Origin of the sequence: Chitinophaga caseinilytica, from assembly GCF_038396765.1 — a bacterium.
Lineage (GTDB): Bacteria > Bacteroidota > Bacteroidia > Chitinophagales > Chitinophagaceae > Chitinophaga > Chitinophaga caseinilytica.
Window position 1 is genome coordinate 1,897,201 of record NZ_CP150096.1, and the last position, 57,671, is coordinate 1,954,871.

General features: G+C 55.5%; 51 protein-coding genes (2 of these 51 only partly in view). 36 read left to right on the forward strand and 15 right to left on the reverse strand.

Annotation, left to right across the window (positions count from 1 at the left end; genetic code table 11):
* The 5 genes from WJU22_RS08140 to WJU22_RS08160 form a co-directional block, all read left to right on the forward strand.
* Positions 1-566, forward strand: the 3' portion of a protein-coding gene (locus WJU22_RS08140; RefSeq protein ID WP_341842742.1) for a sugar phosphate isomerase/epimerase. The gene continues 493 nt to the left of window position 1, outside the view; the window shows 566 of its 1,059 coding nt (coding positions 494-1,059); the start codon falls outside the window, past its left edge; the stop codon is at positions 564-566.
* A gap of 47 nt (positions 567-613) precedes the next feature.
* Positions 614-1,018, forward strand: coding sequence for a c-type cytochrome (locus tag WJU22_RS08145; RefSeq protein WP_341842743.1), 405 nt, complete (start codon positions 614-616; stop codon positions 1,016-1,018).
* 26 nt (positions 1,019-1,044) lie between these two features.
* A complete protein-coding gene (locus tag WJU22_RS08150; protein WP_341842744.1) occupies positions 1,045-1,767 on the forward strand; it encodes a DUF1080 domain-containing protein in 723 nt (240 codons plus the stop codon).
* Between the two features lie 10 nt (positions 1,768-1,777).
* The gene (locus tag WJU22_RS08155; RefSeq protein WP_341842745.1) at positions 1,778-2,512 is read left to right on the forward strand and encodes a ThuA domain-containing protein; all 735 of its coding nucleotides are present in this window, start codon (positions 1,778-1,780) and stop codon (positions 2,510-2,512) included.
* A 92-nt stretch (positions 2,513-2,604) separates the two neighbouring features.
* Complete coding sequence (locus WJU22_RS08160) at positions 2,605-6,012, forward strand: ThuA domain-containing protein (RefSeq protein WP_341842746.1); 3,408 nt, start codon at positions 2,605-2,607, stop codon at positions 6,010-6,012.
* 303 nt (positions 6,013-6,315) lie between these two features.
* On the opposite strand, the gene WJU22_RS08165 is transcribed toward WJU22_RS08160, so the two are convergent.
* Positions 6,316-6,726: a transmembrane 220 family protein gene (locus WJU22_RS08165; protein WP_341842747.1), complete on the reverse strand. Its 411-nt coding sequence runs from the start codon at positions 6,724-6,726 to the stop codon at positions 6,316-6,318.
* A gap of 577 nt (positions 6,727-7,303) precedes the next feature.
* On the opposite strand from WJU22_RS08165, the gene WJU22_RS08170 reads away from it, so the two are divergent.
* The 6 genes from WJU22_RS08170 (at position 7,304) to WJU22_RS08195 (ending at position 14,153) form a co-directional block, all read left to right on the forward strand.
* Positions 7,304-8,185, forward strand: coding sequence for an EboA domain-containing protein (locus WJU22_RS08170; RefSeq protein ID WP_341842748.1), 882 nt, complete (start codon positions 7,304-7,306; stop codon positions 8,183-8,185).
* Positions 8,186-8,244: 59 nt separating this feature from the next.
* A complete protein-coding gene (locus WJU22_RS08175; RefSeq protein ID WP_341842749.1) occupies positions 8,245-9,231 on the forward strand; it encodes a TatD family hydrolase in 987 nt (328 codons plus the stop codon).
* A gap of 47 nt (positions 9,232-9,278) precedes the next feature.
* Entirely contained in the window at positions 9,279-10,187 is a 909-nt protein-coding gene (gene eboC / locus WJU22_RS08180; protein ID WP_341842750.1) for a UbiA-like protein EboC, read from the forward strand.
* Positions 10,188-10,364: 177 nt separating this feature from the next.
* Positions 10,365-11,516 carry a 3-dehydroquinate synthase gene (locus tag WJU22_RS08185; protein ID WP_341842751.1) on the forward strand — a complete coding sequence of 384 codons (1,152 nt, stop codon included), beginning with the start codon at positions 10,365-10,367 and terminating at the stop codon, positions 11,514-11,516.
* 39 nt (positions 11,517-11,555) lie between these two features.
* Complete coding sequence (gene eboE / locus WJU22_RS08190; RefSeq protein ID WP_341842752.1) at positions 11,556-12,761, forward strand: metabolite traffic protein EboE; 1,206 nt, start codon at positions 11,556-11,558, stop codon at positions 12,759-12,761.
* A 30-nt stretch (positions 12,762-12,791) separates the two neighbouring features.
* Positions 12,792-14,153: a nucleotide pyrophosphatase/phosphodiesterase family protein gene (locus tag WJU22_RS08195; RefSeq protein WP_341842753.1), complete on the forward strand. Its 1,362-nt coding sequence runs from the start codon at positions 12,792-12,794 to the stop codon at positions 14,151-14,153.
* Positions 14,154-14,301: 148 nt separating this feature from the next.
* Here the strand turns inward: WJU22_RS08195 and WJU22_RS08200 are convergent, their stop codons facing one another.
* Positions 14,302-15,663: a DUF1080 domain-containing protein gene (locus WJU22_RS08200; RefSeq protein ID WP_341842754.1), complete on the reverse strand. Its 1,362-nt coding sequence runs from the start codon at positions 15,661-15,663 to the stop codon at positions 14,302-14,304.
* Positions 15,664-15,939: 276 nt separating this feature from the next.
* Between WJU22_RS08200 and WJU22_RS08205 the strand changes: the two genes are divergently transcribed.
* From WJU22_RS08205 to WJU22_RS08230, 6 genes are all read left to right on the forward strand, one after another.
* Positions 15,940-16,521 carry a DJ-1/PfpI family protein gene (locus WJU22_RS08205; RefSeq protein WP_341842755.1) on the forward strand — a complete coding sequence of 194 codons (582 nt, stop codon included), beginning with the start codon at positions 15,940-15,942 and terminating at the stop codon, positions 16,519-16,521.
* Positions 16,522-16,645: 124 nt separating this feature from the next.
* Positions 16,646-17,530: an ATP synthase F1 subunit gamma gene (atpG, locus tag WJU22_RS08210; protein WP_341842756.1), complete on the forward strand. Its 885-nt coding sequence runs from the start codon at positions 16,646-16,648 to the stop codon at positions 17,528-17,530.
* Between the two features lie 106 nt (positions 17,531-17,636).
* Positions 17,637-18,908 (forward strand): SMC-Scp complex subunit ScpB, encoded by a 1,272-nt coding sequence (gene scpB, locus WJU22_RS08215; protein ID WP_341842757.1) that lies wholly within the window; start codon positions 17,637-17,639, stop codon positions 18,906-18,908.
* A gap of 82 nt (positions 18,909-18,990) precedes the next feature.
* Entirely contained in the window at positions 18,991-19,434 is a 444-nt protein-coding gene (locus WJU22_RS08220; protein ID WP_126244923.1) for an antitoxin Xre-like helix-turn-helix domain-containing protein, read from the forward strand.
* 17 nt (positions 19,435-19,451) lie between these two features.
* Positions 19,452-19,922 (forward strand): RES family NAD+ phosphorylase, encoded by a 471-nt coding sequence (locus WJU22_RS08225; protein WP_341842758.1) that lies wholly within the window; start codon positions 19,452-19,454, stop codon positions 19,920-19,922.
* Positions 19,923-20,053: 131 nt separating this feature from the next.
* Positions 20,054-20,533: a LytTR family DNA-binding domain-containing protein gene (locus tag WJU22_RS08230; protein ID WP_341842759.1), complete on the forward strand. Its 480-nt coding sequence runs from the start codon at positions 20,054-20,056 to the stop codon at positions 20,531-20,533.
* Positions 20,534-20,683: 150 nt separating this feature from the next.
* On the opposite strand, the gene WJU22_RS08235 is transcribed toward WJU22_RS08230, so the two are convergent.
* The 3 genes from WJU22_RS08235 to WJU22_RS08245 all read right to left on the reverse strand — a co-directional run bounded on the left by WJU22_RS08235 (position 20,684) and on the right by WJU22_RS08245 (position 23,477).
* The gene (locus WJU22_RS08235; RefSeq protein ID WP_341842760.1) at positions 20,684-21,292 is read right to left on the reverse strand and encodes a DUF1080 domain-containing protein; all 609 of its coding nucleotides are present in this window, start codon (positions 21,290-21,292) and stop codon (positions 20,684-20,686) included.
* Between the two features lie 161 nt (positions 21,293-21,453).
* Positions 21,454-23,004 carry a ribonuclease Y gene (gene rny / locus WJU22_RS08240; protein WP_341842761.1) on the reverse strand — a complete coding sequence of 517 codons (1,551 nt, stop codon included), beginning with the start codon at positions 23,002-23,004 and terminating at the stop codon, positions 21,454-21,456.
* Positions 23,005-23,180: 176 nt separating this feature from the next.
* Entirely contained in the window at positions 23,181-23,477 is a 297-nt protein-coding gene (locus WJU22_RS08245; protein WP_126244928.1) for a cell division protein ZapA, read from the reverse strand.
* 532 nt (positions 23,478-24,009) lie between these two features.
* Here WJU22_RS08245 and WJU22_RS08250 point away from each other — a divergent pair.
* A complete protein-coding gene (locus WJU22_RS08250; protein ID WP_341842762.1) occupies positions 24,010-24,501 on the forward strand; it encodes an antitoxin Xre/MbcA/ParS toxin-binding domain-containing protein in 492 nt (163 codons plus the stop codon).
* A gap of 26 nt (positions 24,502-24,527) precedes the next feature.
* Positions 24,528-24,983, forward strand: a complete 456-nt coding sequence (locus WJU22_RS08255) for an RES family NAD+ phosphorylase (protein WP_341843761.1) — start codon at positions 24,528-24,530, stop codon at positions 24,981-24,983.
* On the opposite strand, the gene WJU22_RS08260 is transcribed toward WJU22_RS08255, so the two are convergent.
* A complete protein-coding gene (locus WJU22_RS08260; RefSeq protein ID WP_341842763.1) occupies positions 24,978-25,283 on the reverse strand; it encodes a hypothetical protein in 306 nt (101 codons plus the stop codon). The genes WJU22_RS08255 and WJU22_RS08260 overlap by 6 nt on opposite strands.
* 3 nt (positions 25,284-25,286) lie before the next feature.
* Positions 25,287-27,719, reverse strand: a complete 2,433-nt coding sequence (gene pheT / locus WJU22_RS08265; RefSeq protein WP_341842764.1) for a phenylalanine--tRNA ligase subunit beta — start codon at positions 27,717-27,719, stop codon at positions 25,287-25,289.
* 485 nt (positions 27,720-28,204) lie between these two features.
* On the opposite strand from pheT, the gene dnaB reads away from it, so the two are divergent.
* The 4 genes from dnaB (at position 28,205) to WJU22_RS08285 (ending at position 32,893) form a co-directional block, all read left to right on the forward strand.
* A complete protein-coding gene (dnaB, locus tag WJU22_RS08270) occupies positions 28,205-29,779 on the forward strand; it encodes a replicative DNA helicase (protein ID WP_341842765.1) in 1,575 nt (524 codons plus the stop codon).
* A gap of 71 nt (positions 29,780-29,850) precedes the next feature.
* Complete coding sequence (locus WJU22_RS08275) at positions 29,851-31,212, forward strand: MATE family efflux transporter (RefSeq protein ID WP_341842766.1); 1,362 nt, start codon at positions 29,851-29,853, stop codon at positions 31,210-31,212.
* 9 nt (positions 31,213-31,221) lie between these two features.
* The gene (locus tag WJU22_RS08280; protein ID WP_341842767.1) at positions 31,222-31,929 is read left to right on the forward strand and encodes an RsmE family RNA methyltransferase; all 708 of its coding nucleotides are present in this window, start codon (positions 31,222-31,224) and stop codon (positions 31,927-31,929) included.
* Between the two features lie 91 nt (positions 31,930-32,020).
* Entirely contained in the window at positions 32,021-32,893 is an 873-nt protein-coding gene (locus tag WJU22_RS08285; protein WP_341842768.1) for a class I SAM-dependent methyltransferase, read from the forward strand.
* Positions 32,894-32,970: 77 nt separating this feature from the next.
* Here WJU22_RS08285 and WJU22_RS08290 read toward each other — a convergent pair whose 3' ends face one another.
* Both WJU22_RS08290 and WJU22_RS08295 read right to left on the reverse strand, forming a co-directional pair.
* Entirely contained in the window at positions 32,971-33,768 is a 798-nt protein-coding gene (locus WJU22_RS08290) for a TerC family protein (RefSeq protein ID WP_341842769.1), read from the reverse strand.
* A 3-nt stretch (positions 33,769-33,771) separates the two neighbouring features.
* Entirely contained in the window at positions 33,772-34,740 is a 969-nt protein-coding gene (locus WJU22_RS08295) for a quinone-dependent dihydroorotate dehydrogenase (RefSeq protein ID WP_341842770.1), read from the reverse strand.
* A 144-nt stretch (positions 34,741-34,884) separates the two neighbouring features.
* Between WJU22_RS08295 and WJU22_RS08300 the strand changes: the two genes are divergently transcribed.
* From WJU22_RS08300 to WJU22_RS08325, 6 genes are read left to right on the forward strand one after another with little or no spacing between them, the layout of a single operon-like run.
* On the forward strand, positions 34,885-35,442 hold the full coding sequence (locus WJU22_RS08300; protein ID WP_341842771.1) for an RNA polymerase sigma-70 factor: 558 nt from the start codon (positions 34,885-34,887) through the stop codon (positions 35,440-35,442).
* A gap of 56 nt (positions 35,443-35,498) precedes the next feature.
* A complete protein-coding gene (locus WJU22_RS08305) occupies positions 35,499-36,416 on the forward strand; it encodes a FecR family protein (RefSeq protein WP_341842772.1) in 918 nt (305 codons plus the stop codon).
* Positions 36,417-36,446: 30 nt separating this feature from the next.
* Positions 36,447-39,101 carry a TonB-dependent receptor gene (locus WJU22_RS08310; RefSeq protein ID WP_341842773.1) on the forward strand — a complete coding sequence of 885 codons (2,655 nt, stop codon included), beginning with the start codon at positions 36,447-36,449 and terminating at the stop codon, positions 39,099-39,101.
* 1 nt (position 39,102) lies between these two features.
* Complete coding sequence (locus tag WJU22_RS08315; RefSeq protein ID WP_341842774.1) at positions 39,103-39,285, forward strand: hypothetical protein; 183 nt, start codon at positions 39,103-39,105, stop codon at positions 39,283-39,285.
* A gap of 38 nt (positions 39,286-39,323) precedes the next feature.
* On the forward strand, positions 39,324-39,947 hold the full coding sequence (locus tag WJU22_RS08320) for a DUF4249 family protein (RefSeq protein ID WP_341842775.1): 624 nt from the start codon (positions 39,324-39,326) through the stop codon (positions 39,945-39,947).
* Positions 39,948-39,995: 48 nt separating this feature from the next.
* Positions 39,996-41,174 (forward strand): acetyl-CoA C-acyltransferase, encoded by a 1,179-nt coding sequence (locus tag WJU22_RS08325; RefSeq protein ID WP_341842776.1) that lies wholly within the window; start codon positions 39,996-39,998, stop codon positions 41,172-41,174.
* 59 nt (positions 41,175-41,233) lie between these two features.
* On the opposite strand, the gene WJU22_RS08330 is transcribed toward WJU22_RS08325, so the two are convergent.
* Entirely contained in the window at positions 41,234-41,674 is a 441-nt protein-coding gene (locus WJU22_RS08330; protein ID WP_341842777.1) for a hypothetical protein, read from the reverse strand.
* Between the two features lie 234 nt (positions 41,675-41,908).
* Between WJU22_RS08330 and WJU22_RS08335 the strand changes: the two genes are divergently transcribed.
* From WJU22_RS08335 to WJU22_RS08360, 6 genes are all read left to right on the forward strand, one after another.
* Entirely contained in the window at positions 41,909-42,064 is a 156-nt protein-coding gene (locus WJU22_RS08335; RefSeq protein ID WP_341842778.1) for a hypothetical protein, read from the forward strand.
* 11 nt (positions 42,065-42,075) lie between these two features.
* A complete protein-coding gene (locus WJU22_RS08340) occupies positions 42,076-43,443 on the forward strand; it encodes a DUF1800 domain-containing protein (RefSeq protein WP_341842779.1) in 1,368 nt (455 codons plus the stop codon).
* A 19-nt stretch (positions 43,444-43,462) separates the two neighbouring features.
* Positions 43,463-45,040 (forward strand): DUF1501 domain-containing protein, encoded by a 1,578-nt coding sequence (locus tag WJU22_RS08345; RefSeq protein WP_341842780.1) that lies wholly within the window; start codon positions 43,463-43,465, stop codon positions 45,038-45,040.
* A 61-nt stretch (positions 45,041-45,101) separates the two neighbouring features.
* Positions 45,102-45,437 (forward strand): hypothetical protein, encoded by a 336-nt coding sequence (locus WJU22_RS08350; RefSeq protein WP_341842781.1) that lies wholly within the window; start codon positions 45,102-45,104, stop codon positions 45,435-45,437.
* A 79-nt stretch (positions 45,438-45,516) separates the two neighbouring features.
* On the forward strand, positions 45,517-47,865 hold the full coding sequence (locus WJU22_RS08355; protein WP_341842782.1) for a TonB-dependent receptor: 2,349 nt from the start codon (positions 45,517-45,519) through the stop codon (positions 47,863-47,865).
* Positions 47,866-47,871: 6 nt separating this feature from the next.
* A complete protein-coding gene (locus WJU22_RS08360) occupies positions 47,872-48,474 on the forward strand; it encodes a hypothetical protein (protein WP_341842783.1) in 603 nt (200 codons plus the stop codon).
* 75 nt (positions 48,475-48,549) lie between these two features.
* On the opposite strand, the gene WJU22_RS08365 is transcribed toward WJU22_RS08360, so the two are convergent.
* The 3 genes from WJU22_RS08365 to WJU22_RS08375 all read right to left on the reverse strand — a co-directional run bounded on the left by WJU22_RS08365 (position 48,550) and on the right by WJU22_RS08375 (position 52,341).
* A complete protein-coding gene (locus WJU22_RS08365; protein WP_341842784.1) occupies positions 48,550-49,755 on the reverse strand; it encodes a hypothetical protein in 1,206 nt (401 codons plus the stop codon).
* Positions 49,756-50,079: 324 nt separating this feature from the next.
* Positions 50,080-50,517, reverse strand: a complete 438-nt coding sequence (locus WJU22_RS08370; protein WP_341842785.1) for a DUF983 domain-containing protein — start codon at positions 50,515-50,517, stop codon at positions 50,080-50,082.
* Positions 50,518-50,541: 24 nt separating this feature from the next.
* On the reverse strand, positions 50,542-52,341 hold the full coding sequence (locus WJU22_RS08375; protein WP_341842786.1) for an ABC transporter ATP-binding protein: 1,800 nt from the start codon (positions 52,339-52,341) through the stop codon (positions 50,542-50,544).
* A gap of 211 nt (positions 52,342-52,552) precedes the next feature.
* Here WJU22_RS08375 and WJU22_RS08380 point away from each other — a divergent pair, with 211 nt between their 5' ends.
* Entirely contained in the window at positions 52,553-54,691 is a 2,139-nt protein-coding gene (locus tag WJU22_RS08380) for an elongation factor G (protein WP_341842787.1), read from the forward strand.
* 145 nt (positions 54,692-54,836) lie between these two features.
* On the opposite strand, the gene WJU22_RS08385 is transcribed toward WJU22_RS08380, so the two are convergent.
* Both WJU22_RS08385 and WJU22_RS08390 read right to left on the reverse strand, forming a co-directional pair.
* Positions 54,837-56,414, reverse strand: a complete 1,578-nt coding sequence (locus WJU22_RS08385; protein WP_341842788.1) for a YifB family Mg chelatase-like AAA ATPase — start codon at positions 56,412-56,414, stop codon at positions 54,837-54,839.
* 38 nt (positions 56,415-56,452) lie between these two features.
* Positions 56,453-57,671, reverse strand: the 3' portion of a protein-coding gene (locus WJU22_RS08390; RefSeq protein ID WP_341842789.1) for a MutS-related protein. Its footprint extends 116 nt past the window's final position; only the last 1,219 of its 1,335 coding nucleotides appear in the window; its start codon lies off the right edge, out of view; its stop codon occupies positions 56,453-56,455.

The window sequence follows — 57,671 nt, forward strand, 5'->3', positions numbered from 1 at the left end:
AGGAGCTGGCCAACCGCTGGCTGCCGATCCTCAATGAAATGGATGCGAACGGCGTGGACCTCTGCTACGAGATCCACCCCGGCGAAGACCTGCACGACGGCATCAGCTACGAGCGGTTCCTCGCTGCCACCGGCAACCACAACCGCGCCTGCCTTTTGTATGATCCCAGCCACTTCGTGCTCCAGGCTATGGATTACCTCGAATACATCGATATCTACCACGAAAAAATAAAGATGTTCCATGTGAAAGACGCGGAATTCAATCCCACCGGCCGCTCCGGCGTGTACGGCGGGTACCAGTCGTGGATCGACCGGCCGGGGCGTTTCCGCTCCCTGGGCGATGGACAGGTGGATTTCAAGGCGGTGTTCAGCAAGCTGACCCAATACGATTTCTCCGGCTGGGCCGTGATGGAATGGGAATGCTGCATGAAGCACCCGGAAGACGGGGCACGCGAAGGCGCGCCGTTCATTAAGGATCATATTATCCGCGTCACCGAAAAAGCGTTCGACGATTTTGCCGGAACGGGTGCGGATGAAAACCTGAACAGACGTATATTAGGACTGTAATGGCTTTGCAATAACGATTTTCTAAAGACTTTAAAACTCAGTAAACGATGAAGAAATTATTCTTGATGCCGGTGGTAATTGGTTCCGTAGTGTTCATGGCAGCCTGCGGCGGCGGCGGTGAAGAAAAGAAAGCCGAAGAGAAGGCATCTCAAGAAGCCCCGGCTCCCGCGGCAGACAATTCCATGGTAGCCGACGTAACCGGCAAAGGAAAGGAACTGATGGCAGCGCAGGATTGCGCCACCTGCCACAAGGAAACCGAAAAAGTGATCGGGCCCGCCTTCAAGGAAATTGCCGCGAAATATCCCAACACCCCGGAAAACATCGCCACGCTGGCCGACAAGATCATCAGCGGCGGTTCCGGTAACTGGGGCGAAATTCCCATGGCTCCGCACGCCGGCATTTCCAAGCCCGACGCGGAAGAAATGGTGAAGTACATCCTGACTGTTAAATAAGAAACAACCCTATAAACAGTTCAACAATGACGAAACGTATATTATCCACCGTTATGCTGATCGGCGCCTTGTCTGCCGGTACAACCGCTTTCGCGCAGGAAGCCACGCTTTCCAAAAAAGAACAGAAAGCCGGCTGGAAACTGCTGTTCGATGGTAAAACCACCAACGGCTGGCGCGGCTACAAAACCCAGGAAGCCCCCGGCGCCTGGAAAGTAGAGAACGGTGCCCTCTTCCTCGACACCGATGCCAAAAAAGCAGGTGCCAAAGGCGGCGATATCATGACCGCCGAGCCATACGAAAACTATGAGCTCGAACTGGAATGGAAAATCTCCGAAGGCGGCAACTCCGGCATCATCTTCAGTGTACATGAAGACCCGAAATTCGGCGCCACCTACCAAACCGGCCCCGAAATGCAGGTGCTCGACGACGACAAGCATTCCGACGGCAAAATCCACAAACACAACTCCGGCGATCTCTACGATCTCATCGCTTCTCCCGCCCGCTACGCCAAACCCGTAGGCCAATGGAACACCGCGAAGATCATCAAGAAAGACGGCAAACTGACCCTCGTCTTCAACGGCCACAAAACCGCAGAAGTAACCATGGGCTCCGAAGCATGGGATAAACTCGTTGCCGGATCGAAATTCAAAGCCTGGGATGGCTTCGGCAAATTCCAGAAAGGACACATCGCCCTGCAAGACCATGGCGACAAAGTTTGGTACAGAAACATCAAGATCCGCCAACTGTAAGCCTTAACACATGATGCGCTACAAATATCTCTTCCTCCTCTGCGCCGTGGTTGCTATCTCCACCGGCCTGGTGGCTTTCAAAAAAGCAAAGCCCCGCCTGCTCGTTTTCTCGAAAACAGCAGGGTTCCGACACGATTGCATCCCCGTGGCCAAAGTGGCCATGCTGAAGCTGGGAGCGGAAAACGGTTATGAAGTGGATACCACCGAAGACGCATCCCTGTTCACCGCTAAAAACCTCGCCCGGTACAAAGCCGTAGTGTTCCTGAACACCACCGGCGATGTCCTCAACGATGATCAGCAGTCCGCCCTGGAAGGCTACATCCGGAAAGGCGGCGGGTACGCGGGCGTGCATGCGGCCACCGACACGGAGTACGACTGGCCCTGGTACAACCAGCTGGTTGGCGCGTACTTCCTCAGCCACCCGCACCAGCAAACCGCAACGCTCAACGTAGTGGACAGGAACCACCCCGCAACGGCCCACCTCGAGCCTACCTGGGTGCGCAAAGACGAATGGTACAACTTCAAAAGCATCGTGCCCGGGCTGAACGTCCTCATCAAAATCGATGAAAGCTCCTACGAAGGCGGCAAGAACGACGGCAACCACCCCATGAGCTGGTACCGCGAGTTCGACGGCGGCCGCACCTTCTACACCGAGCTGGGCCATACCAAAGAGTCGTACAGCGAGCCCGCTTTCCTCAAACACATCCTCGGCGGGATCAACTACGCCGCAGGAAAGAAGAAGTAGGCAACCATGCATAACTTACCAGTAGAGACGCTTCCATGCGTCTCTACTTGCTTTTAAATACCACGTTTACTATCGATTAATTGAACGATACCATGAAGCATATCACATACCTGCTCGTCTTTATCGTTGCGGCAACCATGCTCAGCTGCAGCAAAACCCGGCCCGGAAAAGCGAAAGTGCTCGTCTTCTCCAAAACCGCCGGATTCCGCCACGCCTCCATCCCCGCGGGCATCGAGGCACTCCGGAAAATGGGCGCCGAAAATAATTTCGACGTCGACACCACCGAAGATGCCGGCAAATTCACGGAGAACAATCTCAAACAATACTCCGCCATCATCTTCCTCAACACCACCGGCGATGTCCTGAACACCGCACAGGAAGCGGATTTTGAACGGTACGTACAATCCGGGGGAGGCTTCGTGGGCATTCACGCTGCCACCGACACCGAGTACGACTGGGCCTGGTACGGCAAACTGGTTGGCGCCTACTTCTCCGACCACCCGGCCGGCACTCACAAAGCAAAACTCATCGTCACCGACAAAAGCCACCCATCCACCGCCAACCTCCCCGACACCTGGGAGCATACCGACGAATGGTATAACTTCAAAAACGTGAACAAGGAGACGAAAGTGCTCATGAAAGTCGACGAATCCACATACGCCGGCGGCAAAATGGGCAACGACCACAACATCTCCTGGTACCACGAATACGACGGCGGCCGCGCGTTCTACACCGAACTGGGCCATACGGAAGAATCCTACAAAGAAGAAAACTTCCTCAAACATGTGCTCGGCGGCATTCAGTACGCCATCGGCAAAAACCTGGAACTGGATTACGCAAAAGCCAAATCGCTCCGCGTTCCGGAAGAAGACCGCTTCACCCGTCAAACCCTCACCAGCGGCGAGTTCTTCGAGCCCACCGAAATGGCCATCCTCCCCAACCTCGACATCCTCGTTGCACAACGCCGTGGCGAACTGATGCTCTACAGCAACGCTTCGCAGAAACTTTCACAAGTTGGCCTGCTGCACGTGTACCATAAAACGGAAGTCCCCAATGTGAACGCGGAAGAAGGACTCATGGGCCTCGCCGCCGATCCGGACTACGCGAAAAATAATTACATCTACCTCTTCTATTCTCCCACCGATACTTCCGTGAACCGCCTCAGCCGGTTCAAATTCGTGAACGGCCAGCTGGATATGCAATCCGAAAAAGTGATCCTCCAGTTCTACTCCCAGCGCGATATCTGCTGCCACACCGGCGGCTCCATCGCGTTCGGCCCGGATGGCTTGCTCTACGTTTCCACCGGCGACAATACCACACCGTTCGACGAAGCCGGACAGCCTTACGTGAGCAAAGGCTACGGCCCTGTAGACGACCGTCCCGGCCACCAGCAGTACGACGGCCGCCGCAGTTCTTCCAACACCAACGACCTCCGCGGTAAAGTGCTGCGCATCCGGTTGAAGGAAGACGGTTCTTACGAAATCCCGGAAGGCAACCTTTTCCCGGTTGGTACCGCGAAAACGAAACCCGAGATCTATACGATGGGGACCCGCAACCCGTATCGCATTTCCATCGACCGCAAAACGAATTTCCTCTATTGGGGCGAAGTAGGGCCCGATGCGGCGAACGACGATTCTACCCGCGGCCCGCGCGGATACGACGAAGTGAACCAGGCGAAGAAGGCCGGCTATTACGGTTATCCGCTGTTCATCGCCGACAATAAACCGTATCGCGCTTACGATTATACAACAGGCGTTTCCGGACCTTACAATGATCCGAAGAAGCCCATCAACAATTCCCGCAACAATACCGGTCTCACCGAACTGCCGCCCGCGCAGCCCGCGTTCATCTGGTACCCTTATGGCAAATCTGACGAGTTTCCGCTGGTGGGCACCGGTGGCCGTAACGCAGAAGCAGGGCCGGTGTACTACAGCGAATTCTATCCGAAAGAAACCCGCCTGCCGGATTACTACAACGGCAAACTGTTCATCTACGATTGGATCAGGGGCTGGGTGATGGCGGTTACGATGGATAAAGACGGTAATTATGTGAAGATGGAACGCTTCCTGCCGTCGCAGAAATTCAACGCGCCAATCGATATGGAAATGGGCCCCGACGGAAAGCTGTACATCCTCGAATACGGGAATGGTTGGTTCTCCAAAAACGCTGACGCAGGGCTGGTCCGCATCGATTACAATGGCGGCAACCGTGCACCGAAAGTGAAGATGGAAGTGGAAAAACTGACCGGCGCACTGCCGTTTACCGTGAAAGCTTCCGCAGAAGGTTCCGTTGACCCAGACGGCGACGCGATCACCTACACCTGGAATTTCGGGAACGGCAATAAGAAAGAAACGACAACGCCTTCAGCGGAATTCACTTACACCACCGCCGGAGAATACCCGGTTTCAGTGGAAGTGACCGACGACAAGGGCGCACATACCCTGAGCCAGACCATCCAGGTGTATGCGGGGAACGAAACGCCCACCGTGAACATCCAGGTGAAAGGCAACAGCATGTTCTATTTCCCCGGAAAGAAAGTGGATTATGCGGTGGAAGTGGCCGACAAGGAAGACGGGCAGTCCGCTGCCGGCGGTTTCGACATCGCCAACCTGTACGTGAAAGCGATTTATATGGAAGGGCGCGACAAGGCAGCGATGTCTCAGGGCCACCAGATCATCTCCGGTGCGATCGCAGGGAAAAACATCATGGAAACTTCCGACTGTAAAACCTGTCATAAGCCGAACGAGAAATCCATCGGGCCGAGCTTCGTGGAAGTGGCGAACAAGTATAAGGCGGATCCGAAATCGCCCGACTACCTGGCCGACAAGATCATCAAAGGCGGCGGCGGTGTCTGGGGCGAAACGGCGATGGCCGCGCACCCCGGCATTTCTCACGGCGAAGCCAAACAGATCGTGGAATACATCTTCTCCCTGGCGGGCGGCGCCAAACAGGACCCCTCGCTGCCGGCGAGCGGCAGCCTGAACGCGACGTTGGGCAATGAAGTGAAAGACAGGGGGATTCTTTACCTGATCGCTACCTATACCGACAAAGGCGGTCCGGGCATCCGGCCGATTACGGGAACCGCCAGTGTGGAACTGCGCAACCCGAAAATCCAGGCGGAAAGCTACAAGGGGTCTGACGGTGCGAATTCCGTGGAGATCGAAGGGATGAAACTGCTGGTTCCGGGCGCCAATACCTGGGCGGCATATCCCAACCTCGATCTGACCGGTGTTTCCGGCATCGAGCTGACGTACTTCGTGCGGGAGATCCCTGCTCACGGCTATACCGTTTCCGCGCATCTGGACAGCCAGTCCGGCGCGGCGCTTGGCAGTGTAACGATCGGCAAGGGCGCGAAAGCGGGCCAGCCGAACGTGGCGAACATTTCCTTCCCGGCGATCGCCGGCGGGAAGAAGCAGTCGCTGGTGCTGGTGATCAAGGCGGCCGATCCGGCCGAGCAGACGCCGGTGGCGATCGATTACTTCAGATTGCAGGCTAAATAAGTCAGTATCAAATCATAACGAAAAAGCCGTCCCGCGTATAGCAGGACGGCTTTTTTTATGTGGCCGGGGAAGGGGGAAATTATGCTGACAGTACGGTTATAGTGCGGTTACAGTACGGTATCCCTACTATATCCCTACTGTATCTATACTGTTAGCGGGTAGGTCTAGTCCTGCTATAGGTTTGCAAATGGCCTTGCGGCAGGGCCGCGGTTTACGGACTTTGTGTGTGGGATCGCCAGCATTGCAAAAAGGGCCGTACCTATTGAGATACAGCCCTTTTGAATGCTTTTTCGGTGGAAGGGATTACCCGATTTTCATCATTTTTTTGCGCATTTTCTTGGCTTTTTTCTGGCTGGAGTGCACGAAATTGACAAGTAATGCGATGATGAGGATGAAGAGCCCGAAGAATTCGCGGGTGTCTTCGATCCAGGGGGTGGATGCTTTCATGGTGCCGGCGATATTTTGGGCCTGGTGCTCGGTTGCCCAGCTGAGCACGCCGTCTTTCTCGAAGAAGAGGAAGGTGGCGTAGGCGAGGAAAACGAGGATGCCGAAAAGGTACCAGCCGCGATAATAGCGGCGGGTGGCGGCGAGGCCGCAGAGAACGGCTCCGAACAGGTAAATGGGGATCCAGATGTAGGGGTCCGGATCGTTCCACTGAAGGGCGGCGAACAGCACAAACATTACACAGCAAAACACATTGAAAATCTTCATCATGCTAAATGGTATATCCGATAAACTTACGGAAAATCCAGCAGTTAAACTAAACTGGAACACTAGATAAACACGCGGAAAAAAAGTCGGACGGAAGTTTGCGGTTGTTAAATTAATGTTATAATTTTAGAACGTAAGGACGGACCCATTGTACGGAACTTTGCATGAACAACGATCTACGCTGGTTACGAGGAGGCCAACAAACTTATTTGCCTTTATAAATTCCACCTCAGCATAGTTGAAAATATTGCCGACATCGGCTCCCGTTCAGCGATAGCCCATGCAAAATCGTTTTTCCTGAAGGAAAAGTTAAAATTTTCACACATTCAGGTGAGCGCCGAACAATATTTAATCCTTATATTGCAAAAGAATTAGGGCCGGAACCGGAAACCTCCGGCCATTTTTCCTGCTAACCCTGACAAAAATATTGGGGCACCACCCCTGAAGAATATCCTGGTTACTAATCAGGTTTTAGAATGGCGGAAGGAGAGGCACTAGTTGCCTCTCTTTTATTTTTGGTCATGGGCTTCGCTGATCACAATCAGCAGCAGGAACGCCGATTATTTTTTATTTTAGCTGCATGGGATACGCATACGAAGCACCGGGTACAGCCGCAGTTTTAGCAGAGATCATTCAACAGCAAATCCCCGAAAAGGGTAAGCAATGGATAGCCGGCCAACTGGAAGCCTGGCAAACGAAGGGCACTCTTCAAACTTTCAATATCGCATTCACCGCCGCCCCCAGGTTCCTGGGCCGCGACGAAATCTCCGTGCCGCCCGCCGCCCGCGCAGCCCTGCTGCCCCGCTCGGTAGACGGTTTCACCGCCGATCGCCTCTTCCGCACCTGGTGGCTCCTGCAATTGCCGGTTACCGACCAGGCCGCCTACGTGCAGGCCGTCGAAAACCTCTTCCTCGCCGGAGAAATGTACGAGCTCACCGCCCTCTACGGCGCCCTCCCGTTCCTCGCATTCCCGCAGGCCTGGAAACTCCGCACCGCCGAAGGCATCCGCTCCAACATCGGCTCCGTTCTCGAAGCCATCATGGTCCGCAACCCTTACCCGGCGCAGTATCTCGACGAGCCCGCATGGAACCAGCTCGTCATGAAAGCCTTCTTCACCGACAAACCCGTTCATCTCATATCCGGCCTCGACCAACGTGCAAACCCGGAACTGGCCCGCATCCTGCGCGATTTCTCCCGCGAGCGCCGCGCCGCCGCACGCCCCGTTCCGCCCATGCTCTGGCGCCTCGTTGGCCCGTTCATCGATAAAGATAACTTCGAAGACCTCGAACGCGCTTGGTTCTCCGAAGTGCACGCCGAACGCGAAGCCGCCGCACTCGCTTGCCACCTGTCAACCTACGCGCCGGCCAGACAATTGCTCGAAACCCGCGCTGACATGGCTGCGGAAATACAGCAGCAGCAATTGACATGGGACACCGTTGCCGCCCGTGTAAATGGTCTTTAGGTGTTACGCCCGGCAACGCCCGTTTTATTAATTTAATCGCAATCGTAATTCGTACTTATATGTGTTGTAATGCTCAGCTGACGGAAAAGGATTTAGTCCCGCAATCATATGACCCGGCCTTCCTGGATGCCATCAAAGGCATGCGGTTCTTCGACCCGCACGTTCATATGACCTCGCGGACCACAGACGATTACCAGGCCATGGCCGACGCCGGCGTGGTCGCCATCATTGAACCGGCCTTCTGGCTCGGGCAACCGCGGACCGGTATTGATACCTTCCGCGATTATTTCAGCAGTCTGATCGGATGGGAACGCTTCCGCTCTTCCCAGTTCGGCATCAAACATTACTGCACCATCGGCCTCAATTCCAAAGAAGCCAACAATGAAAAACTCAGCGAACAGGTGATGGAAATCCTCCCCCTGTTCATTTACAAGGAAGGCGTTGTAGGTGTGGGCGAGATCGGGTTCGACGATCAGACCGCCCTGGAAGAAAAATATTACCGCGCACAGCTGCAGCTCGCCAAAGAAGCGGGGCTGCCCGTGCAGATCCATACACCGCACCGCGATAAAAAGCAGGGAACCACCCGCAGCATGGACATCGCCATCGAAATGGGGCTCGACCCCGGCATGGTGATCGTTGACCACAACAACGAAGAAACCGTGAAAGAAGTGCTGGACCGTGGTTTCTGGGCGGCTTTCACCATCTACCCGTTCACCAAAATGGGCAACGAGCGGATGGTAGACATCGTGAAGCAGTACGGAACGGAGCGCATCATGGTGAATTCCGCGGCAGACTGGGGCATCAGCGATCCGCTGGCCGTTCCCAAAACCGCGGCGCTCATGCTCGAAAGGGGTATATCGAAAGAAGATATCGAAATGGTCGCTTATCGCAACGCCATCACGGCTTTCGCGCAGAGCGGCCAGATCAACGTAGCGGATTTCGAACGGCCCGCGGAAATCGACCAAAGCCTGAAATTCAATGGCAGCACCGTTTTGAGAGGCGGTCAGCAGCCAAGACCAAACAAACAATCCACGATCATACGATAAGAAACCGACCGAATTTTATCGTATCGTATTGAAAACCTGGGAAAAGCGTGAACTATATCCTTAGCAAACTGCTGGGTTACCTCCGGCTCATGCGGCCGGCCAATATCCTGACCGCCATTACCGACATCATTGCCGGTGCGGCCATCGTAGGCTTTTTTGAACATGGGCTGAACGATCTGCAATCCATCCTCCAACTGGGATGCCTCATGATCGCCACCATCGGGCTGTATGGCGGGGGCGTGGTTTTCAACGACGTGTTCGATGCGAAACTCGATAAAGTGGAACGCCCGGAAAGGCCCATCCCCAGCGGCGTTATCTCCATCACCGAAGCCAGCGTGCTGGGCGGGTACCTCCTCGTGGTAGGGATCCTCGCGGCTTTCACTGTTAGTAATTTCTCCGGCTGGATAGCGGTGCTGACCGCCGTTTCGGCCCTCGTTTACGATAAATGGGCAAAGCATCATTCCGTGCTCGGGCCTTTGCTGATGGGCGTTTGCCGCGGCCTGAACCTCTCGCTGGGGATGAGCGTTTACCTCGTTTCCCTCCAGGGAGATTTCCTCTGGTGGATCGCCGTTGTGCCGGTAGCGTACATCGCGGCCGTAACGATGATCTCGCGGGATGAAGTGCACGGCGGCACGAAAACACCGCTCATGCGCGCGGCGGTCACCTATGCGCTCGTGATCGGGGTCATCGGCTTTTTCAGCTACATGACCGGCCAGTGGCTCACCGTCCCCCTGTTCCTCGCTTTCTTCGCCTGGCTCATCTTTAAACCGCTCATCAAAGCGATGAAAGAGCCCACCGGCCCCAACATCGGGAAGTCCGTCAAATGGGGCGTACTGGGCCTCATCGCCATGAACGCCGCCTGGACGGCCGCCTTCGCCGGCGCCCCCTACGGCCTGGCCGTGCTCGCCTTCCTCCCGCTGTCCATCTTCCTCGGTAAACTCTTCGCCGTTACCTGACCCACGGCTATTTTCAGCGATGATGCACCAACGGGATTGCGGAGGTTTCCGCCGTTTCCTCCGTTCATCCGTCCCCCTTTCGCATCCGCCATTTTATTGTTGTTCCGGTAGTCCCGTTTTCGTACTTTTAACCGTTTTAAACCGTCCCGCAAACACCGGGACTTCAGGAACTTTGCTATGGCGTTTATTCAACAATCATTCAGTGTTGCGTTCGAGTATAAGGTTTTTTTCACGGAGCACCTGTTCAGTACAGACAACCGGGTTTTCGCACAATTCCTCGAAACCCGTGCGGAGAAAGGCTTTCGTAAGAAATTACTTTTCATTGTAGACGATGGCGTTTCCAGCCGGCACGATTACCTGCAGGAGCAGATCACGGCCTATTGCGCCGATATCGAAGGGTTCGAACTGGTGGAAGATGTGATCGTGGTTCCGGGAGGCGAAGCTTCCAAAAACGATCTCCAGCTGTTCCACTGGCTCGTGAACGCAGTAGACCAGCATGCCATCGACCGTCATTCCTATATCGTAGCCATCGGCGGCGGTTCCGTGCTCGACCTCGTAGGGTACGTAGCCGGCGTGAGCCACCGTGGTGTTAAAATCATCCGCATTCCCACCACCGTGCTTTCTCAAAACGATTCCGGCGTGGGTGTGAAAAACGGCATCAATTATCACGGCAAAAAGAATTTCCTCGGCACTTTCGCCCCGCCCGCGGCCGTTTTCAACGACGCGCATTTCCTCACCACGCTCGACGAGCGCGACTGGCGCAGCGGCATGGTGGAAGCGGTGAAAGTGGCGCTCATCAAAGACGCCGCCTTCTTCGACTGGATGGAGGCGAACGCCGCGCAACTCACCGAAGCGGAGCCAACTGCCCTCAATTACCTCATTCACCGCTGCGCGGAACTGCATATGCAGCACATCGGCGGCGGCGGCGATCCGTTCGAAAGCGGCTCCTCCCGTCCACTGGATTTCGGACACTGGAGCGCGCACAAGCTCGAACAGCTCACCGATTTCGAACTGCGCCACGGAGAAGCCGTTTCTATCGGCATCGCGCTGGACAGCGTGTATTCCTGGCTCACCGGTCTGCTCGACCCCGAAAGCCTGGAACGCATCATCCAGCTGCTGAAAGCCCTGCGCCTGCCGCTTTATCACCCGTTGCTGGAGATCGAAGACGACGAAGCGCCCATCGTGGCCGGCCTGCAGGAGTTCCGCGAGCACCTCGGCGGAAGGCTCACCATTTCCCTCCTCGAAGCCATCGGCAAAGGAAAGGAAGTGCATTCCATCGACGTCAACAACCTCCGCAAAGCCGTGAACATGCTGCGCGACAAATGGTAGCACCTCAACCGTAAACTGCCCCCGTCAACAATAAACAACATGGAAACACCATTCGGGCATCTGACCTATTGTACCAATATTCACTCCGGCGAAAGCTGGCCCGAACATTTCGAGCAACTGCGCCGGTTCATCCCCGCCGTGAAGGCCGAAGTGAGTCCCGGTAAGCCTTTCGGCATCGGGCTGCGACTCAGTAACCTCGCCAGCCTCGAACTGTCGAAAGCGCCTGCGCTGGAGGAATTCCAACAATGGCTCCAGGAAAACGACTGCTACGTTTTTACCATGAACGGTTTCCCCTTCGGCGGATTCCATCACGAACGCGTGAAAGACCAGGTGCATACGCCCGATTGGTCTACCGCCGAACGCGCCGCCTACACCGCCCGCCTGTTCCGCATCCTGGCTGTTTTGCTGCCGGAAGGGATGGAAGGCGGCATCTCCACTTCACCGCTGTCTTACAAGTTCTGGCACCGTTGTGAAGAAGAAAGGAAATCCGTGACCGAAGGCGCCACTTTCAATATGCTGCTCGTCGTGGAACAGCTCATCCAGGTGCACAGGAACGGAGGACCGTTGCTGCATCTCGACATCGAGCCCGAGCCCGACGGCCTCCTGGAAAATTCGAAAGAGTACCTGGACTGGTACTTCCAATACCTCCTGCCCGCCGGCGTGATGCTGTTCACCGAAAAGTTCGGTTTCAGCGAAGAAGAAGCGACGCTCGCCATCAAACGGCACGTGCAGCTTTGTTACGACGTATGCCACTTCGCCGTGTCTTACGAAGACCCGCAGGTAGTGCTGGAACGTATGCAGTTTTTTGGTTTGAAAGTCGGGAAGATACAGATCAGCGCCGCGCTGAAAGCCTTGCTGCCAAAGGGCGACAGGGAAAATGTGGTGGCCGCTTTCCGGCAGTTCAACGAAGCGGTATACCTCCACCAGGTGATCGCCCGGAAAAGCGACGGCGATAAAATCCATTATCCCGATCTGCCGGAAGCCCTCGCGGAAGCAGGAAGGGAAGATGTGGAAGAATGGCGCGCACACTTCCATGTGCCCGTATTCACCGGCGAATTCGGCGCCCTCAGCTCCACGCGCGACGATATCGTTCGCGTGCTTTCGCGCCAGCAATCCAAACCCTTCACCACACATCTCGAAGTGGAAACCTATACCTGGGAAGTGTTGCCCGCCGGCCTGAAGCAGGAAATGAGCGCCTCCATCTCCCGGGAACTGAAATGGGTGATGAAGCAGCTGGATATTTAGATCAGATACGCAATCAGAGAAGCCAAGAATATGAGAAAAACCGTAGTGCTGGATATCGTAGGATTGTCGGGCGCCCTCATCGGAGAGCACACGCCCTTCCTGAGCGCCTGGGCGAAGAAAAACCACCAGTCGTCCATCCGGCCCATGCTGCCCGCCGTTACCACCGCCGTGCAGTCGACCTACCTTACCGGGGCCTGGCCCAGCGAAACCGGCATCGTCGGGAATGGCTGGTACGACCGGACAGACAGTGAGATCAAATTCTGGAAACAATCCAATAAACTCGTTCACGGGGAAAAAGTCTGGGAAACCGCCCGCCGGAAACATCCCGGGCTCACTTGTTCCAAGATGTTCTGGTGGTACAACATGTACTCCACCGCCGATTTCTCCGTAACGCCGCGCCCACAGTACCTTTCCGACGGCCGGAAGATGCCCGATTGCTATGCGTACCCGGCCGGTCTGAGAGACCGGCTGCAGCAGGAGCTGGGCACTTTCCCGCTCTTCCAGTTCTGGGGGCCCGGCGCCAACATCAAATCTTCACAATGGATCGCCGACGCGTCTATCCTCACAGACCGCTGGCACCATCCCGACCTCACGCTTATCTATCTTCCCCATCTCGACTATTGCCTGCAGAAATTCGGTCACGACTATACGAAGATCGGCCCGGAGCTGCGCGCTATCGATGGTGTGGTGAAGCAGCTCATCGAATATTACGAACAGCAGAAAGCTGAGGTGATCATACTTTCCGAATACGGCATCACCAACGTCAGCCGTCCGGTGCATATCAACCGCCTGCTGCGTGAGCATGGGCTGATCGATGTTCGTGTGGAACGGGGGACGGAGTTGCTGGACGCGGGCGCTTCCAAAGCGTTCGCCGTTGCCGATCACCAGATCGCGCATATCTACATCAACGACCGGAGCGTGACCAAGAAGGTGCGCGACCTGGTGGAGCAGTTGCCCGGGGTGGGACAGGTGCTCGACCGTGACGGGATCCGCGCGCACAACATGCATCACGAACGCTGCGGCGATCTTGTGCTGGTGGCCGACAAAGACAGTTGGTTCACTTACTATTACTGGCTCGACGATGCGAAGGCGCCCGACTTCGCGCGGTTGGTGGAGATCCACCGCAAGCCGGGGTACGACCCGGTGGAAATGTTCCTCAACCCGGCAGACCCGCTGGTGAAGCTGAAAGTGATCGGTAAAGTGCTGAAAAAGAAACTGGGCTTCCGGTACCTGATGAACGTCATCCCCCTCGATGCCACGCTGATCAAGGGTTCGCACGGCAGGTTGGCGGAAGACGAAAAAGACCACGCGATCCTGCTCACTTCACGTCCCGTTCCGCAATCGGTGCAGGCCACGGATGTGAGGGATATCATCCTGGAACATATCGGGTAATTACTGAAGAGCGTATATTCATTCTGTTTTAAAACATACCAAATCAGCCGGTTTCCCAAACCGGCTTTTTTTATGGGGCAAAAAAAAGACATCCCGAAGAATCAGGGATGTCGGTTTGAAAAACAGTGAACAATGAAATAGTCGCTGACTACTTCAAACTCTTTATCTTGATACTTTTGAAGCTCACGTTATTGCCGTGGTCCTGGATCAGGATGCGGCCTTTTTCTGCGAGCCCGAAGTTCGGATATTTCTCATACTTGCTACGCGCCACGAGGGCTTTGTAGATATTGTCGCCACGGGTATAGCTCACGACTTTATGGCCGTTCATCCAGTGCTCTACGCGGTTGTCCGGATACACTACCACGCGGCCGTGGTTCCATTCCCCGACCTTGCGATGGGAGTTGGTCATTTTGTAGGCCGGAATGAGATCGTACAGCGAACCCACTTTGCGGTTGCCGGCTGCGCCCAGTTTGGCATCGGGATGCTGATCGTCGTCCAGCACCTGGTATTCCAGACCAATGGCGGAGCCTTTGTTGTTTTCGGATTCCGTCACAAAATACTTCACGCCGCTGTTGGCTCCCGGCGTTAGTTTAAAATCAAATTCGAGGTCGAACGCTGCGAATTCCTCTTCGGTCACGATATCTCCGCCGTTGGTGGATTCTCCGCCGTCAGACGGTTGCACGCTGAGGATGCCATCCTTGATTTCCCATCCTTTTGCCGGGAATTCAGGTTTGTAGGCACCGCGCCAGCCTTTGGTGCTGGCCCCGTCCCACAGCAGGCGAACGCCCTGCAGTTTCTCCTGTTCGGAGATGTTGTTGGGAATGTTGTTCACCACGTACACGTCATCATACTTCGAAAACTGCGATGCGGCAGGGTTCTCCATGATGCGGATATTGCGCCAGCGGATCTTCTTGCCTGCATCTTCGGCTTTTTTGCCGATTCCGTGGACCTGCAGGGCAATGAACCCGGAGGGAAGTTCACTGTCGATAACGTGGGCGGCCGATACTCCGTTGATAAAGGTACGGATTTCGGAGCCACGACATTCAATTCTGTATTTATTCCAGTCGCCCGCCTTGTAGGCGTTCTGGGCGGCGGGGTTCAGATCGAGGGGATACAGCCAGCCCCTGCGGCCTTCTTCGTACACGCCGCCGCTCCATTTGCGGGGAGAGGGGTCTACTTCCATCTGGTAACCGAATACCCGGCCGTTCTGGTAATCAGCCTTGCTCTGGGAGCGGAACTGGATGCCCGAATTGAAATCCTTTTCCAGCTTGTACTCCACTTCGAAAATAAAATCGCCGTAATCCTTTTCCGTAGCCAGGAAGGAATTAGGTTCGCTGAGCACCGTGGTACCCACGATCTCGCCGTTCTTCACTTCATAAATAGCTTTGCCGTTGAGCTGTTTCCAGCCTTTCAAGTCTTTGCCGTTGAACAGGTTCTGCCATTTGGCCGTCTGCGCATAGGAAACAGACATGAGCAAAACCCCGCAGCCCAGAAGGAGGTGCTTTTTCATCGATTGTGTTTTGTATCAGTAAAAGCGGCCGTTGACAATCCGGGCTGTTTGCGACCCCGCTTTTCTTGTTGTAAGTTGACCATTGTTTGCGCCTGCTGCCCGTGACATTGCGCCCAGGCACGGTTTACCGCCGCCCGGCGAAGCCAAGATAGCCATTTTGCTGCATAATTGCAATCGTTTGCAAATTGTTTATTCTATCCGATGGCAAGGGACAGGGCATGGATTCCGGGGGCCAATATAATACCTTATCTTTATAACCAGCTAAAAAAATGAGACATGGCAAGTAAGAAGATCGTGTTCCTTACGGGGGACTATGCAGAAGATTACGAGACGATGGTGCCGTTCCAGATGCTCCAGATGGTGGGGCACGACGTGCACGCGGTGTGCCCTGACAAATCGGCCGGGGAGAAGGTGATCACGGCGATCCATGATTTTGAGGGGCAGCAGACGTACAGCGAAAAGCCGGGGCATTATTTCGTGCTGAACGCTTCCTTCGCTGACATTAACCCCGCCGAATACGACGCCCTCGTACTGGCAGGAGGCCGCGCGCCGGAATACCTGCGGCTGAATAAAAAGGTGATCGACATGGTACAGCATTTCGCGAAGGCCGGCAAGCCGATCGCGGCCGTTTGCCATGGTATCCAGATACTTACGGCGGCAGACGTGGTGCGCGGGAAGAAATTGACGGCCTACCCGGCCGTGGAGCCCGAAGTAACCATGGCCGGCGGCACCTATGAATCGGTGAACGTCTACGAAGCGGTGACGGACGGTAACCTCGTAACCGCCCCCGCCTGGCCCGCTCACCCCCAATGGATGGCGGCTTTCCTGAAAGTCCTCGGCACCCGGATCGAGCCCTGACGGGAAACCTGACCAGAATCAGGAGAAATATCGGCGGGGGGATTTCCGAATGATCCCGCCTTTACTTACCTTTGCGCCCAAAATAAGGGGGCGGATGCCCTTTTTTATAAATATTTTATAATATATGTCTGGACAGCTTAAAGAAGTTCGCAACCGTATTAAATCCATCCAGTCTACCCAGCAGATCACCAAAGCCATGAAAATGGTGAGTGCTGCCAAGCTGCGCCGCGCGCAGGACGCCATCCTCCAGATGCGCCCCTACGCCGAGAAACTGCAGGAAATGCTGCAAAACATCGTCAGCAATACCGAGGGAGACATCGATATGGCACTCGCTGCCAACCGCCAGGTGGAAAAAGTCCTGATCGTGGTAATCTCCTCCGACCGCGGGCTTTGCGGAGCGTATAACTCCAACCTCATCAAGCTGGCCAAGCAAACCATCCGCGAAAAGTACGCCGCACAGTTCGCCAAAGGCCACGTGGAAGTGCTCCCCATCGGCAAAAAAGCCTGGGAACATTTCACCAAGAATGGCTACAAAGTGAACGAAAGCTTCTGGAACCTCTTCAGCCACCTCAGCTTCGACGCCGTGAAAGCCGCTGCTGCCGTTGCCCTCGATGGTTTCGTGAAAGGCGAATACGATGCGGTAGACATCATCTACAGCGAATTCAAGAACGCCGCTACCCAACGCTATAAACTGGAACAATTCCTCCCCATCGCCAAGGTGGAAAACGAAGGGAACAAAGGCCGCAAGGCAGATTTCATCTACGAACCCGAAAAAGACGTGCTCGTAGCCGAACTGATGCCCAAAATCCTCAACACCCAGTTCTTCAAAGCCGTCCTCGACGCCCACGCTTCCGAGCATGGCGCGCGGATGACCGCGATGGACAAGGCTACGGATAACGCCGGCGAACTGCTCCGCAACCTGAAGATCGAATACAACCGTGCACGTCAGGCCGCCATCACCACCGAGCTCACTGAGATCGTGTCTGGTGCCGCAGCACTGATGGGATGATGTTTTCAACAATTCATCCACAGCAACTTTTTTATATTTTATAAAGAATGTCAAAGGTCTTATTTTCGGCCTTTGACATTTTTATTTGACCTAAACCGTATTTCCCATGGAGATCTCACAGCTCATTCCGCATGTCGAAGCCCTGATCTTTGCCGCCGACCGGCCCCTGCCAGCCGCTGACATCCTGGAGCTGCTCAACAACGCACTGGCCTTCCTCGAAGACCGCGCCACGCCCGAGCAGGTAGAAGCTGCCATTGAGGCCATCCAGGAAAAATACAGCTCCGAGTTTTACTCGTTCAGCGTTCGCCAAAGCGGTGGCGGCTACCAGTTCCTCACCAAAAGGGACTACTATCAAACCGTTGCGCAACTCAACGGCGAGAAATTCCTCAAACGGCTTTCCACCGCCGCCCTGGAAACCCTCGCCATCATCGCCTATAAACAACCCATCTCCAAAGGGGAAATCGAACATATCCGCGGCGTCAGCACCGACTATTCCATCACCAAACTGCTGGAAAAGGAACTGATCATCATCTCCGGCCGTTCCGAAGATTTGCCCGGAAAACCGCTCCTGTACTCCACTTCCAAAGCGTTTATGGACTATTTCGGGCTCAATTCGCCCGCAGATCTGCCCAAGCTCAAGGAAGTGTTCGAAGAAGATTTCGTGCCGCCCACGCAGCTCACGCTCGAAGCGGTCGATAACCTGGAAGTGGACGAAGAAACCTTGCCAGACGGGCATTTCGTAGTCACCGAAACCGGTGAGCTCACGGAAACCACCACCGTTGTCATCGAAGACGAACCCTCCGAAGAAAACACCCCCGAAGCATCTACGGGCGTTGGCGACGGCGGTAACGGCGACGATCAAGACGATCCCCACGCTTCCGGCAACAGCGCCGGCGGCGACCCTGAAATGGCCGACAGCGGGGAAGATGACGAAGACGAGCTCGACGAAGACGGCGAAATCGAAGCTATGCTCGGCGACAAAGAAGACGAAGAGGAGCAGGACGAAGACGGAGATGATGATAATGACGATGAAGCCGGGGACGACGATCTCGACGAAGACGGCAAAATAGAAGCCATGCTCGGCGATCGTAAAGACAGTGAGGAGTCTGACGACGATGAGGATGATGAGGATGACGATGACGACGAAGAAGAAGATGATGATGAGGAGGAGGAGGAAGAAGAAGATGAGGAGGAAGAGGAAAATGAAGGCGACGACGACGAAGCCGCCGGCACTGTTCCCTTCGAAGACGATCCCTACGACGGCGACGATGCCGAAAAGGCCGACGACGAAGAACAGGCGTTCGAAGATGCCGACGATAGCCTGAACGATGAAGAAGACGAAGAGGAGGATGAAGAGGGGAAAGATGATCGTAATTGATAATCAGTTACTTGTGAGTTGAAATATTTCTACTCTCAAACGGAAAAAATTCCTATCTTTGTAAGGAACAAATGATTGACGTATGCCTGCCACAGCCATCGCACTACAAAAGGAAAAGTACTCCGTCTTGCACCGGTTCATGGGCCTGGAACTGGGGAACCTCTACAGGCTGGTAACATCCGCACACAAAGGCGTGAAAACCAAAGTGTTCTACGACTTTGCGGAAACCATCAAAATGCCGGAAAAAGAACTGGCAGGCATCATCAACCTGTCTGCCCGCACCATCAGCAATTACAAGGAACAGCAAAAAGTGCTGGAACCCATTTATAGCGAGCACCTGCTCAAACTCATCGCCCTTTATGAAAAAGGCGAAACCATCTTCGGCACCGTCGACGAATTCAGTTACTGGTTGAAAAAACCGTTCTGGGGCGCCCGCGAAACACCGATCGACTGGCTGGTAACGCCCGGCGGCGTAGACATTATCTCAGAAGAGCTCGACAAACTCGCCGAAGGTTACCCCGTTTAACTATCCTACCCTTTTACATGCTGGTATTCCGCATCACCCATAAACAATACAGCCAGGAACTCTATGCCTCCGGCATCAAGGGCCGCTGGAACGGCGCCGGCCGCAAGGTTATTTATTGTGCCGAATCCATTTCCCTCGCTTTCCTGGAAAACATGATCCGCCGCCAGGGCGTGGGCTTCAACCAGGATTTCAAGATCATGATCATCGAAGTGCCCGATGGCCTGGAAATCTCCACCATCCAACCCGGACAACTGCACGCCAAATGGCGCGATTTCAAAGACTACAGCCACTGCCAGCCCCTGGGCAACAAATGGTTCGATGAAGGGAAAACGCCCGTCCTCAAGGTGCCCTCCGCCGTATTGCCCGAATCTTCCAACTACGTGCTCCACACCCTCCATCCGGAATTCCGCCGCATCCGGCTGATCGAGACCACCGAGCTCGTGCCCGACGAGCGCATCGAAGACATCCTGAAGAAATATCCGCACTAACGCCCGTCTGCAATTTCATCGCCGCTACGGTCATTTCATCGCCGATTCATGCACTTCATCGATTTGTTCGTGCTGCTCAGGATGCACTTGCTACATTTGGGGACAATCCATGCTTTTTAAATGTTCCCATCATGAAAATTCTCATCAACGAAACAGAAACCATCGCAGCGCAGAAGCTGAAAGACATGATCTCCACCATTGACCCCGATGTGGAGATATTGCAGTTCAACAGCCAGATCGACATGCTGCTGTCTGGCCTGCGCACCCCGCAAACCGTTCAGCGATACCTCGTTCGCAGCGGCACCCGCCTCATTTCCGTAGCCATCCAGGACATCGCGTTCTTTTATATCCGCGACCGTATGGCCTGCATCCGCACCCATCAGAATACGGACCACTTTATCGACAAAAGTCTGGACGACATTGCCAATGAGCTCGATCCGCACGACTTTTTCCGCCTCAACCGCCAGTGTATCGTGCATTACCGCAGTATCCTGAAAGTGCAGGCCTGGTTCAACGGCAAGCTGAAAGTGCAGGTGAAGCCCGCGCTGGAGGAAGACGTAATCGTGTCTCGCCTGCGCGCCCCGGATTTCCGCAAATGGCTGGGCGAATAATAGCCACCACCGATGGATGTAACGTTTGATGACGGCAATAACCCCGGCCGGCGAAGCAATTTTCATAGCCAGACATCCACTGCATAACGCCCCATAAAAAAAGCGGTCCAGGCATTTGCCGGGACCGCTTTTCTATCTTTCGGAAGAAGATCAGCTCTTCAGTTCTTTCACCTTGATGTTTTTCCAGCGCACCTTGATGCCGCCGCCGGAGTGGATCTGCAGGGCGATCTGGCCGGATTTGGCGCCGATCTTGTCGTCGTTCAGCGTGATCATTTCCGTACCGTTCAGCCAGGTGGTTACCTGGTTCCCTTTCACCACGATCTTCATCGTGTTCCATTCGCCCATTTTCAGTGCTTTGTCTTTTTCAGCAGCGGGCTGGATGAGCCAGCCGCGGCCGTAAGATTCGTAGATGCCGCCGCTGTGCTGGCCGGGAGGCGCTACTTCAGCCTGCCATCCAGCGATTTTGGTGCCTTCGAGGGAGGAGTGGAAGAAAACGCCGCTGTTGCCGTTGGCTTCCTGTTTAAATTCCACGGTCAGTTCGAAGTCTTTGAAAGTCTTATCGGTAGCGAGATATCCGTATTCTTTATCCGGGCCGCTTTCGCAGATCAGTTCCCCTTTTTCTACATACCATTTTTCCGTGCCATGGATCTTCCAGCCGTCGAGGTTCTTCCCGTTGAAGAGTTTCTGGGCTTTCTGCCCGAAAGCCGTTCCGGCGGAAAGGAGGGCGATGGCAGCCAGCGTCATCAATTTTGTTTTCATGCTCCTGTAGTTTTTTTGTGGATGGGTAAGATAATTAAAAAAGTTTAAGAAGTGCCCCGGGAAATGGCGGGTGGGGAAATGCCGATTTGGGTGGAAGGGGAACGGAAATGAAAAGGCCGCCCGGGAAGGCGGCCTTTTGCGAATATGGGAAGAATGCGGTATTAGCGGGCTACGTTTACGGCGCGGCGCTCGCGGATCACGGTCACTTTGATCTGGCCGGGATACTGCATGTCGTTCTGGATCTTGTTGGCGATCTCGAAGCTGAGGCGGTCTGCATCGTTGTCGGTCACTTTTTCGCTTTCCACGATTACGCGCAGTTCGCGGCCGGCCTGGATGGCGTAGGCTTTTTCAACGCCGTCGTAGCTCATGGCCAGGTTTTCGAGGTCTTTGATACGCTGGAGGTAGCTCTGCATGATCTCGCGGCGGGCACCGGGGCGGGCACCGGAGATGGCGTCGCAGGCCTGTACGATGGGGGAGATCACGTAGCTCATTTCCATCTCGTCGTGGTGAGCGCCGATAGCGTTCACGATGGCGGGATGTTCGCCGTATTTCTCGGCGAGTTTGGCGCCGAGGAGGGCGTGGCTCAGTTCGGATTCTTCATCGGGAACTTTACCGATATCGTGCAGGAGACCGGCGCGTTTGGCGAGTTTGGGATTGAGGCCCAGTTCGGCGGCCATTACGGCGCAAAGGTTGGCGGTCTCTTTGGAGTGCATGAGGAGGTTCTGGCCGTAGGAAGAGCGGAAACGCATCTTGCCGACCATACGAACGAGTTCTTTGTGGAGGCCGTGGATACCGAGCTCGATCACGGTGCGCTCACCGATTTCCATTACCTGTTCTTCCAGCTGGCGTTTGGTTTTTTCTACCACTTCCTCGATACGGGCGGGGTGGATACGGCCGTCTTGCACGAGGCGCTGGAGGGAAAGCCGGGCGATTTCGCGGCGGAGCGGGTCGAAGGACGAGAGCACGATGGCTTCCGGGGTGTCGTCCACGATCAGGTCTACACCGGTAGCGGCTTCGATGGCGCGGATGTTACGGCCTTCGCGGCCGATGATCTGGCCTTTGATCTCATCGCTTTCGAGGTTGAAAACGGTGATGGCGTTTTCGATGGTTTGCTCGGCGGCGGTGCGCTGGATAGATTGTATGATGATCTTCTTGGCTTCCTTGTTGGCTTTCGTCTTGGCGTCTTCGATGATTTCCTGGATGTGGCTGAGGGCCTGGGTACGGGCTTCTTCCTTCAGGGATTCGACGAGCTGGTTGCGGGCTTCTTCCGCGGTGAGGCCGGCTACTTTTTCGAGACGGCGAATGTGCTCTTCCTGGTGTTTTTCCAGTTCGGAGCGCTTGATGTTCACGAGTTCGATCTGGCGGGCGAGATTTTCCTTGATCGCTTCATTTTCCGTTACCTGCTTCGTTAAGTTCTCGTTCTTCTGGTTCAGGCTCTGCTCTTTCTGCTTGATGCGGTTTTCGGATTCTGCGATCTTCTGGTTGCGCTGCATGACTTCTTTCTCATGCTCCGACTTCATCTGAATGTATTTCTCCTTGGCTTCGAGTAATTTATCTTTCTTGATATTCTCTGCATTCAGTTTTCCTTCTTCGATGATTCGGCTGGCTTTTTCCTCTGCTTCCTGGATCTTTATCTGGGTGTTTTTCGCGAAAATCAGTTTTCCTAGTATTATTCCAATAGCCAGGGCGACAACGCCGGCTACTATCACCATTATGTCCATATTTTGTTTTGTTTAATAAAAGTATTGTTTAGGTATATCAAAATACGACTTAGGCCCGTTTTTTCCAAACGGCCCAGCCGACCCGCGAAAATAAGTAAAAATTGTCAGGAACGCATCATGGGGCGTGATAATGAGTTATTTGCGAACGGGCGGGGTGGCGGTTCCCGTCATTTCAGCTGTTCATCCAGCAGATTGTCAAGATGTTGCAGTTTCTCCCTTAAAAACGGGGCGATATTGGCCTGGGCCTTCCCGCCGATGGTGGCCGGGTGGGTGGCGTACATGATGAGCGCCATGGCGATGTAGTCCTGGATGTCTTTGCCGGCGTAGGCAGCCTTGAACTCGACGATCTTCTCGTTCACTTCCTTCATCACCCTTCTTACGTCCTCTTCTTCGTCTTTCCGGATTTTTATCCTGTAGGTGCGGTCTGCTACGACTATATTAACGGGTATCAGTTGCGGTTCCATGTTGATGGTCTTTATACAAATGTAACAAATGAACGGATTAACCATTCAAAAATGAAGATATGCTATTTGTGTGGTGAAACCATTCGTGGTAGCGGGTTTTGGAGGGATCGCATGTTGGCAGGCGTTGTTGGGTGCGATAAAAATGTGTGAATATCATGTAAACGCGAGTCATTTTATAATCTGCTGAAACCATTGATGGTAAAGGGTTTTACATCGTTCGAAGATAGGTTTTCAATACAGTAAAAGCAGCTTTCCCATCGCCCGTTCGAAAATGAAGTTATGCTATTGTTTTCGTGAAACCGTTCATGGTGGCCGCTTTCAGCTATCCACATGTTAATAAAAAAAGCGGAAAATTACGCAGTGAAAAAAGTTTCCCTCGGGCTTTATCAGTATAATGTTTGATGAAACTGCACAGCAGGTCGGTCATGAAACGAATATTATCATATTGATATTCATTGTTTCATGAAAATTGTACTTATTCTATGTAGTTTACGAATATCAACATTTTTTGGGAAATTAAACCTATCTTCGAATGGATAATTTGCATGGGAAAGGGCGCCGGGGCAGGCCGCGGAAGTCGGAAGTCCCGGTACAGCATGCACAGGAAGAACATATGGTGCTGCAAAGCTACGCTGATGTGGTGGAGCTGAGGTCGTTCCCTTTTGGCCGGAAGATCGAGATGGTCAGGTCGGGTGTTTCGAAAGACCAGCTCACGCGGTTGAAAGAGATTTTCGGGTTGGATTACGACACGTTAAGCGTCTTGCTTGCGGTCACCAATCGCTCCCTTCATCTCAAGAAGGGGAAAGAGCGGATGAACCGTGGCATCAGTGACCGGTTGATCTTCATCGCCGATGTGTTCAGTGTTGGGTACAACGTATTTGGCAGCAGGGAAGGGTTTCACGCGTGGTTACGCGACCCCTCGCGGGAGTTCGGGGATAAAGCCCCGCTGGAAGTGATGGATACCCTCGCCGGTATCGAAGAGGTGAAGAATGCGCTGTACCGGATAGATGCGTTTATCCTTTAAACAGAAGATAAGATATGACCTTATTTATGTTGAACCGGCGCGCCGGTTCAGTCGATCTGCTGCGCCGTGTAAATTACGCCGGCTATTGGAATCATGCCGGAGTGCCCTGCAGGTATGCCGTTGGGCAATCTTCACAATGCGTGTTGGAAAAGGAGATGGTGAAACGTTTTGGCATGATCCCCAAAGACGCGAAGATCGTAGTGCTGGATGTGCCCGACGGCAGCATCGAATATTTTCCGGAAGAGGAATTGCCCGACGGCTGGGACGATGTGAGGGTACGGCTCGTGGCGCGGGAATTTGGTACCGCCCGGCTCCGGAAAACGAAAAAACTCCTGCTCGCTTTTCCTTCCATCTCGCTGCACCGGGAATGGATTTATGTCATCAATATCACCCATCCCCTGGCCAAACAAATCCGCGTGCTCGACTATTACCCCGCCATCAGGCAGCCCGGGCAAACCCGGCAAGCCAGGATTTTCTCATGAATTCAGCAGGGCGATGCACCGGTCGATCTCACGGATGTAATCGTTGATCTTCCCGCGGACTTCCCTCCGGAAGGCGTCTTCGTCTTCCGAAAGCCCGTTCCCCTGCGTAGCGGTAGCGATTTTGGAAAGCTTGAGCTTTTCGTCGAGGGAGGTGATGGTGGACTGCTGCTGCAGCAGCTCTTCCTGCTGTGCCTTCAACTGGTCCCGGAGCGTGACGTTATCCGCCTGCGCCTGTTGCAGTTTACGGAACAGCTGCTGCAGCTTGTCCTCAATGCTTTGTATGTACTGTTCGATCTCCATGGTTTATTTGCGGATCTCCGCCTGTAACTGGGTTTCGAAGGCTTTTACGAGTTTGTTCACGAGTGCGTCGGTATCCTGGTCGGTCAGGGTTTTCTGCTTGTCCTGGAAAGTGAAACTCACGGCGTACGACTTTTTGCCGGCGCCCAGCTTGTCACTCTCAAAAACGTCGAACAGGTTGATTTGTTGCAAAAGATTCGTTTTCACGGACCTTGCGGCGGTTTCCACGGCGGCGAAGGGCACGTTTTTGTCGAGCACCAGCGCCAGGTCGCGGCGAACGGCCGGGAATTTCGGGATCTCTTCGTAGAACGCGTCTTTGGTGGGCAGCAGGGTCAGGATCACGTCCCAGTTAAAATCTGCGTACCAAACGGGCTGCTTGATGTCGAAGGCTTTCAGCTGCGCGGGTGCCACGCTTCCGGCCACGGCAATGGTTTTGCCGCCGGAAGTGATCTCGAACGAAGGCTGTAGGCCATGAACGGTGTTGGCCGCCATCTGCGGAGCAGTGATGCCCAGCATCTGGAGGATGTTGCCGATGAAAGCCTTCAGGTCGTAGAAATCTACCGGTTTTTCTTTATGCATCCAGTTCTCAGGCTGTTTGCGGCCGGTGAGGTACAGGCAGAGATGGGCTTTCTCGGGATATTGCCCCACGGCTTCCTGCCGGTAGGTTTTACCGAATTCGAAGAACAGCAGGTCTTCGTTCCGGCGGTTCAGGTTATGGGCGATGCGCTCCAGGCCGGTTTCCAGCATGGACGGGCGCAGCACGTCGAGGTCGGCGCTGAGGCTGTTGAGCATTTTCACCAGCGAATCCGCGTCGAGGTGTTTGTAGTATTGACTGTTGGTGATGGAGTTGGTGAAAATCTCCGAAAACCCGTTCCCGGCGAGGTAATCCGCGATCCTTTCCTTCACGCGCTCCTTGTCGGGCTGCGCCTGAACGGAGGGGGCCATGGATACGAGCGCGGGGATGGGGATATTATCCAGCCCGTCTATCCGCATCACTTCCTCCACGATATCGGCCGGGATGGTGATATCGGGTTTGTGGAGGGGAGCCGCCACGCGGAGGCGCCCTTCGTTTTCCTCATGGATCGTGAACCCGAGGCTGCAAAGGATGTTTTTGATCTGCGCTTCGGGATATTGATGGCCGCTGAGGGTGCGGATGTAATCATAAGTAACGTCGATCTGCCAGGCCTGCTTCGGCGAAGGGTACACGTCGGTCACTTCGGATGCCGCCGCGCCGTGCGCCAGTTCGCTGATGAGCGCTACGGCTCTTTCCAGCGCGAAAGGCGCGAGGGAAATATCGAGCCCTTTTTCGAAACGGATGGCCGCGTCGGTCCGCAGACCGTGGCGCATCGACGTTTTCCGGATGCTGGTGGCGTCGAAATACGCGCTTTCGAGGAAGATCTGGGTGGTTTCGTCTTTCACGCCGGAGTTCAGGCCGCCGAACACACCGGCGATGCACATGCCGTTGTCTTCGCCGTCGCAGATCATGAGGTCGCCTGCGTCCAGCTTGCGTTCTTTACCGTCGAGCGAAAGGAAGGGCGTGCCGGCCGGGAGGTTTTCCACGATCACTTTGCCGCCTTTGATCTGGGAAGCGTCGAACGCGTGGAGGGGCTGGCCGGTTTCGTGGAGCACGTAGTTGGTGATATCCACGATATTATTGATGGGCCGAACGCCGATGGCGAGCAGGCGATGCTGCATCCAGGCGGGCGAGGGGCCTACTTTTACGCCGGTGATCGACTGGCCGCAGTATCGCGGGCAGGCTTCGGTATTTTTTACTTCCACGGCAATGGGAAGCGGTTTTTCTGCTTTGGCGGCGGCGTTGATGCCGGGTTTGCGGAGCTGGTAAACCTGCGTGTTCTCGCGGTTGTTGAGGAACGCACACACGTCGCGGGCCACGCCCATATGGCTCATGGCGTCCATATGGTTGGGGGTGAGGCCGATTTCGTATACCCAGTCCTGGTAAGGATGGAATATTTCGCTGGCCGGGGTCCCGGGCGTGAGGGCGGCGTCGAGGACGAGGATGCCGTCGTGGCTGGCGCCGAGGCCTATTTCATCTTCCGCGCAGATCATGCCGAAGCTGTCTTCTCCGCGGATTTTGGCTTTTTTCATGGTGAGGGGCTCGCCGGAGGCGGGGTAGATGGTGGTACCAACGGGGGCAACAACCACTTTCTGGCCGGCGGCTACGTTGGGAGCGCCGCACACGATGGCGAGGGGCGCGCCGTTGCCGATGTTCACGGTGGTGAGACGGAGCTTGTCGGCGTTGGGGTGCTTTTCTACGGTCAGCACTTCGCCGATTACCAGTCCTTCGAGACTCCCTTTCACGCTTTCAAAACGTTCCAGGCTTTCCACTTCCAGGCCTACGCCGGTCAAAATCACGGAAAGTTCCTCCGGTGCGGGCTTTACCGGCAAATAATCACATAACCAGTTGTACGAAATTGTCATTGGATGCTCCTTGTATTATGCTGTCCGGCTTCCGCCGGATCGATTTAATTTATTGTCAATCAATATTTTGCGACGAATTTGCCTCCGTGAATGGGTGCAGGTCGCGCCGCGTAAAGTTAACAAATCTCCCGTACGGGAAGGCGGAATTTTGCGCAAGAAAATGTGGAAAAATCTTTATTCACACTTATTGTGAATTGTCGGACATTTGCGGTGTGTTGTTTGCTGATTTTGTGGATAAGATAGTGCAAAACGGTGGATAACTGGCCAGGAAGTGTGCGGATAGCGGTGGAATTATGTCGAACAAATATAATTCCGTTGTGCGGGAGGGAAATGGATAAAGTCCGTTACCTTAGTTTTCCTGGCTAATAAAAATTTTACAATTTGTTAAAGATGGGTGAATGGAAAGCATGCGGAATTGTAGAAAACCTATGTCCGGCCTCGTTCAGTAACCATTTTTTTAACTTTCTTAACGTATTGCACATATAATGGATCTCACGAAGAAAGACCGAAATACACGCCGCAAGCCCGGCGTGGACCTGTCGACGATGGTGTATGGAAAAGTGCCCCCACAGGCCAAGGAGCTGGAAGAAGCTGTACTGGGTGCACTGATGCTGGAAAAAGGAGCCTTCGATACCGTAATTGAGATCCTTAAAGCTGAATGTTTTTACGTTGATGCCCACCAAAAGCTCTTTTCCGCCATGCAACGCCTGGCCGGTAAATCGATGCCGGTAGACATTCTTACCGTGGTGGAAGAGCTCAAATCCAGCGGCGACCTCGAAGCCGTTGGCGGCCCGTTCTTCGTTTCCCGCCTCACCAACATGGTGGTTTCCACCGCCAACATCGAAGCGCACGCCCGTATCGTACTGCAGAAATTCATCCAGCGCGAGCTGATCCGCATCTCCGGCGAAATCATCTCCGAAGCATATGAAGACACGGCCGACGTGTTCGACCTCCTCGATGCCGCAGAATCCAAACTCTTCGAAGTCACCAATAACCACCTTCGCAAGAACTACGACTCCATCGACCGTATCCTCGTGAATACGATCAAGCGTATCGAAGACCTCCGCAACAAAGGCGACGAAATCACCGGGGTCCCCTCCGGCTTCCCTTCTCTCGATAAAATCACCTACGGCTGGCAACCTTCCGACCTTATCATCCTGGCTGCCCGTCCTGCCGTGGGTAAAACCGCGTTCGCCCTCAACCTCGCGCGAAACGCCGCCCTCCACCCGAAATTCGCGAAAGGCGCGGCGGTATTCAGTCTGGAGATGTCGAGCGGACAGATCGTTCAGCGTATCCTTTCCGCCGAATCCGAGATCCGGCTGGAGAAGATCACGCGGGGCAAGCTCGAAGAGCATGAAATGCGCAAACTGATGACCCACGGTATCGAGCGCCTCGCGAAAGCGCCGATCTTCATCGACGATACCCCCGGTCTCAACATCTTTGAGCTCCGCGCCAAATGCCGCCGCCTCGTGCATAACCACGGCGTAGGCATTATCATCATCGACTACCTGCAGCTGATGTCTGGCCCGAACGACGGCCGCAATACCAACCGTGAGCAGGAGATTTCCAAAATCTCCCGCGATCTGAAAGGCCTCGCAAAAGAGCTGCACGTGCCGGTACTGGCGCTTTCCCAGCTCTCCCGCGACGTGGAGAAACGTAAAGACGGCAACAAGATGCCGCAGCTGTCCGACCTTCGTGAATCGGGTGCGATCGAGCAGGATGCGGACATGGTTATGTTCATTTACCGTCCTGAATACTATGAGATCACGACCAACGAAATGGGCGAATCCAACAAAGGCGAAACCCACGTTCGTATCGCGAAACACCGTAACGGCCAGCTCGATACCGTGAAGCTCCGCGCGATCCTGGAGTTCCAGCGTTTCGAAGACGATGGTTTCGTAGACGGCCCGCCCGCGCCCATCGGCGGCCCCAGCGGCCCTGCAGGGTTCCCCGGCAAAGGCCCCGGCGGGTTCGATGAAGCGAAAGTGTTCATCCAGAAAGGATCGAAGATGAACGATATGGATTTTGACGACGACGCATTCGGCGATGCTCCGTTCTAAACGAAAGCATCGCACATAATCGAAAGCCGGTTCGTTCTGAAAAGATGGACCGGCTTTTTTAATGGATCAACATGAAACGGATTTACGAAAAGTACAAACATCATTATAAGGATAATTTCCAGCTCGCATACCCCGTCGTGATTTCCCAGCTCGGCCATACGCTGGTAGGGCTGAGCGACAGTATCATCATGGGCCATACCGGCGAAATTTCGCTGGCGGCCGTGTCTCTCGGCGTGGGGTTTTTCAGCATTTTCATGGTGGCCGGGATCGGGATTTCCTACGGCCTCACGCCGCTCATCGCGCAGGCGAACGGGCGGGGCGAGAAGGAGATCTGCGGGCGGTTGCTCGCGCATAGCCTCATCATCAACGCCATTACCGGGCTGGTGATGTTCGCCGGGATATTGATCACCGCCGAAAACCTGGAACGGATGGGGCAACCGGCGGCTGTGGCGCCGGAAGCGCGCATCTTCCTCCGGTACCTCGCATTTTCCTACCTCCCGCTCATGGTGTTCCTTACGTTCAAGCAATTCGCGGAGGGACTGGGCTTTACCCGCCAGGCCATGAACATCAGTATCATCGGCAATATCCTCAATATCGTGATCGGCGTTACGCTGGTGTACGGATTGCTCGGCGTGCCGCGCATGGGGATTTCCGGTGTGGGGATCGCCACGTTTACCGACCGTTTGCTCATGGGCATCACCATGGCGTGGTACGTGCTGAAATCGCCGCGGTTCCGGGAATATCTCGGTGATTTCCATTTCCGGGACATATCGAAATCGTTGCTGAAGAAGATCGCCGGATTGGGAACGCCCGTGGCGCTGCAATATATTTTTGAGGTGAGCGCGTTCAGCGGAGCGGTGGTGATGGCCGGGTGGCTGGGCTCCACGCAGCAGGCGGCGCACCAGATCGCCATCAACCTCGCGTCCATGACGTATATGATGGCGAGCGGGATTTCCGCCGCGGCGGGCATCCGGAGCGGCAATAACTTCGGTGCCGGGAACTTCTCCGACCTGCGGCGTTCTTCCATCGCCAGCTATCATATGGTGGCGGTGATGATGGGGATCGCGGCGCTGGTGTTCGTACTGGGCAGCCGGTGGTTGCCGCTGATGTACATCAACGATCCGGAAGTGGTGCATATGGCGTCGGGACTGTTGCTCATCGCGGCGTTCTTCCAGCTGTTCGACGGTACGCAGGTTGTAGGGCTCGGCGTGCTGCGGGGCCTGGGCGATGTGAGGGTGCCTACGGTCATCACGATGATCGCTTACTGGGTGATCGGCCTCCCGGTCGGGTATATCCTCGGGTTTCCGCTGAAGCTCGGCGTGCAGGGGATCTGGTGGGGATTGCTGCTGGGATTGGTGGTGGCATCGGTGCTGCTGTTCTTCCGGTTCCAGGACTTTACCCGCCGGCTGGAAAGGAATGCAGGAAATAGCTAATTTTGGGGGATGGAATTGCCCGTTTTTTACGCCGGAGATATGGCGCCCGGCGCTGCCGCCTATACGATGGACGAGCCTACGTCCAAATACTGCGTGACCGTGCTGCGCAAAACCAAAGGCGATAAAATCCTGCTGGCCGACGGGCGCGGCGGGAAATTCACGGCCGAAATCACAGACGATCACCGTAAGAAATGCGTGTCCGCCATTATCGGATCGGAGCAGGTTCCTGCGCCAGCGCCGCGCCTGCGCATAGGGATCGCGTTCACCAAAAACGCGTCGCGGATGGAGTGGTTCCTGGAGAAAGCGGCGGAAATCGGCATGTCGGAAATCATCCCCCTCGTTACCCGGCGCACCGAAAAAGAAAACCTCAAAATGGAACGGCTGGAAAGCATCCTCGTTTCGGCGATGCTGCAATCCCGGCAATGGCATCTTCCCAAACTGCATACCCCGCAGCCTTTCGAATCGCTGATGGCGATAGCAGGCCAACGCTTCATCGCACACTGTCTTCCCGGAGAGAAAAAATCCATTTTACAGATCGCCCGGCCGGGAGAAGATGCGTTGCTGCTCATCGGGCCGGAAGGTGATTTTACGCCGGAGGAAGTGGAATTGTCGCTGCAAAACGGCTATCAGCCAGTAACGTTAGGGAACACCCGCCTGCGCACGGAAACCGCCGGACTGGTGGGCTGCACGCTGCTGGCGGCGGTGAATAACGCATAATTACTGGTGCCTATTTTCTGGGCAATAACCCTCATTCTCCGAACATCGGGCCGGGTATAGTTTTGTGGCATCATCATCAAAGCCAGACCCCATGTTCACGATTACACCTGCCGGCACCATGAACCGTTTGTTCGTGGACGGCCCCGATGCGTCCGATTATCCCCGGATCAACGATTACTTCAACCGCGCCTACCAACGCGATCCCGAAAATTTTTCCCGGGAATTCGAAAGCCTCCGCCGGGAGCATGAAGCTTTCCATTCCTTGCAGTCCATCGCCGGTTATTGCTGCGCAAAGCCATTTGGATATGCGGGCGATTTCCGCCTCATCGACCGGCTGTACACGCATTATATCGGCAGCGGTGTGCACATCGCCCGGTGGGACGCCTTCGCGCAGGCGCAACCCGCTGCAGTGGCGGTCCGCAACCGGAAAACGTATTTCATCGACCTCATGAAAGCAAACCTGCCGGCAAACGTGCTCAACGTAGCCAGCGGCCCCGCACGCGACGTGCTCGAGTTTTTCGGTTATTGCCCCGATGCGGCGGTGGTGATAGATTGCCTGGAATACGACGCGCATGCCATCAATTATGCGGGATCCCTGCTGAAAGGCAATTGCCGCGTGCGTTTCACGCAGCAGAACATTCTTACCTGGAAAGCGGAAGGAACGTATGAAATGGTATGGTCTTCGGGCCTGTTCGATTACTTCACCGACGGGGTGTTCGTGCGAGTGCTGCGGAAGCTCCTCGGCTGTGTGGCGCCGGGCGGTCAGCTCGTGATCGGCAATTTTTCCGACGAAAATCCTAACCGCGCGTTTATGGAAGTGGGGATGCAATGGTTCCTCCATCACCGGAGCCCCGAACAGCTGATCGATCTGGCGAAGCAGGCGGGAGCAGAAGCCTGGAACCCGGAAGTGAAAAGCGAGCCCGCGGGCGTCAACCTCTTCCTTCATCTTACAAAACCTGCTTAATATACCTGATATCAGCCAACATCAAAAAGGCTGGCCTGCGTAATGCGGGCCAGCCTTTCCTCCTTTAAGGCAAAAAATTATTTCTTCGGTTCGATGTCGGTCTCTTTCGGCCCGCGCAGCTCCACAGGGTGCGAAGCCTGTTTCTTGCGGACGCGCATGTTCAGCAGTTCCACGAGCAGTGCCACTACCATGGAGAAGTACACATAGTTCTTCAGGTGAAGATCGTGCACGGCGTCGGGGTTCCAGCCTTCCATGATGAGGATGCCGCCGATCATGATGAGGAAAGACAGCGCCAGCATTTTGAAAGTAGGGTGCTTGTGGATGAATGCGCTGATTTTCGGCGCGAACGTAAACATGACGAACATCGCGATGATCACCGCAACGATCATGATCTCCACATGCTTGGCGATACCCACGGCGGTAATGATACTGTCGAACGAAAACACGATGTCGATCACGATGATCTGCCCTACCACGTTCATCAGGGAAGTAGCGGCTTTCTGCGCGCCGCTTTTTGGCGAGGCTTCTTCTTCGCCTTCCAGTTTGTGGTGGATTTCCAAAGTGGTTTTGACGGTGAGGAAGATACCGCCGGCGAGCATGATGAGGTCGCGGAGGCTGATGTCGTTCCCGAAAATGGAGAACAGGGGCTGTGTGGCGCGGATGATGTAGCCGATGCACAATAGCAGCGCGATGCGCACGGCGATGCCGGTGAACATCCAGATGCGGCGGGCCTTGAGGCGTTTTTCCTCAGGCAGCCTGTTCATGACGATGGATACGAAAATAACGTTGTCGATGCCCAGCACCACTTCCATGAGGGTAAGGGTCAGCAAACTGATGAGGGAATCAACGGTCAGGAGTTCTTGAAATGCGATCATTGGTTATGGTTGAATAGATAATCCCTGGCAGATTTTCTTCACGATGGTGGGGCCTTCGTAAATGAAGCCGGTGTAAACCTGTACGAGGCTGGCGCCGGCGTCGAGTTTTTCCTGTGCGTCGGCAGCAGTGAAGATGCCGCCTACGGCGATGATGGGGATCGTGCCGCCAGATTTCCGGTGGATGTAGCGGATCACTTCCGTGGCGCGCTCGCGCACGGGGCGCCCGCTGAGGCCGCCGGCCCCGATCTTCTCCAGTTCTGCGGCCGGCGTTTGCAGTCCTTCGCGGCTGATAGTGGTATTGGTGGCCACGAGCCCTGCCAGTTCCGTTTCCCGGGCGATCTCGATGATATCGTCGAGCTGTTCGTTGGTGAGGTCTGGCGCAATTTTCAGGAGGATGGGCCTGGGTTGCTGTTTCTGGTTATTGAGCATTTGCAGGTGGTGGAGCAGTTGCTTGAGCGGTTCTTTTTCCTGCAGGGCGCGGAGGCCGGGGGTATTGGGGGAGCTGACGTTCACCACGAAATAATCTACCACGTCGAAAAGTGCGTGGAAGCATTTTTCGTAATCGCTCACGGCTTCTTCGTTGGGCGTCAGTTTGTTTTTGCCGATGTTGCCGCCGACGATGATGTTCGACCTGCGTTTCTGCAGTCTTTTCGCGGCTGCGCGAACGCCTTCGTTATTGAATCCCATGCGGTTGACGAGGGCTTCGTCTTCCGGGAGGCGGAACAGGCGGGGCTGGTCGTTCCCGGGCTGCGGAAGGGGCGTTACGGTACCGATTTCCACGAACCCGAACCCGAGGTGAGACAGTTCGTCGATAAACCGGGCGTCTTTATCGAACCCGGCGGCGAGGCCTACCGGGTTGGCGAAAGTGAGGCCCCAGAGTTTGCGTTCCAGGCCCGTGTTTTTCGGGCGGCAGCAGGCGTCCAGCAGATTTTTGCCGAAGGGCAGTGCATTCACGACTTTCAGCCCGCGCATCACACCGTAGTGTATGCGCTCCGGGGGAAGCCGAACAGTATTTTTTTGATAAAACCGTACATGTCGCGCAAAGATATAAAATTGCCCAGACCCCCACACTATTTGGTTTATGTGCCCCTGCCGCCTAATTTTGCCGCATCGATCATGTTGGACCTCGCCGCATTTGAAAAGCTCTTCCGCGAGCATCACAGCCACTGTCTTGCCTTTGCCGTGCATTACACGGGAGACCCCTGGGAGGCGGAGGAAGTGGTGCAGCTCGTCTTCTCCCAATTATGGGAAAAGCGGGAAAATATCCGTATTTCCGGTTCGGAGCGCTCGTACCTGTTCACCGCCATCCGGAATATGGCCATCAGCCAGTGGCGGAAGCAGCAGGTGCGGACCGAAAAGGAATTCGCCTTCGGAAAGATGCAGGACGATTCCGTTCAGCTGTCGGTACAGGCGCGCGAATTGGAGGGGAGGCTGGAGATGGCCCTCGGGAAACTGCCCGAGCGATGCCGGGAAGTGTTCGTCCTGAGCCGGAAAGAGCAGCTCAAATACGCCGAGATCGCCACTGTGATGAATATTTCCGTTAAAACTGTCGAGAACCAGATGGGGAAGGCCCTGCGGATCCTCCATGAGGAACTGCGGGATTACCTGCACCTGTTTTTTGATACGGGATGGGGGATGGGCGCTCCGGCGCGCGTCTTCTTTCCGTCTAGTTAATATTTACAACTGTTCATGAGCCATCTGCAACCAGACGAGGCATTATATTCTTTGCTGTGCAAATACCTGCTGGGCGAGGCGGAAGCCCCCGAGCGCGCGTGGGTAGAGGCATGGCGGAAAGACCAGCCGGCCAACGAAGCCGCGCTCGGTGCGGTCCGCCAGTTGCTGGAAGCCCCCGCCCCGGAGACCCCTCCTTCGGCATCAGTACAGACAGCAGCTGGGAACGCCTCCGCGCCAACATCACCGCCCAGCCGGCCGCGCCCGCTCCCGAAACGGAAGTGGTGCCCATGCGCCGGAAAAACAGGGTATGGATGGCCGCCGCCGCCATAGCCCTGCTCGTGGTAGCGGGGATTTGGGGCGTGAAACGCGCAGGGAACGGTGAACAGTCGTTTTCCGGTGGGCAAACCGCCGATCTGCACGACGGTAGCCGCATCCAGCTCGCAGGAAACGGGAAATTGACCGTGGATGAGGATTTTGGAGAACAGGAACGGCGCGTTCGCGTAAAAGGCAAAGCCAGCTTCGATATCGCCCATTCCGCCGGAAAGCCATTTATTGTGGAGGCCGGCGAAACGGAAATCCAGGTGCTGGGCACGAAGTTCACCGTGGAGTGGGACACTTCCCTGTTCATCCGCGTCGAAAGCGGGAAAATTCAGGTGACCGACCCCGACCTCGGCAAGCCCGTGGTGATGACCGAAGGGATGACCCTCCGGCGCAACGCCGCCAACGGGGAATTCGAAGTGAAAGGCGCACAGGGCCTCAGCTTCGAAGACGTGCCCTTCGCGCAGGTAGTGGAAGCAGTAGAAAAAGAATATCATGTCAAAATCACCGTCGCCGACCCCGCGATGCTGGAAAAACGGATCACCACCCGCTTTTCCGGAGAATCGGTGGAAGAAGTGATGGACGCCCTGGCGTTTATGGTTTCCGCATCCGTGGAAACACCCGCGCCGGGCACATACAGGCTGCAGCCGCTGTAACAATTATTCGTCATAGTCAATTGCTTGCAAATGAAGAAAGTCCTGCCGGGATTATTGCTGCTGGCAATACTCCCCCTGCAGGTGTTCGCATGGAACTGGCGCACCCGGATCTCGGTCTCCCTTGAAGATCAGCCCCTTTACGTGTATTGTGACCATCTGGAAAAAACTTACGGCATTCCGTTTTCCTATAGCCGCGACGTTGTCAATCTCAACCGCCGCATGACCCTCCGCGTCCGCGACATGCCCCTGCGCGAAGTGCTCGATCAGCTCTTCGCCGATAACGGCATCCAGTACCGCCGCATCGGCGGCCTCCTCGTACTGGCCGCCAAACAACCCTTCCAGCGCACCATCAGCGGGTATGTGGAAGACGCCGCCACCGGCGAAAAGCTCATCGGCGCCACCGTCTATGCCCCGCATCTCAAAGCCGGCACCGTCACCAATAATTACGGGTTCTACAGCTTCACCACGCTCCGCGATACCTTGTCGCTTTTCGTGTCTTACACCGGCTACAATGCCATGCAGGTGCCCGTCCGCGAGCGCGACAGCAAACAGCTCAATTTCAAACTGAGCCCGTCCAACACCCTCGGGGAAGTGGAAGTATCGGAAACATTGCCGCGGCTACAGGACCAGACGCAGATGAGCAAGGTGAACGTCAATATGTCGCAAACGAAAACGATGCCGCGGATTTTGGGAGAAGCGGACGTTTTACGGTCGATACAGGCCATGCCCGGGGTGAGCGGCGGGATGGAAGGAACGAGCGGCATACACGTCAGGGGTGGGAGCCCCGACCAGAACCTCATCCTCCTGGATGGTACGCCGGTCTATAATTCGACGCACCTGTTCGGGGTGTTTTCCGTCTTCAACCCGGATGTCATAAAAAATGTGGACCTGTATAAAGGCGCGTTCCCGGCGCGGTACGGCGGACGGCTGTCTTCCGTCGTGGATATTTCCATGAAAGACGGCGATATGTACAACCATCACGGCGAGCTGTCGATCGGGCTGCTCGCGTCGCGCATGGCGGCAGAAGGGCCGATCGTCAAAGGGAAAACCTCCTACATCCTCACCGCGCGGCGGACGTATGCCGATCTGCTCCTGCAGGATGCCGCCAACAAGGAACTGAAATTGGGCGAACAGGGGGAATTCTGGGCGTATTTCTACGATGCGAACCTCAAGATCAACCACATCTTTTCCCCGAAAGACCGCCTTTACCTCAGCGCATATGGCGGGGAAGACAATCTCACGATGCACCGCAACGAAGTGTTCGATTCGGTGCAGGGCGCGCCGAAAAGATACCATGAAGAGATGAAATTCCGGCTGGGATGGGGCAACCAGGCTTATGCGCTCCGCTGGAACCATATCTTCAATCCGCAGCTGTTTTCCAACGTCACGGTCAATTATTCCCAGTTCCGTTTCAACACCGATTACACTTACAAATACATGGCGCTCGATACGCCGCGGCTGCGCGAAAACGATAACGCTTTTGGCAGGTATTATTCGAAAGTGGACAATCTCGGCGCGAAAATCGATTTCGATTACCGGCCGAACCCTAGCCATATCATGCGTTTCGGCGCACAAGGGACCTGGCACGTGTTCAGGCCGGGCATCACGGCGTTCAACAATGTTTCCGACGACCAGCAGCTGGCCGATACCACTTACAACGACCAGACGCACGGCGGCGTGGAGTTGTCTTTGTATTTCGAGAACGACTGGAAGATCCGCGACTCCATGCACCTCAACCTCGGCGTACATGCGTCGGCTTTCCTGGTGGAGGGAAGGGCGTACACGTCCATTCAGCCGCGCCTCGGCTTCCGGTACATGCTGCCGCGGAGATGGGCGCTGAAAATGTCGTACACGGTGATGACGCAATACATCCACCTGCTCACCAACAACGCCGCCACGTTCCTGCCTACCGATCTTTGGGTGGCCGCTACCGACAAGGTGCCGCCCATGCACGCGCAGCAACTGGCGCTGGGCCTGGCGAAAACGACGAACGATAACCGATATGAAATGTCGGTGGAAGGATATTACAAGCGGATGGAAAACGTAATCCAGTACCAGGAGCAGAACGCGGATTTCAATTCGGCAACCAAAAGCTGGGAAGACCTGGTGGTGGTGGGCCGCGGATGGAGCTACGGCACCGAAGTGCTTTTGCAGAAAAAGCAGGACCGGTTCAAGGGATGGATCGGTTACACGCTCGCCTGGAGCCGCCGCGCTTTCCCGAACATCAACCAGGGCAGGGTTTTTCCCTACAAATACGACCGGCGGCACGAGCTGGAAGTGGTGCTGACGCAACAGTTGGGCAAACGATGGGAAGTTTCCGCGCAATGGCAATACGCCAGCGGCCTCCCGCTCACGCTACCCGTGGCGAGCTATGAAAACGTGACGGAGCCATCGCCCCACATGCCCCCGCCGGAATTCGAACCAGGCACGCAGCCGGTGGATGTGTACCGCGATCAATATACCGTTCGCATGCACGATGTGCACCGCCTCGACCTTGGCGCCACTTATACCAAACAGCGCAAGAAAGCGCGGTACATGCTCAGTTTCGGGCTGTACAATACTTACAATCGCAAGAACCCGTTTTTCTACTATTATAAACACAATCCCGATTCGCAAAAGCGCGAGCTTACGATGCTGAGCATCCTGCCCGTGCTGCCCAGCGTTTCGTGGGCAGTCAGGTTTTGATATGAAAAAAGCAGCTTATCTCCTCGCCATCACTGCGCTCGCAGCCTGTGAACAAAGTGCGGATATCCCGGTGCCGTATGAAGGCGACAGGATCGTCGTGAACAGCCTCGTGCAGGAAGACAGCGTTATCTACCTCCGCCTAACCCGCTCGCAGCCCCCGGCGCCACGGCTTTCCCGGAAATAAAGAACGCCACCATCAAACTGACCGCCGGCGATGCGCCCATGACGATGCAGTTCCGCGAAATCAACGGCAAGGGATATTACGTGTCTGCCACAACCGTAGCCACCGGAAAACCTTACCGGATCGAAGTGACCGCCGGCGGATTGCCCGGCGTGAAAGCGGAAGACACCCTGCCCCGGCGGCCCCGCCTCCACGACCCCTTCGCCCAGGCGGGCGGCAACCGCGTGAAAGTGTACCTCGACGATCGGTCTGGCATAGACCGCTACCGGATCAGGCTGTTTGCAGCGAAAAAAGGGGCAGACGGGAAATATGTGCCCGTATCGCGGAAAGAATACCGCTTCGATCCCTCGTACAACAACAGTTTCACCGACCTCATCACCGAAACCTATCACGAATTTTCCCTCATCCCCGACGAGCGTTTCGACGGGCGGGACATCCTCGTGGTGCTCCAGACGCGGCAGGTGCTGGTGAAAGATGAAGTGCTGCTGCTGGAGGTGACCGGCCTCACTTCCGCCAGCTGGCAGTATTTGAAATCGCTCCAGCTCCAAAGCTCCGGCGATGGCAATCTTTTTGTAGACCCGACTATCGTCTTTTCTAATGTGGACAAGGGTTACGGGATATTTGCCGGGGTTTCTTCCGCCTGGGTGGAGATACCGATCAAATAAGGCTGGAATTCCTTAAATTTGGAGAATACCAAACAAAAGGAGATAACCATGCAAGACGCATATATCGTAGCAGGATACAGAACGGCGGTGACGAAATCGAAGAAAGGCGGGCTCAGGTTCTACCGGCCCGACGATCTGGCCGTAGACGTGATCAAGGGTTTGTTGGGTTCCGTTCCGCAGCTGGACCCGAACCGGGTAGACGATCTGATCGTGGGCAACGCGGTGCCGGAAGCCGAACAGGGCCTCCAGATCGGCCGGATGATCAGCGTCCGCGCATTGGGGATCGACGTGCCGGGCATGACCGTGAACCGGTATTGCGCCTCCGGCCTCGAAACCATCGCCATCGCCACGGCTAAAATCCGCAGCGGACAAGCAGATTGCATCATCGCCGGCGGTACGGAAAGTATGAGCCTCGTGCCCACTGCAGGTTGGAAAACCGTTCCTGCCTACAGCGTGGCTACCACCAATCCCGATTATTACCTCAGCATGGGCCTCACCGCCGAAGCGGTGGCCAAAGAATATAAAGTGAGCCGCGAAGAGCAGGACCAGTTCAGCCTGCAATCTCATCTCAAAGCCATCAACGCCATCCAGAACGGCTATTTCAAGCCCGGCATCCTTCCCATCACCGTGGAAGACGTGTTCGTGAACGAAAAAGGAAAGAAACAGACCAAATCCTGGGTCGTGGATACGGACGAAGGGCCGCGTGCAGATACCTCCATCGATGCGCTCGCCAAGTTGAAACCGGTATTTGCCGCCGGGGGCTCCGTAACGGCGGGCAACTCATCCCAAACGAGCGATGGCGCCGCTTTCGTGATCGTGATGGGCGAAAAAATGGTGAAAGAACTGAACCTCCAGCCGATCGGCCGCCTGGTGGCCTGCGCGTCTGCAGGCGTACATCCGCGCATCATGGGCATCGGGCCGGTGGCCGCAGTGCCGAAAGTGTTGCGCCAGGCCGGCAAATCGCTCGGCGACATCGATCTCGTGGAACTGAACGAGGCGTTCGCATCCCAATCCATCGCCGTGATCCGTGAGCTGGGCATGGACCCTGCCATCGTGAACATCAACGGGGGCGCCATCGCACTGGGGCACCCGCTGGGCTGCACGGGCACAAAACTGACGATACAGTTGCTGAACGATATGCAGCGACTCAACAAAAAATATGGTATTGTAACCGCCTGCGTTGGTGGTGGACAAGGCATCGCGGGCATCATCGAAAACCTCGCGTGATCTTTTTCGTAAAGATTTTTTTAAAGCCAGCTTGTCATCAACTATCAGCCGCCGTTGTGTCACTCACTTCGGCGGCTTTTTCGTTGTTCAGCTTCCGCTTCCGTTAAATCGTTCCCGGCTTGCCTTTCAGGCGGAAATGGCCACAGGTATTCCAGAAACAACAACACCATCGCCGGCACCCAGAAAGTATGGATGTTCACAGGTGTGCTGTACAATAAGCCAAAAACGAATGGCGCCCCCAAAATGAGGAGGGCCGCTGCAGTGAGGATCGTCCACCAGATCACCCGGTCGTTACGAAAGCGCGCCGGCGCCGATAATTTGAAATAAGCGTAAACGCAGCACCACAATCCCAATGCAACGAGATTACCGGCCAGCGCATCCGGATTTCCCAAAAGGAAAACGAATAACGCAGCGGTTACCGCTGCAATTACAACGGGAAATACCTGGTATCGGACGTAAGGGCTCGCTGGCATGAAAAAGCGTAAAAGACCGCCAAACATATAAAATAATACAATTGAATTAAAGTTTTTACTAATTTGGATGCGGAATTCGGCTGCAGTGGGTCTTCCCGGCAGTCTATCAACACAAAATTTTGACCGCTATTTAACCGTATCCCCGATGGACCGCAGATCGTTCCTCACACTCAACTCCCCCGCAAAGCCGCTCCAGCCAAAGCTGCCCGGACTTTCACCGGCATAGCGCCCTATTCAGGCCCCTGGGGCACCGCGCAGGTGGTGCATCTGCTGAAACGTGCCATGTTCGGCGCCGCGCCGGCAGACGTCAAGCACTTCGGCGCCATGAGCCTCAACCAGGCGGTGGATGCCCTGCTCGTGCCCAACGCCTCTGTTCCCACGCCCCCGTCAACAGCTACCAGACCGGCGGCTATGTAGACCCCACCGGCGTGGTTCCCGGAGCACCCTGGGTAACGGCACCCGAAGGAGATGAAGACCTCAACGATCATCGGCGGTATAGTTACAAAGCCTGGTGGACCGGCCTCATGCTCAACCAGCAACGGTCTATCCACGAAAAAATGGTGCTGTTCTGGCATAACCACTTCGCCACCGAAACGCAAACCATCCAGGATGCCCGCTTCATGTACGCCCACAACGTTACCCTGCGCGCACACGCCCTGGGGAACTTCAAAGCCCTCACCAAAGCGGTCACCATCGATCCCGGCATGCTCGTCTACCTCAACGGCTATCTCAACGAAGCCACCGCGGCCGACGAAAACTATGCCCGCGAGCTCCTCGAACTGTTCACCTGCGGCAAAGGCCCCGATTCCCTTTACCAGGAAGAAGACGTTCGCGCCATCGCACACGTGCTCACCGGGTACAAGGTCGACAAAACCAACATCACCAGCTACTTCGATCCCACGAAACACGATTATCAGAATAAACAGTTCTCCAGCTGGTTCTCCAACAAGGTCATCACCGGCAAAACCGGCCCCAACGGCACTACTGAGCTGGACGATCTGCTGACCATCATCTTCGCGCAGCATGAAGTGGCGAAATTCATCTGCCGCAAACTCTACCAGTTTTTCATCTACTACGAAATCGACTCCGCCGCTGAAAACGACGTGATCTCCCCACTGGCCGATATTTTCCGTGCCGCCAATTACGATATCCGCCCGGTGCTTTCCGCACTTTTCAAAAGCGAACATTTCTACGATCCCGCGAATATGTCGTGCCTCATCAAAAGCCCGGTAGACTATACCGTAGGCATGTGCCGCGAGTTCGGCGTACAATTCGCACCGGCGTCCGACTACGCGAAGGCATACGCGCAATGGCGGTCCCTGCAATCGGCCGCAGGCAACCAGCAACAGAATATCGGCGATCCGCCGGGCGTTTCCGGGTGGGATGCTTATTACCTCGCGCCCCAGTTCCATGAGCTGTGGATTAATACCGACACCCTGCCGAAACGGAACTTCCTCGCCGACCAGATGATCACCACCGGGTATATTTCCATGGGCCAGACGCTGCGCATCGATCCGCTCGTGTTCACGCAGCAGCTGCCAGACCCTTCCAACCCCGTGCTGCTCATCAACGACGCCCTGGCGATCCTGTACCGGATGGATTTGTCTGACGCCATGAAAGCCTATCTCAAAAACGATATCCTTCTCAAGGGGCAGCAACAGGATTATTACTGGACGCAGGTCTGGAACATCTACATCTCCGACCCGTCTGACGCGATGAACAAAGCACTGGTCGTAGACATGCTGAAAGCCCTTTACAAAACCATCATGAACCTGTCAGAATATCACCTGGCCTGATCACGTTGAAAACCTAATTATGAAACGCAGAGATTTCCTCCGATATACCGCCCCGGCAACTATCCTGCCCTCCTTTATCAACGGCTTTTCCATCAAGGCTTTTGCCGCGTCCCCGTTTCTGGCGGCGCTGGAAAAGACGGCGCTCGACAATGATCACGTGTTGGTAATGATCCAGCTGAACGGGGGGAATGATGGATTGAACATGGTGATCCCGCTGGACCAGTACGGCAAATACAGCACCGCGCGCTCCAACATCGCCATCCCCGAAGGCAGCGTGCTGCGCCTCGCCGGACAGACCAAAACCGGCATCCATCCTTCCATGACCGGCATCCGGGATTTGTATAACGAAGGCCATGTGTCCATTATTCAGTCGGTCGGCTATCCTTCCCCGAACTTTTCCCACTTCCGCGCTACCGATATCTGGCTCACGGGCTCGGATGCGAACGTGGTGCTGGAAACCGGTTGGGGCGGGCGTTTCCTCGATACCGAATACCCCGGCTACCCCACCGGTTTCCCGAACGCCGAAATGCCCGATCCGCCGGCGATCCAGATCGGATCGATCGTTTCCCCCTCTTTCGTGGGGCAGGGCGGCAATTTCGGGATGGCGGTCACCAGCCCTACAGACTTCTACAACCTCCTCGAAAATATCGAAGAAACCGTGCCCAACACCCGGGCCGGAAAAGAACTGAAATACATCCGCCAGATCCAGCGGCAAACCAACCGCTATGCAGACGTCATCAAGGCGGCGGCATCGAAAGTGACCAATCAGCGGACTTATCCGGACAATCACCTCGCCGCGCAGCTGAAGATCGTGGCAAGGCTGGTGGCCGGCGGGCTGAAGACCCGCCTGTACATGGTGGGCATCGGCGGTTTCGATACACACGCCAGCCAAACTAACAGCGGCGATACCACCACCGGTACCCACGCGCATCTGCTGGACATGGTGTCTTCCTCCATCCACGCCTTCATGAAAGACCTGGAGCAGCAGAAGAAATCGCAGCGCGTGGTGGGGATGACGTTCTCCGAGTTTGGCAGAAGGATCAAATCCAACGGCAGTATGGGTACCGACCACGGCAACTCCGCGCCCATGATCGTTTTCGGTGATTACGTGAACCAGCAGATACTGGGCAACAACCCGACCATGCCCGATGCGGCATCGCCGGTAGACAATGTGCCCATGCAATACGATTTCCGTTCGGTGTACGCCTCATTGCTCGAACAGTGGTTCTGCGTTCCGTCTTCCGAACTGAACAAGATCATGCTGAACAACTACCAGAGCCTGCCGCTCGTCAACGGGCTGGCCTGTAGCGTGGTGACGGGCATCCCCGGCGTGGGCGACGATGAAACGCTCATCACGAATTATCCCAATCCTTTCTCCACCAAAACGATACTCAGCTACAAAACCCGCGGCGGGCATACGCTGATCCAGGTGTTCGACACTATGGGCAGGCTGATCGCCAAGCCGGTAGACCGGCAGCATGCCGCAGGCACATACACCCATACGTTCGACGGGGAACAGCTTCCGTCCGGGATGTATTACGTGCGCTTCCAGAATGGTGCGGCCCAGCAGGTGCGCACCATGATGAAAGTCCGTTAATCATGCAACAATGTTGCAATTGTGAGAAAAAGGCTATCTTTGGCGGGATAAACCGGGTACATTGAAACAGCGTTTGCTACAAATCAGCGTTTTTCTCCTCCTGGGCGTCTTCAGTATTTACCTGACGCCCCGGGAGTACCTGCACCATTTTTCCGGCCACGAGGATACGGTAGACGAGCCTGCCTGCAGTGCCATTTACGCGCACGGGCCGGTTATTTCCACCGTTCACCAGCACTGCGACTGGTTGCACAGCGCCATGGAGTCTTTTCTCCCGGAGCATAGCGTGCACCTGGCTTCGGTGCCTTTTATCTTCGCCGAGCTGCCATCCGCGCAGCCCGTTCCCGTACCGGTAGCCCCGGTGCTCTATTGCTCGCTCAGGGCACCTCCGGCCGCTTAACCCCTTCATCCTCCCACATCGCATTTATCACCGGCAGTATTGCTTACTGCCCCCGACGTATTGTAACCAGATGAGAAACTTGAGATTACGCGCATGGCTGTGCGGGCTCCTCGCATTTGCGTGGACGGCACCGGCGATGGCACAATGCACCATCCGCATCGGCGGATCGGTCACCGACAGCGAAACGAAGAAACCGCTGTCCGGCGCCACCATCGTCGTGAAAGAAAACGGCCACATCGCGAAGAGCAACGAAAAAGGTCAATTCACCATAGACGGGCTTTGCCCCGGAAATTATACCGTTCACATCAGTCATATCGGTTGTTTGCCGGTGGAGCTTTCCTGGCAGGTGAGTGGCGACGAGCGGCGGAACATCGAGCTGCCGCACAGCGTTACCCAATTGCAGGAAGTCGCCATAACGGGCCATGCCGCCAAGGAAGTGACCACCGCGCCGGTGGAATCGCTCAGCGGCCGGGAGCTGGAAAAAACCAGGGGCCTCACCCTCGGCGAAGCCCTCAAGCGGGTGAACGGCGTAACCGCCATGACCACCGGGCCCAATGTTTCCAAACCCGTCATCAACGGCCTGCACAGCAACCGCGTGCTCGTCCTCAACAACGGCATCCGCCAGGAAGGCCAGCAGTGGGGATCGGAACACGCGCCGGAAGTGGACCCCTTCCTCGCCAATAAGCTCGTGGTCGTGAAAGGCGCCGGCGCACTCCGTTATGGTGGCGACGCCATCGGCGGCGTGGTGCTCGTGGAACCGCGGGCGCTGCCCGTGAAGCCGGGCTTGTCGGGCGAGGTGAATATGTCCGCCTTTTCCAACAACCGCCTGGGTGCGCTGAGCGCCATCATCGAGCAACAGGTGCCCGCGGTACCGGGGCTCAGCTGGCGGTTGCAAGGGACCCTCCGCAAAGGGGGCAACACCAGAACGCCCGGCTATTGGCTCGATAATACCGGCGTGGAAGAATACAACTTCTCCGCAGCCGCAGGGTATAAAAAGAAGAACTATGGATTGGAGCTTTTCTATTCGCAGTTCAATACCAACCTCGGCGTTTTCGAAGGCGCCCACATCGGGAACCGTACCGACCTGGAACAGGCCATCAAACAGGGCCGTCCGCTGGCGCAATACACGGAAGGCTTCTCCTACAACATCGACCGGCCGTACCAGCACGTAGCACACGAACTGTTCAAGGTGAAAGGATATGTGAACACGGGGAACGCCGGGAAACTGAACCTCGTGGTGTCGCGGCAGTTCAACGAGCGCGAAGAACTGGATTACAATTCCGCACTTTCCGTGAACCGGATGAACCTCTTCCTCACTACGTGGACGGGCGAGCTGCTCTGGGACCACAAATCCTGGAACGGCCTGCGCGGCACCATCGGCGCCAGTGGCATGTATCAGAAGAACAGCTATCAGCGCAGGCTTTTCATACCCAATTATGAAAGCCGCCAGTGGGGCCTGTTCTGGACGGAAAAATGGGAAAGCGCCGACAATAAATGGCTGTTCGAAGGCGGTGTGCGGTACGATAACAAGGAGTACTATAACATCAACGACAATACGAACGATATCGCCTATGAAACACAGACGTACGGCAGCTTTTCCGGATCGGTGGGCGCGCAGTTCCGCATGACCGACAACTTCCACGCATCGGTGAATTACGCGCGGGCATGGCGGCCGGCGGGTGTGAACGAGCTCTATGCATACGGGCTGCATCACGGTACCGGTACGTTCGAACTGGGAAATGCGGCGCTGAAAGCCGAAGCCGCCAACAAGTTCAACCTCGGGCTGCACTACGATCTGGGCGATAAACTGGAAGCCGATGTGAACCTGTATTACAACAAGTTTTCCAACTTCATCTTCCTGCAGCCGACAGATAGTATCGTGGTGTCGATACGCGGATCGTTCCCGTTCATGTATTACACCAGCGCCGATGCCACCACCAAAGGAATGGACGCCCAGTTGCGCTGGCGCTTCCTTCCCAAATGGCAACTCACCACGAAAGCATCCGTGCTTCGCGCCTGGAACGAGGATATCAACGATTGGCTCATCAGCATGCCTTCCGACCGTTTCGAACATGAGATCAGTTTCTTCCCTGGCAACACCAAGCGCCTGAAAGACAACTATTTCGCCATCAGCATGCAGAACGTGACGAAGCAAACGCGCATTCCTGCCGATCCGAAAAATCCATTCAATCCAGCCGGGCAAGACCTCATCCCGCCGCCAGACGCGTATAATCTGCTCAACCTGGAAGCCGGCAGCACCGTGCATTTCGGCAGGCAACCCCTGTCTGTCATCCTCGGCGCTACCAATATCCTCAACACCCGTTACCGCGACTACATGAACCTCTTCCGGTATTATGCAGACGAGCCGGGTGCCAACGTTTACCTTAAACTCAAACTGCCGCTCATTTTCGGCAAAAAATCCTCCTGATCCATCATGAAAAAAATATTCACTTCCCGCAACTATATCGCATTTTTCGCCGCTGCCGCCGTGCTCGCATTTTCCGCCTGCAAAAAGGAGAAACACGACGATCATGAGCATGAGCACGAAAACGAGAACGAAGAGATCACCACCGTGAAGCTCACCTTCACCAATGCCGCCACGCCGGCGGAAAAAGTGATCGCCACCTGGAAAGACATGGACGGCACCGGTGGCGCCGCGCCGCAGATCACGCCCATCAACCTGAAAGCCAACACCGCTTACCTGCTGGCCACCGAACTGCTCGACGAGCGCAAGAACCCGGCAGATAACGTGACCGAAGAAATCGAAAAAGAGTCCGCCGAACATCGCATCTTCCACCTGTTTTTCGTGAACGCCAACGCGCAGGTGACCGATTCGGTTACCACCGCCGCAACGGTTACGCCGCTGGATAAAGACGTGAAGAACCTTCCGGTCGGCCTCCAGGTGCATGTGGCCACCAAAGCGGGTTTCAAAGGTTATTTCCGCATGGTGGTGCGCCACCAGCCCATCGGGAAAGACGGTACCTACGGCCCCGGCAGCTCCGATGCACAGGCAGAATTCCCGATCGAGATCAAGTAAAAATAGTCGTGACAGGCAAAAGGAAAGGGGGACTGGCAATTGCTGGTCCCCCTTCTGATGTATACGATGGCTGGTTTAATGGTCTCCGGCTTCGAGCCCTTCCTGGTCGCCGGCTACGATGAGCTTGAACGGTTTCCCTCCTACGGGGATGCTCGCCGTTTGCTGCAGCGTGGCCAGATCGAGCATGCGTATCGCCCCTGCAGCCTGGTCGGTAATGTAAAGCGCGCGGCGCGATACGGCGAAATACGGCTTCTGCGCGGCGGTGGCGCCTGCGGGGATGGCCGTGGTGATCTTCCCTTCTTTTTTGAGTTGGGTGGTCACTGCATCGAAGATTTTCAACGTTCCGTCTGTAAGCAGTACGTAGAGGTTTTTGCCGTCGCTGTCGAGAAGATATTGATGGATGTTGTTATCGTTTTTGAGGACTTCCGTGATTTGTTTGCTGGCGGGATCGATCTTGAAAAGCCCCAGTGAAACGTACCCGAAGAAATGCGGCAGCGCCTTGTTGCCCAATACCGTCCCGATCCACGCGGTTCCGAAGCTGGAAGGATAGGGGATGAGCGATTGCTCGCCGGTCTGCGACACGATGAGGATGCCGTCTGCACTGCCGAACGCGGCCAGCTTGCCGTTGCCCGCATCGCCATGGATCCCTTTGGTGGCGATTTTCGTTTCATGCAGCGTTTTCCCGAACCGGTCGATGATCTTCACTTTTTCCGGCAATGTCCCGGAAACGGACCCGTCTTTCTGTGTTACGGCGATGGTGAAATCATCGAAGATGACCATGGCGCCATGGTGCGGTTGCGCAACGGGGAGAATGGTGCCGCCATCGCCGTCGAGGTCGCCGTCTTTGAAGAGGCTGAGCGAACCGGTGCCGTCGTTGAAGACCGCGTTCAGGCCGGCATGACCGAAGAAATGTGTGGGCCCGGCTTCGGAGAATTTGACCGGCGACATTTCCGCTTTATGGATGTGCAGATGCCCACCGTGTTTTTCCACGCCCGTGTTGAAGAATTCCACTTTCCCCGCCGCGCGGCTGATGATGGTGGCGAACTGGCCCGTGCTGGTGGCGTACAGCGACGGCTGGGCAGACGTGACGGGATAGTTTACGGCGGTTTTCTTTAGTGGGTCGATCACTGAAATCCGCGCCTGATCTACATCGCTGACGATCAGGCGGAGAAAGGTGGCTTCCGGTTTGGAGGGTTCTTCAGGAACGGCAGGTTTGTCGTTTTTCCGGCAGGCAGCCAGGAACAATCCGGCGAAAATGGCCGGGAGAAGGAGTTTTTTCATGTTAGGCTTATTAAAGTGCAACAAAGTTGCAAATCTATAAAAATGCATCAATGTTGCAAATTAATGGAGCGATTTATTGAAAACGATTTTCGGGGTGATAAGTAAGTCGCGCGGGGCGTGTGTTACAAGCAGTCGTGTGAGAAAAAAATGGGGTGTAATGAAAATGATAAGATATATTTGAGGATGGATGGATTTCCGTCCGATTTACTGGAATAAAACATCATTCAACATACTAAAGATGATCTGACATACTGCTCAGATTTTGGATGAAAAGCAAAAAAGGGCCGTTTTCACGGCCCTTGTGTATTAATAAGGAATTAATAATCAGTGAGAATGATCGTGCCCGTGCCCGGGATCGGGGAGTTGGGCGGTATCTTCGTCGTAATACACGAAGAAGTAGAGGTAGATGACGCGGGAAATGCGCATCAGCCAGGGTTGCAGCACGATGAGGATTACGCCGTTAATGCCGAGCCACCAGTACATGCTGTTATCGTCCCAGCTCATGCCGAAGAAAAACCAGTACCAGATGAGGTTGAAGACAGACAGGGCGATGCCGAGGGCGTAGCTCACATATCCCGTCCCGAACCAGAAACCGGTTTCGAGTTCGTATTTCTGATTGCACACGGGGCATCTGTCGTACATTTCGAAGATTTTCGAGAAGCGCAGCTGGAAGGGATTTTTGTTCTTGAACATATCGCCTCTCCGGCAGTGCGGGCATTTCATCTTCAGCATGCTGAGAAAATAATTCGGTCTGTTGCTCATGGTGTGCAAAAATACGATTTAATTTCAGGATGCTGCCGGCACTTCGGTGGTTTTGCGTTCACCGATCTGCTGGCGCCACATGGCGTAGTACAATCCTTTTTCCGTGAGCAGGTCGTGATGTGCGCCGGTTTCCACGATCTTCCCTTTTTCGAGCACGTATATACGGTCGGCATGCATGATGGTAGACAGGCGATGCGCGATCATTACGGTGATGTGTTCCTTGCTGGAAGTGACGTGGCGCACGGTTTGGGTGATTTCTTCTTCCGTGATGGAATCGAGGGCGGAAGTGGCTTCGTCGAACACCAGGAGCCTCGGTTGCCGCAACAGGGCCCTGGCGATGGAGAGGCGTTGTTTTTCGCCGCCCGAGATCTTGATCCCGCCTTCACCGATCACCGTATCGATCCCTTTTTCCGCACGTGCCAGGAGGCTGTAGGCCGATGCCCTTTGCAGCGCGCTCATCATGTCTTCTTCCGTGGCTTTGGGGTTCACGAACGCGAGGTTCTCCCGGATCGTTCCCGAAAACAGTTGCGTATCCTGCGTTACGAAACCCAGCTGGTGCCGCAGTTCTTCGATATCCAGCGCATTGGAATCGATGCCGTTGTACTGGATATGCCCTTCGCCGGGCTTGTACAAGCCCACGAGCAATTTCACCAGCGTCGTTTTGCCGCTTCCGGATGGGCCCACGAATGCGATGGTTTCCCCGGTTTTTACCGTGAACGTGATATCGTCGAGCGCCTTGCTTTTGGCCGTGATATGCTGGAAGCTCACTTCCCGGAACGCCAGTTCGTTCACCAGCGACAGCCTGGCGGGCGATGCGGGCGTTTCCTCCACCGGCGTCTGCAATATCCGCTGGAAGTTATCGAGCGAGACCTGTGCTTCGCGGTAGGCGAGGATGATGTTGCCCAGCTCCTGCAGGGGGCCGAACAGGAAGAAGGAATAAAGCTGGAGGGAGAACAGTTGGCCCACCGTCACCACATCCCCATACAGCAGGTACAGCAGCAGGAAGAGGATCGAGGAGCGGAGGAGGTTCACGAACGTGCCCTGGACGAACGCGATACTGCGGACGCGTTTCACTTTGGTGAGCTCCAGCAGCAGGATCTTCATGGTATTGGCGTTCAGCCGGCGGATTTCCTGGTTGGTAAGGCCGAGGCTTTTCACCAGTTCGATGTTGCGCAAAGATTCTGTGGTGGCGCCCGCCAGCACGGTGGTCTCTTTCACGATGTTTTTCTGGATGGACTTGATGCGTTTGCTCAGCACGTTCATGAGCCAGCCCAGGAGGATGGAGCCGCCGAAATATACGAACACCAGCGACCAGTGGACCCTGAACGCGAAAATCATCACGAACACGACGCCTACAAGGGTGGTGAAAAGGATATTGATGAACTGGGAAATGAATTTTTCCGTGTCGAGGCGCACTTTCTGGAGCACGGCGAGGGTTTCGCCGGAACGCTGGTCTTCGAACTCCTGGTAAGGCAGCCGCATGGAGTGGCGGAGGCCGTCTGTGTACATTTTGGCCCCGAGGCGCTGGGTAATGGCGCTCACAAAGTAATCCTGGAACGCCTTGGCGATGCGCGATACCATGGCCACGCCGATGGAAGCCAGCAGCAACAGCAAAACGCCGCTCAGGTATTGGCTTTCGGTCCGCGGAATGGTTTCAACTGCATTTTTGGCGGAAAACGTGGTGGGATGGTCGGCGAACTTGTCTACGATCACACCGAAGATCCAGGGGTCCATGAGGGAAAAGACCTGGTTGACGGTCGCAAGCCCCAGGGCAGCCACTACCAGCCATTTATAGTTTTTGAGGTATTGCAGTAATAATTTCATGGTGCAAAGTTAGGGTTATTTGTCACCCTAACGGTGTTGCGACATCGATTTTAAACTGGACTAATCACGGTATTTACCCTAAAAATTGCGTAAATTAATATCCGGCCGGGAAGGTCATCCACCAGCATGTTATGAGCCTCGCAAACTGATATTTCTCCGCAGAACGGCAAACCCACTCGCCCCGGCGCTTCACCCGCAAAACAATTGCCGTATGAAAACGTATGACGAAAAACACATCAAAAACGTTGTGCTCATTGGCGCTGCCAAGAGCGGCAAAACGACGCTGGCCGAAGACATGCTCTTCGAGGCCGGCATTATCCCAAAACGCGGCTCCGTGGAGGAGCGCAACACCGTGTCTGACTACCACGAAGTAGAGCACGCCCGGGGCAACTCCGTGTACGCCACCACGCTGCATACCGAGTGGCGGGATTATAAGATCAACATCATCGACACCCCGGGCCTGGAAGACTTCATGGGCGAAGTGGCTTCCTCCATCCGTGTGTGCGACACCGCCGTGATGCTGCTGCATGCCTACAACGGCGTGGAAGTGGGCACCGAGCAGATCTGGGATTATGTAGACCGCTACGGCAAGCCCACCATCCTGGCCATCAACCAGCTCGACCATGAAAACGCCAACTATCAGCAGGTGCTGGAACAGGCCCGGCGGTTCTTCGGGCCGGCCGTTACCCTCATGCAATACCCCGTGAACCAGGGGCCCGGCTTCAACGCCATCATCGACCTCCTCAAAATGACCATGTACCGCTTCCCCGAAGGCGGCGGCAAACCCGAAAAACTCCCCATTCCCGACAGCGAAAAAGCGCAGGCAGACGAATGGCATAACGCCCTCGTCGAAAAAGCCGCCGAAAACGACGACGCCCTCATGGAACTGTACTTCGAAAAAGGCAGTTTGGATGAGGACGAGTTGCGGCAAGGCCTCAAGATCGGGATGATGAAACACCAGGTGTTCCCCGTATTCTGCCTCAGCGCCCTCCGGAATATGGGCAGCGGCAGAATGATGGGGTTCATCGACAACGTAGCCCCTTCCGCCGTGGAAATGCCCCCGGAAGTCACGGAAGACGGCCGCGAAGTGCCCTGCGACCCCGCCGGGCCCACCTGTCTTTTCGTTTTCAAAACCCTCCTGGAGCCCCACATCGGCAAGCTGTCCTTTTTTAAGGTAATGAGCGGCGAAGTGAAAGCCGGACAGGAATTCTACAACGAAAAAGGCAGCACCACGGAGCGGCTGAACCAGCTGTTCATCGCAGACGGAAAGAACCGCCAGCCCGTTGACCGCCTCCGTTCCGGCGATATCGGCTGCACCCTCAAACTGAAAAACACTTTCACCAATCATACCCTCAACGATCCGAAGTTCAACGCCCAGATCGATCCCGTCCACTTCCCGGCGCCGCGCGTCCGCACGGCCATCGTCGCCAAAAACAAGGCAGACGATGAAAAGCTCGGTGAAGTGCTGAACGAAATCCACATGGAAGACCCTACGCTCGAAGTGGAGTACAACCGCGAGCTGAAACAGGTTATCCTCCACGGACAGGGCGAACTGCATCTGGCCGTCACCAAATGGCGGCTGGAGCACGTGTATGGCATGCAGGTGGATTACCTGCCGGCGCGCATTCCCTACCGCGAAACGATCCAGAAGGCAGCGCAGGCAACGTACCGGCACAAAAAGCAATCGGGCGGCGCGGGCCAGTTCGGCGAGGTTTTCATGAAGATCGAGCCCTGGTTCGATGGCATGCCGGCCCTCAAGGAATTCCCGGTGCGCGATACGGAAGAGATCGTGCTCAGCTGGGGCGGTAAGCTCGTGTTCAACAATTGCATCGTGGGCGGTGCGATAGACGCGCGCTTCCTGCCATCGATCCTCAAAGGGGTGATGGAAAAGATGCACGAAGGCCCGCTCACCGGCTCCTACGTGCGCGATGTGCGCGTAAGCGTGTACGACGGCAAGATGCACCCGGTAGACAGCAACGATATTTCTTTCAAAATCGCCGGTATGATGGCGTTCCGCGAAGCGTTCCACCAGGCCGCGCCCCAGCTGCTGGAACCGGTGTACGACATCGAAGCCTCAGCGCCCGATGTCATGATGGGCGATATCATGAGCGAGTTGCAAAGCCATCGCAGCATCATTACGGGCATGGACTCGGGTAATGCCAAACAGGTCATCAAAGCACGAACGCCGCAGGCGGAGCTCGATCACCTGTATGCCGCCCTGCGCAACGTAACGCAGGGAAAGGCGAAAGTGAAAGTCAGCTTTGCGGAATACGCACCCGTTCCGGCGGATGTCCAGAAGAAACTCAGCGAAGACTACCGGAAAGTGGAACAGCAAAACGGTCAGCATTGATCGCTGGCTGCAACACAGCTGCTGGTTTTTTTGCGGCTAACACGTAAACTTCCGGCAAACGAACTGTTCACGTTCCAAGGTGATGGTATAGCTCGTTAAGACACCTGGTCCGTAAATCTATCCATCGGTCATCCACGAAGGTGTGCTACATGGCCGTGCCCCAACTTGCCCGGTCCAGCGATCTGTATTGAATGGCATTGGCAATATGCCTGGGGGCGATGTCGGCACACGCTTCCAGGTCGGCAATGGTGCGCGCGACTTTGACGATCCTGTCGTATGCACGGGCACTTAGTTGCAGCCTGTTCATGGCATTGGAAAGCAATTGCTGCGCCTCCGGCCCCAGGTGACAAAACTTCTCCAAATGCGATCTGCTCATCTGGGCATTGCAGAACACCGCCGGCTGTCGTATCCTGTCTCGCTGAAGATCGGGAGCTGCTGCCATGCCGAAACGTTGCGACTGTAAGCTCCGCGCTTCCATCACCCGGCCCCTGATGACGGCGCTGGTTTCGGGTTTGTTGGTATCGGCCAGTGCGCCCGGATTCACGGGCATCACTTCCACATGCAGATCGATACGGTCCAGCAGCGGGCCGGAAATTCTGTTGAGGTATTTTTGAACGATGCCCGGAGGGCAGGTGCATACTTTGGTGGGGGATGGATGGTTGAAATTTCCGCACTTGCAATAATTCATAGCTGCAACCATTTGGAATTGCGCTGGGTACACGATCGATTGCCGCGCCCTGGACACGCTGACACAGCCCTCCTCCATGGGCTGCCGCAAAACCTCGAGCACGGAGCGCCGGTATTCGGGCAGTTCGTCGAGGAAAAGGATGCCGTGTTGCGCCAGCGAGATTTCTCCGGGCTGGGGAATGCTCCCGCCGCCCACCATCGCCATTTCGCTGATGGTATGGTGCGGAGAACGGAAGGGGCGGGAAGTGAGCACACCGTTCGCAGCGTCGAGTTTCCCCGCTACGGAATGGATGCGCGTGGTTTCGAGGGCTTCGGCCAGCGTGAGCGGTGGTAAAATTGTAGGGAGCCTCCGTGCCAGCATCGTCTTGCCTGCGCCGGGAGGCCCCACCAGCAAGATGTTGTGGCCGCCCGCCGCGGCGATCTCCATCGCCCGCTTGATCGTTTCCTGCCCTTTCACTTCCGAAAAATCAAGCCCCTCCGGAAAGCCCGGCTGGTAAGCGGTCGGCGGCTCGGGACTTCGCGCTTCCTTTCCTTCGAGAAAAGCCAAAACCTCCCGCACGTGCGACATGCCATACACGTCGATCCCTTCCACCATCGCCGCTTCCAGCGCATTCTGACAGGGCAGTACCATGCCGGAGAACCCTTCCTGCCGGGCGCGCATGGCCATCGGCAAAGCCCCGCGCACAGGGCGCAACGTCCCGTCCAGCCCCAATTCCCCCATGATAACGAACCGTTCCACCGGCTGCTGGAAAACCGCCTGTTCGGAGGCCGCCAAAATCCCCAGCGCGATGGGCAGATCATACGCGGCGCCTGCCTTGCGGATATCCGCCGGCGCCATGTTCACCACCGTTCGCAATCGGGGCATGCGGTAACCGATGTTCTTGATCACGGTTTCTATCCGGTATTCGCTTTCCTTGACGGCATTGTCTGGCAGGCCCACCAGGCAAAACCGCGTGCCCTGGCCTACATTGACTTCAATTGTAATGGTAATGGCATCCACGCCGTGAATGGCGCTGCCGAAAATTCTGACGAGCATTGGGAACAAACAATGTTAGTGAAACATGAAGATAGGGATTAATCCATCTTCATGTTGTTCAGCAATTCGATTACTTTTTCCTTTCTCAAAATGAGGTAACCGATCTTTTCTTTCGCGATGCCATCGCGCAGCTCGTAAGTAAAATGCAGGTTGTCGTCGATGACTTCCGATTGGAAATATTTGAAAATGATCTTCGGTTCTTCCCGTAATTCTTCCGCGATTTCGTAGAGGTGTGTCGATAGAATGTAGAGGCAGCGCCGGTTCTGGAGCAATCCGCGGATCACGGCGAGCGAACAGTTTTTCGCGTCTTCCACATTGGTGCCCTTGAACATTTCATCGATCAGGATCAGCCAGTTTTTGCCGTCGCTGATTTTGATGATGGTATTTTTGATGCGCTGTACTTCGTTGTAGAAATAACTTTCGCCTTTGAAGATGTTGTCTTTCACGTCGATGTTCGACAGGATGCCGTGGAAGAAACTCAGCGTCATGGATTTTGCCGGAACGCCCATGCCCAGGTGCGCCAGGAACACGGAAATCCCCACGGCTTTGATGAACGTCGTCTTGCCCGCCATATTCGCGCCGGTAAGGAATATAAACCCTCTGTCCGGCTCCATCGTTACATCGTACGCCACGGGTTGCGGCAGAATGAGATGATACAATTGTTGGATGGCGATGTGCGGTTTGATCTCTTCCGTGAACATCGGGAAATGCAGCCCGAACCGCAGGATGGCCTGCGCCATGCTCTGGTACGCATCCAGCTGCGTATAGATTTCCGTCAGCTCCCACAATACCTTTTTATACTTCTTGCGGATGGCACGGTCGTACCGGAGGATCTCGCGGGAATTGAGCGCCCCGTCGTCATCCAGCTGAACGATGGCGTGGAATTCGTCTTTGTTGATGAGCACGCGCGCCCTTTCCAGCAACATGCGGAGATTGGTGGGTGCCGTTTCGATTTCGATTTCTTCCGTGAGCGACCGGAAGCCGCGGATGAGGTTGAGCAGTTGTTCGAACGAAAATTTGATGAACCCGAAATCAGGGGCGTAAATCGTTTTGGTGACGAGGGTGTTGATGTACAACGCCAGGCCGCCGCTGCTGGATATCGGTTCGATATCCGCGTTGAGGTAATTCTCCACTACCACGATGGTGCCGTTGCTGATGGCTTTGGGCCAGGCTTTCTCGTTCTCCAGGAGGTATTGCAGCATTTGCTGGCGGTTGTGGATGGAGGCGATGTCTTTCAGCGGCTGGCCGAACAGTTTG

Bases quoted from the DNA above. Each gene is read 5' to 3' on its own strand.
- dnaB (WP_341842765.1), top strand. From the start codon at position 28,205: ATGGATCTCACGAAGAAAGACCGAAATACACGCCGCAAGCCCGGCGTG.
- WJU22_RS08320 (WP_341842775.1), top strand. From the start codon at position 39,324: ATGACGATGCAGTTCCGCGAAATCAACGGCAAGGGATATTACGTGTCT.
- WJU22_RS08170 (WP_341842748.1), top strand. From the start codon at position 7,304: ATGGGATACGCATACGAAGCACCGGGTACAGCCGCAGTTTTAGCAGAG.
- WJU22_RS08220 (WP_126244923.1), top strand. From the start codon at position 18,991: ATGCCTGCCACAGCCATCGCACTACAAAAGGAAAAGTACTCCGTCTTG.
- WJU22_RS08245 (WP_126244928.1), bottom strand. From the start codon at position 23,477: ATGGAACCGCAACTGATACCCGTTAATATAGTCGTAGCAGACCGCACC.
- scpB (WP_341842757.1), top strand. From the start codon at position 17,637: ATGGAGATCTCACAGCTCATTCCGCATGTCGAAGCCCTGATCTTTGCC.
- WJU22_RS08385 (WP_341842788.1), bottom strand. From the start codon at position 56,414: ATGCTCGTCAGAATTTTCGGCAGCGCCATTCACGGCGTGGATGCCATT.
- rny (WP_341842761.1), bottom strand. From the start codon at position 23,004: ATGGTGATAGTAGCCGGCGTTGTCGCCCTGGCTATTGGAATAATACTA.
- WJU22_RS08370 (WP_341842785.1), bottom strand. From the start codon at position 50,517: ATGAGCAACAGACCGAATTATTTTCTCAGCATGCTGAAGATGAAATGC.
- WJU22_RS08195 (WP_341842753.1), top strand. From the start codon at position 12,792: ATGAGAAAAACCGTAGTGCTGGATATCGTAGGATTGTCGGGCGCCCTC.
- WJU22_RS08345 (WP_341842780.1), top strand. From the start codon at position 43,463: ATGAAACGCAGAGATTTCCTCCGATATACCGCCCCGGCAACTATCCTG.
- WJU22_RS08260 (WP_341842763.1), bottom strand. From the start codon at position 25,283: ATGGAGATCGAACAGTACATACAAAGCATTGAGGACAAGCTGCAGCAG.
- WJU22_RS08145 (WP_341842743.1), top strand. From the start codon at position 614: ATGAAGAAATTATTCTTGATGCCGGTGGTAATTGGTTCCGTAGTGTTC.
- WJU22_RS08155 (WP_341842745.1), top strand. From the start codon at position 1,778: ATGATGCGCTACAAATATCTCTTCCTCCTCTGCGCCGTGGTTGCTATC.
- WJU22_RS08165 (WP_341842747.1), bottom strand. From the start codon at position 6,726: ATGATGAAGATTTTCAATGTGTTTTGCTGTGTAATGTTTGTGCTGTTC.
- WJU22_RS08325 (WP_341842776.1), top strand. From the start codon at position 39,996: ATGCAAGACGCATATATCGTAGCAGGATACAGAACGGCGGTGACGAAA.
- WJU22_RS08330 (WP_341842777.1), bottom strand. From the start codon at position 41,674: ATGTTTGGCGGTCTTTTACGCTTTTTCATGCCAGCGAGCCCTTACGTC.
- WJU22_RS08160 (WP_341842746.1), top strand. From the start codon at position 2,605: ATGAAGCATATCACATACCTGCTCGTCTTTATCGTTGCGGCAACCATG.
- WJU22_RS08250 (WP_341842762.1), top strand. From the start codon at position 24,010: ATGGATAATTTGCATGGGAAAGGGCGCCGGGGCAGGCCGCGGAAGTCG.
- eboE (WP_341842752.1), top strand. From the start codon at position 11,556: ATGGAAACACCATTCGGGCATCTGACCTATTGTACCAATATTCACTCC.
- WJU22_RS08275 (WP_341842766.1), top strand. From the start codon at position 29,851: ATGAAACGGATTTACGAAAAGTACAAACATCATTATAAGGATAATTTC.
- pheT (WP_341842764.1), bottom strand. From the start codon at position 27,719: ATGACAATTTCGTACAACTGGTTATGTGATTATTTGCCGGTAAAGCCC.
- WJU22_RS08315 (WP_341842774.1), top strand. From the start codon at position 39,103: ATGAAAAAAGCAGCTTATCTCCTCGCCATCACTGCGCTCGCAGCCTGT.
- WJU22_RS08150 (WP_341842744.1), top strand. From the start codon at position 1,045: ATGACGAAACGTATATTATCCACCGTTATGCTGATCGGCGCCTTGTCT.
- WJU22_RS08285 (WP_341842768.1), top strand. From the start codon at position 32,021: ATGTTCACGATTACACCTGCCGGCACCATGAACCGTTTGTTCGTGGAC.
- WJU22_RS08200 (WP_341842754.1), bottom strand. From the start codon at position 15,663: ATGAAAAAGCACCTCCTTCTGGGCTGCGGGGTTTTGCTCATGTCTGTT.
- WJU22_RS08205 (WP_341842755.1), top strand. From the start codon at position 15,940: ATGGCAAGTAAGAAGATCGTGTTCCTTACGGGGGACTATGCAGAAGAT.
- WJU22_RS08295 (WP_341842770.1), bottom strand. From the start codon at position 34,740: ATGCGCGGGCTGAAAGTCGTGAATGCACTGCCCTTCGGCAAAAATCTG.
- WJU22_RS08300 (WP_341842771.1), top strand. From the start codon at position 34,885: ATGTTGGACCTCGCCGCATTTGAAAAGCTCTTCCGCGAGCATCACAGC.
- WJU22_RS08290 (WP_341842769.1), bottom strand. From the start codon at position 33,768: ATGATCGCATTTCAAGAACTCCTGACCGTTGATTCCCTCATCAGTTTG.
- WJU22_RS08380 (WP_341842787.1), top strand. From the start codon at position 52,553: ATGAAAACGTATGACGAAAAACACATCAAAAACGTTGTGCTCATTGGC.
- WJU22_RS08310 (WP_341842773.1), top strand. From the start codon at position 36,447: ATGAAGAAAGTCCTGCCGGGATTATTGCTGCTGGCAATACTCCCCCTG.
- WJU22_RS08225 (WP_341842758.1), top strand. From the start codon at position 19,452: ATGCTGGTATTCCGCATCACCCATAAACAATACAGCCAGGAACTCTAT.
- WJU22_RS08365 (WP_341842784.1), bottom strand. From the start codon at position 49,755: ATGAAAAAACTCCTTCTCCCGGCCATTTTCGCCGGATTGTTCCTGGCT.
- WJU22_RS08175 (WP_341842749.1), top strand. From the start codon at position 8,245: ATGTGTTGTAATGCTCAGCTGACGGAAAAGGATTTAGTCCCGCAATCA.
- WJU22_RS08235 (WP_341842760.1), bottom strand. From the start codon at position 21,292: ATGAAAACAAAATTGATGACGCTGGCTGCCATCGCCCTCCTTTCCGCC.
- WJU22_RS08230 (WP_341842759.1), top strand. From the start codon at position 20,054: ATGAAAATTCTCATCAACGAAACAGAAACCATCGCAGCGCAGAAGCTG.
- WJU22_RS08280 (WP_341842767.1), top strand. From the start codon at position 31,222: ATGGAATTGCCCGTTTTTTACGCCGGAGATATGGCGCCCGGCGCTGCC.
- atpG (WP_341842756.1), top strand. From the start codon at position 16,646: ATGTCTGGACAGCTTAAAGAAGTTCGCAACCGTATTAAATCCATCCAG.
- WJU22_RS08185 (WP_341842751.1), top strand. From the start codon at position 10,365: ATGGCGTTTATTCAACAATCATTCAGTGTTGCGTTCGAGTATAAGGTT.
- WJU22_RS08375 (WP_341842786.1), bottom strand. From the start codon at position 52,341: ATGAAATTATTACTGCAATACCTCAAAAACTATAAATGGCTGGTAGTG.
- WJU22_RS08360 (WP_341842783.1), top strand. From the start codon at position 47,872: ATGAAAAAAATATTCACTTCCCGCAACTATATCGCATTTTTCGCCGCT.
- WJU22_RS08255 (WP_341843761.1), top strand. From the start codon at position 24,528: ATGTTGAACCGGCGCGCCGGTTCAGTCGATCTGCTGCGCCGTGTAAAT.